This is a genomic window from Erythrobacter sp. LQ02-29, assembly GCF_022576075.2.
GTDB lineage: Bacteria > Pseudomonadota > Alphaproteobacteria > Sphingomonadales > Sphingomonadaceae > Alteriqipengyuania.
Genome location: NZ_JANCNT010000001.1, coordinates 1,129,848 through 1,183,396 on the forward strand (window position 1 = coordinate 1,129,848; position 53,549 = coordinate 1,183,396).

The window sequence follows — 53,549 nt, forward strand, 5'->3', positions numbered from 1 at the left end:
GAATGGCGCGCGCCTCCGGATGGACGATCACCGGCACGCCCAGCGCCTTCGCCACCGCGTCCACGGTGATGTCGTCGTGCGTCGGCCCGATGCCGCCGGTGGTGAACAGATAGTCGTTGCGCGTCCGCAGCGCGTTCACCGCCTCCACGATCCGCTCCTCCACATCCGCGACCACGCGCACTTCGGCGAGGCGAATGCCCTGCACCTGTAGCCAGCTGGCGACCTGGGCGATGTTCTTGTCGTGCGTGCGGCCCGAGAGGATCTCGTCTCCGATCACGATCAGGGCGGCAGTGAAGATGCGGTCGGCCATGATGTCGGCAGTCTTACGAAAGGACGGGGCACTTGGCTACTCCGCCGCGTCGCGCACGGCCCCGCCGGAGCGGTGGAAGACGAGATTGCCGTCGTCCACCGGGCGCTGGCGGAAATCGCGGCGGTCCTCCAGGTACTCCTGGTTGAGCCGCCAGGGCAGCGTCGGCGCGCTTTTGGGCATCAGGTGCTTGGAGCGCATCAGATAGCCGGAAGAGAAGTCGAAGATGTCGTCTTCCTCCAGCGGCTCGGATGGCAGTTCAGGAACGGCGATATCCGCGCCCTTCGCCCGCATGTTGGCCAGCAGGTCGCAGACATAGGCCGCGTTCTGGTCGACCCGCAGCGTCCAGCTGGCGTTGAGATAGCCGAAGGTCGCGGCGAGGTTGGGCACGCCGGAGAACATGCAGCCGCGATAGAACCAGCGCTGCGCCCAGTCGATCGCCTCGCCGTCGACCGAGATGGCGATCTTGCCCCCGAAAACGAGCGCAAGGCCGGTCGCGGTCACGATGATGTCGGCGGGGAGCAGGTCGCCCGATTTCAGGCGGATGCCCTCCGCCTCAAAGCGGTCGATATGGTCGGTGACCACTTGCGCCCGCCCTTCGCGCACGGCGATGAAGAAATCGTCGTCCGGCACGAGGCACAGCCGCTGCTCCCACGGGTTGTAAGGCGGGGTAAAATGGCGTTCGTCGTAGGCCGGGCCCAGCGCCTCCCGCGTGCGCTCGGTCAGCCTGGCCGCGATCTTCTCAGGCTTGCGGCGCGCCAGGCGAAAGAAGAACCGGTGGAGCAGGATGTTCTTCGCCCGAGTCAGCTTGTAGGCGATGCCGCCGGGCAGGATCTTGCGCAGCCAGTTGGCCACCGCGTCCTTCGCCGGACGCGATCCCATCCAGGTCGGCGTGCGTTGCAGCATCGTCACCTTCGCCGCCGTCTCGGCCATGGCGGGGACGATAGTGACCGCGGTCGCGCCGGAGCCGATCACCACCACCCGCTTGCCCGCATGGTCGAGATCGTCGGGCCAGAATTGCGGGTGGACGACCCGCCCGGCGAAATCCTCGCGTCCGGCAAATTCTGCATCGAACGGTTCGTCGTAATCGTAATAGCCCGAGCCGAGATAAAGGAAGTTCGCGGTCAGTTGCGCGCCACCCTCCAGCGTCACGCGCCACCGCGCGGCATCGCTGTCGAAATCGGCCGCGGCGACGGTGGAGCCGAAGCGGATGTGGCGGCGAATGCCCCGCTCGTCCACGATGCGGTCGAGATAATCGAGGATCGCGGGGCCATCGGCGATGCTCTTCTCGTGCACCCATGGTTCGAACGCGAAGCCGAGCGTATGCATGTCGCTGTCGGAGCGCACCCCGGGGTAGCGGAAAAGGTCCCAGGTCCCGCCCAGCCGGTCGCGCCGCTCGAGGATGGCGTAGCTGTGGCCGGGCAAGCGGTCGCGCAGATGCGCCGCCATCCCGATGCCGGACAGCCCCGCGCCCACGATCAGGACGTCGAAATGGCTTTCGGCTCGGGGCATCGGCTCTCTCCGGTTTTTCTATGCAATCTATCTAGCGCCAGACAGGGGCGCTGTCGATTGCGGCCCCGCTACTCCCCCGTCAGCTCCGCATCGCGCTGCAGCCGCCGCGAACCGATCGCGAACACGGCGAGGCAGAAGGCGATGATGGTGGCGAAGCCGAGCCAGTCCGAATGCCCGTAGAGCCACACGCCCAGCGCTGGGGCATAGACATAGCTCGCCCCGTTGACGGAGGCGACCTGACCAGAGACCTGCCCCTGTTCGGCTCGCGACACGGCCAGCGATGCGCCCGCGGTGAAGCCGGGACGGAACAGGCCGAAACCGAGCGAGGCGATCGCGAAGCCCAGGGCGATCGCGTGCAGGTCCCGCGCGACGGCCAGCAGCGCTACCCCGCCGATCGCCAGCGCCATGCCCCACAGCGCGGCGGCGCGCGGCCCCAGCTTCAGAGTCGGGATCAGTCCCCATTGCGCCAGCAGGGTCGCGACCGCGCCGGTCATCAGCACGATGCCCACCGGACCCGCGCCGGCCAGCGGATCGTCGCGCAGGCCCAGGCGGTCGAGCACCAGGAAGCCGCCGATGCCCAGCACCATCGCCTGCGCATGCCCGCCCAGCAGGCCGGTCAGCAGCCACGGCGAACTGCGCGGATCGGTCCAGCGCAGGGGCGGCGCGGTGCCTTCCTCGTGATGCGCCAGCATCTCTTCCTCGCCATGCTGAACCGTGCGGTTGGACTGCGCACCGCCGCTATTGCCGTAGGGCGCGTCGAAGGCGAAGCCATGGCCGGGAAAGCGCGGCTCGTCGTTCGGCAGGCGCAGCCGCAACGCGATCATGGTGACGAGGCCGATCGCGGCGAAGGCGAGGAACGGGCCGGTCAGGCCCACGACCGGGAAGATCAGCAGGGGTGCCAGGGCTGGGCCGAGCACCGTGCCGAGGCCGAAGCTGGAGGAAATGAGCGAGAGCGCCTGCGTGCGCTGCGCGGGCTCGGTCCGGCTCGCGACATAGGCCTGTACCGCGGGCGGAGCGGCCGAGCCGAACAGGCCGTAGAGCGAGCGGCACAGGGCGAACACGATCAAGGTGGCGCCCGCCGCCAGCGCGCCGCTCAGCCCGAACCACAGCGTCGCCCCGCACAGCACCATGGAGGCGGAAAAGCCGGCGAGGCCCAGCGCCATCATCTTCTTGCGCCCGCGCCGGTCCGATCGCCGCGCCCAGAACGGCGCGCACAGCACCCACAGCAGCGCCGACCAGCTGTAGGCCAGGCTGATCCACACGTCGGCGACGCCCAGCGAGGTGCCGATGGAGGGCATGACCGACTGCATCGCGGTGTTGCCCGCCGCCGTCACCAGCATCACCGTGAACAGCAGGGCCAGCCGCCCGCGCGGGATCCCGGTCTCCGCCAGCGGTGCGGCGGTTCGGGCGGCGGGCGCGCTGGGCGCGGGCTCGATTGGGGCGGGATCGGTTTCGGCCATGATCGGTTGATCCGCTAGGCCCAGCTATTGCGACTGGCAATGCCGCCGCTTGCAATGTCGCGCCCTTGCTGGCACCGCGCCGCAACCATTTTCGACCTGTAGCGGACGAACGGATTTTCCTTGAACAACAGTAACTCGATTGCAGCCGCCCCCAGCCGCGACAGCCTGCAGCGCCGCACGGCCCGGCTGTTCGGGCAATGGGGCGTGTTCCTGCGCGGTTTCATCGAGCATCCCAAGATGGTCGGCTCGATCATCCCATCCTCGCGCTTCACGATCGACAAGATGCTCGCGCCGGTCGACTGGCCCAATTGCCAGCTGTTCGTGGAATACGGCCCCGGCGTCGGCACCTTCTGCCTGCCTGTCCTTGATCGCCTGCCCGCCGACGGAGCGATGATCGCGATCGACACCAATCCGCTATACGTCGATTTCCTCAACCAGCACATCCACGATCCGCGCTTCACCGCGGTGCTGGGCTCGGCCGAGCACGTCGAACGGATCGTGCGCGATCACGGGCACGAGCGGGCGGACTACATCGTCTCGGGTCTGCCGTTTTCCACCCTGCCCGAGGGCGTCGGCCCCGCCATCATGGCCGCGACGCACCGGATCCTGCGCCCCGGCGGCGCGTTCATGGCGTATCAGTTCACTGCCGCGGTGCGCGACCTGATGGCGCGCGAATTCGACGACATCGAAAGCGATTACGAGTTCTGGAACGTCCTGCCGTGCAAGCTCTTCTGGGGCTGGAAGGACGGGGCGGAGAGCTAGAGTCGCCGGTCGCCGTCGTCCGGCGTATCTATGTCGCGGGCGGTGGCGGGCACGCTGACCCGCTCCGCCGCCAGCTGGCGATAGGTCGCGGCCAGCACCGCCAGGAAGAGAACCACGAATACCGAATTGACCGCCGCACCGACCAGCGCATTGCCCACGATCGCGACTTCGCTGCCCATCAGTCCGAAGGCCAGGCCGAAAACCATGCCGATGATGGCCGAGACTATGACGAAGGCGATGAACAGCAGGACGTAGAACAGGAACAGGCGGAGCGCGTTGCCCCGGGTCAACCGCCAGCTGCGGACCAGCGCCGTGACCGGATTGTAAGTGTGCTCCAGCGCCAGCACCGGGATGAACAGCATCACTTTCACATAGGCATAGATCAGCAGGATGAAGGCCGCGACGCCCAGCAGGGTCAGGATGACATGGGACCCGGTCGCCGCGCCGATCGCCGTCACCACCGCGACCACCACCATAAACGCCAGCGCCGTCAGCAGGGACGCGCCGATATAGCTCGGCAGCAGCTTGATCGCGCTGACGATGGCGTCGCCGACGGTCGGCCGCGCGCGATCCCCCAACAGGGCGATCAGTGCGATCATCCCGATTGTCTGGATCAGCAGCATCAGGACGAACACCCACCAGTACTGCGCGTAAACGCCCATCATCGCGTCCATCATGGCCTGCGGGTCCTGGGTCTGCGCCTGCGCCTCGATCCCGGCGAACATCTGCGGCGCGAACAGCATCAAGGCGAGATAGGGGAGGAAGAAAAATACCCCGGCCACGATGGCGACGACGCTGCTGTTGGCCGATACAAGGCCGAGCGCATCGGTCCACGCGCGATTGAGATCGAATTTCATTGCGGGTTCCGCTTCCTGTTGCCTTCCCGCTTGATAAGCGGTCGGGGCTGGGGCAGGCAATCCCCGCTCATGGTTTCGGCCCCCGAAAATATCGAATGGCGCGGTGCGCAAGCGCCCGTGCCCTATCGCGAGGCGCTGGCCGAAATGCAGGCGCGCAATGCGGCGGTGGCGGCGGACGAGGCGCGCGAACTCGTCTGGCTGCTGGAACATCCGCCCGTCTATACCGCCGGGACCAGCGCCGATCCGGACGAGCTGCTCGACCCGCGGTTCGAGGTGGTCGAGGCGGGCCGGGGCGGGCGCTACACCTATCACGGGCCGGGGCAGCGGGTCGGCTATCTCGTGCTCGACCTCAACCGGCGGGGCAAAGATGTGCGCCGCTTCGTCCACGCGGTGGAAGGCTGGGTGATCGAAACGCTCGCCGGGTTCGGGGTCGAAAGCTGGGCGGTCGATGGGCGCGTCGGCATCTGGACGCGCGACGTGGACGGGCGGGAGGCGAAGATCGGCGCGATCGGCGTGCGCGTGCGGCGCTGGGTGACGATGCACGGCTTTTCCGTCAATCTCGATCCCGACCTGTCCCATTTCACCGGCATCGTGCCGTGCGGGATCGACGAATTCGGCGTCACCAGCCTCGCCCGGCTCGGGATCGCGCTTGCGCCGCAGGAGTGGGATGCGGCATTGCGCCAGTCCGCGCCGCGCTTCCTCGCCGCGCTGGAAGGAGAAACCGCATGATCCGCCATTCCCGTTTCCTCGCCTGCGCCGGACTGGCCCTCGCGTTGGCGGCCTGCGGCGACAAGGCGGAGAAGAGCGAAGGCGGGTCCGCCAGGGGCGAGGTGCTGGGCGGCACGATCAACGACGACATGCTCCCGCTCGACACGGTGCGCTCGACCTCCCCGGCGCTGACCGCGCAGCCCGGCGAGGGCGCGGCCAGCGGCGAAGCAACCACCGCGCCGGGTGACGCGACCGCTGAGCCGTCCGAGCCGCAGGCCGGCGAGACTTCCGAAGCCGCCGAGCCCTCGGCCGTCACCGCGCCGGACGAGGGCTGACGCTCAGCCCGCGCGCTGTTCGGCCAGCGTCGGGTAGTCGACATAGCCCGCGGCGCCGGGCAGGTACCAGCTTTGCGGTACGTTCACGTTCGGCGCGAATTCCGCGTCCTGCCGAATGCGGTCGGGCAGATCGGGGTTGGAGATGAAGGGCCGGCCGAAGCTCACCGCGTCGCAGCGACCGCTTTCTACGTCCTGCGCCCCATCCGCCGCGCCGTAATCGCTGTTGAGCACCAGCGGACCGGAATAGAGCTGACGGATATGCGCATCCTGCTGCGGCACATCGGTATTGCCGAACGTCCCCTCCGGCCCCGGCTGGCGCAGTTCGAGTAAGGCAAGCTTGTGCTTCTCGACCACGCGCGCCGCGGCCCCGAAGGTTTCGACCGGATCGGGATCGTCGCACCCTTGCGTTTCGCCATTGGGGGACAGACGCACGCCCACGCGGTCCGCGCCCCATACATCGACCAGCGCGCCCAGCACCTCGTCCAGGAAGCGGGCGCGGTTTTGCGCGCTGCCGCCGTACTCGTCCTCCCGCAGGTTGGTGGAGCGGCGCAGGAACTGGTCGACGAGGTAGCCATTCGCGCCGTGCAGCTGCACGCCGTCGAAGCCCGCTTCCTTCGCATTGGCCGCGGCCTTGCGGTAATCCTCGACCACGCGCGCGATCTCCTCCACCGACAGCGCGCGGGCGGGCTGGTAATCCTTGCGCCCCGTGGGGGTGTGGGCATGGCCGGGCGCGGTGGTCGCGCTGGCCGAGACCGGGGCCTCGCCGTCGAGGAAATCGGGATGGACGATCCGGCCCATGTGCCACAACTGCATCACGATGCGCCCGTCGGCCTGGTGCACGGCGTCGGTAACGGGTTTCCATCCCTCGACCTGCTCGGCGCTCCAGATGCCCGGCGCGCTGGGCCAGCCGAGCCCCTCCACGCTGATGCCGGTCGCCTCGGAAATGATCAGCCCGGCACCGGCGCGCTGGCGGTAATAGGTTTGCATCATCTCGGTCGGCACGAAGCCGGGCACATGCGCGCGGCCGCGCGTCAGCGGGGCCATGAAGATGCGGTTGGGGCAGTCGATCGCCCCGATCGAGATGGGCTGGAATAGCGCGTCGTGCATGGTCGGTCCTTCAATCGGGTGGCGAATGAAAACGGATGTCGCCTCGGTCGCAAGCCGCTAAGGGAAGCGGGTGAGCGAGGCAAGCCATCCGAACGATCCTCCGGCGGGCCATCCGCGGTGGCTGCTGCTCGCGGCGCTGCTGGCCGCCAATGTCGCGCTCGCGCTGGGTCCGTGGTCGGTCCGGCTGGCCGACAGCGGGCCGGTGGCGGCGGGGTTCTGGCGACTGGCGCTGGCGCTGCCCTTCCTCGCGCTACTGGCGCGCACCAACGGCCAGCGGCTGACCGGCCTCCCCCGGCGGGTCATGCTGCTCCTCGCCGTCGGAGCGGTCGCCTTCGCGCTCGACCTGGCGAGCTGGCACACCGGCATCGGCATGACGCGGCTCGGCAATGCGACGCTGTTCGGCAATGCGGGCAGCATCGTGCTGCTGTTCTGGGGCTTCGTGGTCGCGCGCCGCCTGCCGCGCGGTGTGGAATGGGCGACGCTGGTGCTGGCCCTGGCCGGGGCGGCGATCCTGTTCGGCACCAGTCTGGAGATATCGCTCGGCACGTTGCTGGGCGACCTCTTCTGCCTCGCCGCGGGGCTGCTCTACGCGGTTTATATCCTCACCTCGCAGGATGCCCGGCGCACCATCGGTAGCTGGAGCCTGCTGACCTGGGTGTGCCTGATCGCGGCACCGGTATTGCTGACCATCGCCATCGCGCGGGGCGAGCCCGTCTGGCCGCATAACTGGTGGCCGCTGATCGCGCTGTTCGTGCTCAGCCAGGTGGTGGGACAGGGGCTGCTGGTATTCGCGCTCGGCCATTTTCCGCCGTTGGTTATCGGTCTCGCGTTGCTGACCCAGCCCGCGATCGCCGCCGTCTACGGCTATGCGATCTTCGGCGAGATGCTCGGCCCGCTGGATATTCTGGGTATGGTGCTGCTCGGATCGGCGCTGGCCGTCTCGCGCGCGGTTAGCGCTTCATCCAGGTGACGAACTGCTGGTAACGGGCCTCGACCATTTCCAGGTTCGGCCCCTCCAGATCGATGCGGGCCTGGCGCATCAGTTGCAGCCCCTCCTGCTCCAGCACATGGAGCCGCTCCTCGTCATCGATACCGCTGGCGGCGTGATAGATCGTGCTGAACATGACCATTGCCGCGTTGGGGCTGGTCGCCACGCCGGATCGGATCGAACCGAAGCCGCGCTGGACGAAATGGGTGAAATCGTCCGCCAGCAGGCTCAGCCGTTCCTCGCCATCCTCGCTCTCACCGAAATGCCGGTTGAGATCACGCCGCCCCAGCTCCGCCGTGGCCGCACCCAGCCAGTGAAGCGCAGCGATCGCGGTGAACGGATCGTTGATGCCGGGCGATAGCGCGCGCAGCCCGATCTCGACCAGCTCGTCCATCAGGAAATGCAGGTCCTGTCCCGGCGTGCGCTTGCCGCCCAGCTGGAAACAGGCGCGGATGTCGGTGTCTCGCAGGTCGTCCAGCTCGTCGTCGTCCTCCCACACGGCGAGGTCGATCTTGGGATGCACGAAATCGCCCGTCCGGACCGCCAGCTGTAAGTGTCCGCCCGCAGTTTGTGCGATCCGTTCCAATCGGTCGAAATCGATGATCTGGACATAGCCGGTTTCCGTCGCGATCACCGATCGCCCCTTGGGATGATCCATCGTAACCGCCTGTTTGGCTGGCTGGTCGAACGTGCGCTTTATGTCGCCGATCAGCCGCTCCCCGATCCCCTCCAACACGCTGTTGATGCGGATCGAGGCGGGAACGTGATTGAGGAAATAGACCAATACCATCACGCTCAGCGCCATCAGGCCGTACGCGACCAGCAGGGACAATTGTGGCACGAAACCGGGCAGGGCCTGATCGTCGGGCAACAGCCCGCCTTCGTCGGCCGCGCGGACCACGCGCAGCACCGTGATCGCATAGACGAAGGTGCCGACGAAGGTCGCGAGGCTGAGCTGATTGCCCTTGTTCTCCATGAAATTGGTCAGCAGCCGAGGCCCGTAATTGCCGCTGGCATAGGCGACGGCGGCAATGGTGATCGAAAACACGGTGGACGCGACGCCGATCATTGATCCCGCGATCACGGTCAGCATGTTCGACGCCCCGTCGGGCCGGGCGGGCTGCAACCAGGCGATCGCGTTCAGGCTTTCCGCATAGCCATTGCGATCGAGCCAGATGGTCCCGATGGCGAGCAGGACCGCTAGGATCGAGAACTGCGCCGGGTAGAACCAGTAGCTTGCATTGACGTCGTTCCAGAGCTTTCGCAGCCGTCCGGTCATACCTTCTCCCCGCACATTTCCGCCTGGCGAAGCGCATCGTCGATCGCTTTGCGGTCGACCTCGCTCTCGGCGCGCGAGCGCGCATGCTCCGCTATTTCGCGCGCCAGCCGAGCCAGATGGGCGGCGAGTCCGTGCGGCGCCTCGAGCTCCGCCAGTCGCGCGCGCACGTTGCCGAAATTCTCTATCAGGCGTATCGACACGCTGGGATAGGCCGCGGCGGCCTGGCGGAAGGCGTTCAGCGGATCGTCGAACAGCCCGACGAAGTCCTGCCCCGGCAGCTCGAAGCGCGGCTCACGCGCGTAGGCTGCGACCTCTCCCGGCTCCACCCAGTTGTTGGCATGGGAAAGGATCACCTCGCTCATCCGGTCGGCGCAGGCGAGCGCAGTGTAGAAATCGTTCACCGCCGGAGAGAGGGCGCGCGCCCCGATCTCCACCAGCAGGCGGATCTGGAAAACCGCGCCCTGCCCGTCATTGCGGAACGGTGCGATGGGGATGGAGCGCCGCAGCAGCGCCTCGTCCATGCCGCCATGTTCCAGCGAGACGATAGGCTGCCCTTGCAGCACGAATTGTCCAGGCGCGACTTCGAAGCGTACCACGCCCCCAGCGCCGCCCAGTTTGCGGGAGAGGTGTTCGAGGTCGATCCCCTCGATATAGCCGCCGCGTTCGGCCCGGATTTCCTCGGCGAACCGGCCTGTGAACGGGGGCCTGCTCACGATGGGAATGCGGGCGGCGGGCGCGTCTTGTGCCAGCGCCGCGATCGCCTTGTCGACATAGATCGTGCGCCCCAGATCGTTCAGAGCCACCGCCAGCATCGCGATGTTGACGAGCAGCAGGACGACCGAACCCATAAGGGTCAGGAGCGGCACGTCGGCCAGCTGCGTTTCGGCATCGATCGCGAGCTGGTTGAGCACGGTGTAGACGAGGCTGAACGACAGCCCGGCGATGGAAACCCGCACCAGCGGGCGGCTGAGCCAGCGATCCACCAGCCGCACGCCCAGGCTGCTCGCCGCCAGCGTCAGCACCAGCAGCGAGATCGAGAAATAGAGCGTGATGAAGGCCGCATCCACCGCCGCGATCACACCCGCGACATCCTTAGCCGTATCCGCGCTGGCGACCGGCGACAGGTCGTGATCGAGCAACCAGTCGGTCGTGCCGTGGCGATCGAGCAGCAGCGTCACGGCGAAAACCACCGGCGCGCTGAGCACCGCGCACAGTGCAAGCGACCAGTAATTCGCGGTCAGACGATGAATAAGCCAGTCGCGCAGACCGCGGATTGGCCTAGTGGTTGCCATGGATGAACTGCCCCAGCTGCCGCCTATTGCCGTTCAACGCGCAGCCCGGCGAACGGTTGCAACGGGGCCGAACGTGCCTCAAACTCGGCCCAGATCGCCTTTGCCGATCGTGCCGCTGGCCATTTCCAGCATCCGGTCGAGGCTCTGCTTCGCCTTCAGCCGCAAGCCCTCCTCGATCTCGATCCGCGGCTCCAGATCGCGCAGCGCGGTGTAGAGCTTGGGCAGGGTGTTCAACGCCATGTAGGGGCAGATATTGCAGGCGCAGTTGCCGTCCGCCCCGGGCGCGCCGATGAAGGTCTTGTCCGGCAGCGCCTTTTCCATCTGGTGGATGATGTGCGGCTCGGTCGCGACGATCAGCGTGTCGCCTTCGAACGTCTCGGCATATTGCAGAATGCCGCTGGTCGAGCCGACGTAATCGGCATGGTCGATGATCGTCGGTGGGCATTCGGGATGCGCGGCGACCGGCGCACCGGGGTGTTGCTGCTTCAGCTTCAGCAGTTCGGTCTCGCTGAACGCCTCGTGCACGATGCACACGCCCGGCCACAGCAGCATCTCGCGGTTGAACTTGCGGCTCATGTAACCACCCAGATGGCGGTCGGGGCCGAAGATGATCTTCTGGTCTTCCGGTATCTGGCTGATGATCGTTTCGGCGCTGGAGCTGGTGACGATGACATCGCTCAGCGCCTTCACCTCGGTCGAGCAGTTGATGTAGGTCAGCGCGATGTGATCGGGATGCTTTTCGCGGAAGGCGCGGAATTTCTCCGGCGGGCAGCTGTCCTCGAGCGAGCACCCGGCGTCGAGATCGGGCAGCACCACGATCTTGTCCGGGCTCAAAATCTTGGCGGTATCAGCCATGAACTTGACCCCGCAGAACGCGATCACGTCCGCATCGGTATCCGCCGCCTTGCGGCTGAGCTCCAGGCTGTCGCCGACGAAATCGGCGAGGTCCTGGATATGCGGTGCCTGATAGTAATGCGCCAGGATCACCGCGTTGCGCTCTTTACGCAGCCGCTCGATCTCGGCGATCAGATCATCGCCCGTCGGGATGTCGGTCTGAAGGGTCATCGGGTCTCCTTTTGCTCTCGCAACGCATATAGGAACGCTACGGTCCGGCTCCCAACCAGATTTCCTGCCACGCGCTTGCCGACCGCTGCGGTTGCTCTTTGTTAATGGGGATGCAAGGGCTCCCAGGAATGAACGATCCTGTTTTCGAAGAAGCGTCACCAATTGCCAAAGCACCGCGCCTGGTCGTGAACCGACCGGTGTTTTTCGGTTCGGCCTCGCTCATCCTGCTGTTCGCCGCGGCCGGCGCGCTGTTTCCCGAGCGCGCGAGCGTTCTCTTCGACCGGCTGCAGGCGCTGATCGTCGCCGATTTCGGATGGTTCTACATCGCTGCCGCGGCGGGTTTCCTGCTTTTCGTCCTCTTCCTGACCGTGAGCGAATACGGCGATATCAAGCTGGGGCCGGACGAAAGCGAGCCCGAATACAGCCATCTTTCGTGGTTCGCGATGCTATTCAGCGCAGGAATGGGCATCGGGCTCGTCTTTTTTGGCGTCGCGGAGCCGATCCAGCATTACGCCAATCCCCCGGTAGGGGACGGCGGCACGGTCGAATCGGCGCGCCAGGCGATGGTACTGACCTTCTTCCACTGGGGCGTGCATGCCTGGGCGATCTACGCCGTGGTCGGGCTGGCGCTCGCCTATTTCTCCTTCCGCCGCGGTCTGCCGCTGACCATCCGGTCGTCGCTCTATCCCCTGATCGGGCGGCGCATCTACGGGCCGATCGGCCACGCGATCGACATCTTCGCGGTGCTGGGCACGATGTTCGGCGTCGCGACCTCTCTCGGTTTCGGGGTGCTGCAAGCCAATGCCGGCCTCAACTACCTGTTCGGCGTGCCGGAATTGCCGACGATCCAGGTCGTGCTGATTGCCGGAATCACCGGGCTTGCGACGCTGTCGGTCATGCTGGGGCTGGACAAGGGGGTGAAGCGCCTGTCGGAACTCAACATTCTGTTCGCGGTGCTGCTCCTGGGCTTCGTGCTGGTGACAGGCTCGACCGTGTTCCTGCTGCAGGCCTTCGTCCAGAACACCGGCGCCTATCTTTCGGCGATCGTCGGCCGGACCTTCCGCATGTACGCCTACGAGCCGAACGACTGGCTCGCCAATTGGACGCTGTTCTACTGGGGGTGGTGGATTGCCTGGTCGCCCTTCGTCGGCATGTTCATCGCGCGCATCTCGCGCGGGCGCACCATCCGCCAGTTCGTGCTCGGCGTGCTAGTGGTGCCGGTGCTCTTCACCTTCTTGTGGATGACGGTGTTCGGCAATACCGCGATCGCGCTGGACATGTCGGGTGTCGCGCCGATCGCCCGCATCGTCAGCAACAACCTGCCGACGGCGCTGTTCGCGACCCTGTCCGAATTGCCCCTGGCGAGCGTGACATCGCTGATCGCGACCGTGCTGATCGTCACCTTCTTCGTCACTTCGGCCGATTCCGGCGCGCTGGTGATAGATATGATCACCAGCGGAGCAGCGGAAAACCCGCCGGTCTGGCAGCGCATCTTCTGGGCGGTATGTGCCGGTCTGGTCGCCGCGGTCCTCCTGCTCGCCGGCGGACTAGAAGCGCTGCAGACCGCCGCCATCGCCAGCGCACTGCCCTTCGCCGTCATCATGCTGTTCATCTGCTACGGTCTGCTGCGCGCACTGCGGATGGAAAAGCGCGGCGACGTTCCCGAATACGGCCATCTGCCCGACGCCCCGATCGATCCGGACATCGGCTGGAAGCAGCGTTTGTCCACGATCACGGGTTCGTTCAAGCGCGAACAGGTGTACGATTTCCTGAAAGAGCGGGCGCGGCCCGCGCTGGACGATGTGGCGGCGGAGATGCGCCGCCGCAGTCTCGCCCCCGAAGTCACCATGGAGGGGCAGGACGTCCTGCTATCGGTACCGCATGGCGACCATGGCACCTTCACCTATGAGGTGCGCTGCCGCGGGCTGCGGGCACCCAGCTTCGCCTGGGCGGAGGCCCATCGACCGGGCGAGGACGAAGAACGTCATTTCCGGGCGATGGCGCGCAGCTCGGAGGGCGGGCATCAGCTTGATGTGACCGGCTATTCGACCGAGCAGATCATTCACGACCTGCTCAATCGCTACGCGCATTTCCGCCACACGCGGCGCCTTACCTGACGCCGTCGCGGGTGGGGCTCAGTCGGAGGGCTTCTTCTCGCCGTCGAAATGCACGTTCACCTTCACGTCGCCATAGCCCGCGACCTGCAGCGGAATGGCGAGGTTCTGGCGCACGGCTTCCTTCGCCGCCTGCCGCGCTAGGCGTAGCACCTCGGGGTTCTTGGCGAATTCCGCCGCCTTGCGTTCCGCCTGCTGCGAATTGTTCTTCGCCATCGCCTGTGCCGCCCCGCCGGTGACGAAGCTGCCCTGGGTGTAGGTCTTCGCCGCGGCTTCATCCAGGTTGGGGCGCGAAATGCGCAAGGGCGGGAGCGTCACGTCGAGCGTGTCGCTGGCATCGTTCCACGCGAACCGGTCGCGATCCATCTGGCTGAGATCGAGTCGGTATTCCACCATCGCGGGGATGATCGCCGCCTGCCGGCTCTTCAGGATATCGATGCCCAAGACACCTTGCGCATTGGTGCTTTCCGCCACCACCTCGAACCGGCTGGAAAAGACGTTGAGCGAGTTCTGCTTCTGGAAGGCGAGCATCGCGCTCCCCACCGGATCGCCTTCCTCCTTGTAGAGAAACGCACGCCAGCCGAGCCATGCGACCGCGGCGAGCAGCACGATCACGATCAGCCACGGCAGGGCCTGCACGCGCGCGAGGGGGCGATCCTTGTGGATGGTCGGTTCCGTCCGCGAGGTCAGGTCGTTCTTTACGTCGTTTGCCATTGATTTCCCGAACGCCGGACCACGCCGCGCCGTTCCAGATCGATGAGGTGGGCATGCACGGACATCTGCGCCGCCTTCTCCAGCCGGGGGTCGAGCCCCTTGTACATCGGCGCGAGGAAATCGGGCAGCTTACGCGGCTCCTGCTCCAGCAGGCGGACGATCTGCCGCTCCCGCTGGCGGCGGTGGCCGATCATGCCACGCACCAGCTGGCGCGGCTTCTCCACCGCGGGGCCGTGGGCGGGGTAATAGATCCGATCCTCGCGCGCATAGAGCCGGTCGAGGCTGTCCATGTAATCGCCCATGTCGCCGTCGGGCGGCACGATGACGCTGGTCGACCAGCCCATGACATGGTCGCCGGTGAACAGAGCGCCGCTTTCCTCCAGCGCGAAGCACAGATGGTTGGAGGTGTGCCCGGGCGTCGCCACCGCGCGCAGCGTCCAGCCATCACCCGAAACGCTTTGCCCATCCGCCAGCACGCGATCGGGTTCGTAGCTCGTGTCGAACGGGGCATCGGCGCGCGGGCCGGTATCGGCGAGGACCAGCTTGTCGCACCCGACGATTTCCGCCCCCGTCTCACGCGCCAGCGGCGCGGCCCCGGGCGAATGGTCGCGATGCGTGTGCGTGCACAGGATATGCGTCAGCCGCGCATCGCCCACCGCGCGCATGATGGCACCGAGATGCTCGGCCTCGTCCGGGCCGGGATCGATGATCGCGCGGTCGGCTCCGGTGCCGACGACATAAGTTTGCGTCCCGGTATAGGTATAGGGGGAGGGGTTGGGCGCCAGCACGCGCGCGACCAGCGGTTCGATCCGCTCCGTCTCGCCCGTGGGCCATGGTTTCGGGGGTGGTCCTGCCATGGGGTTGCATATGGGGACCGGGCTGGCGCATGTCACGCCACGCCGGGAAGCGGAGAGGGCGATGAGCGATGGGCGATACGATACTGGTGCTGGATGCAGGCACGACCTCGACCCGCGCGATGCTGTTCGGGCTGGACGGCACGGTGGAGCGGCTCTCCCAGGCGGAGCTGACGCAGCATTATCCGAAGCCCGGCTGGGTCGAGCACGACGCGGGCGAGATCTGGGACAAGACGCTGGCCTGCGCGCGCGAAGTGGTGGGCGAGGATGCCGCGCGGATCGCCTGCATCGGCATCACCAACCAGCGCGAGACGGTGGTGGCATGGGATCGCGACACGCTGGAGCCGCTCGCCCGCGCGATCGTGTGGCAGGACCGGCGGACCGCCGATCTTTGTGCGCGGCTTAAGGAGCAGGGCCACGAGCCGGAGGTACAGCGCAGGACCGGCCTGCTGCTCGACCCCTATTTCTCGGCGACCAAGATGCGCTGGATGCTCGATAACGACGAGACCGTGCGCCGCGCGGCGGAGCGTGGGGCGCTCGCCTTCGGCACGGTCGAAAGCTGGCTGGTCGCGAAGCTGACCGGGGGAGGTCATGTGTCGGACGCCAGCAATGCCAGCCGCACGCTGCTGATGCCGCTGAAGGGGGCGCAGTTCGAACCCGGCCTGTCGGACCTGTTCGAAATTCCGCTCGCCACCCTTCCCCGGGTGGTGGATACGCACGGGCACCTGGCTGAAACGCAGCTGGCGCTGTTCGGGCGGGCCATCCCCATCACCGGCATGCTCGGCGACCAGCAGGCGGCGACGGTGGGGCAGGGGTGCCTTTCGCCGGGGGAAACGAAGGCGACCTACGGCACCGGCGCGTTCATTTTGACGAATCAGGGCGACACCCCGCCGACCTCGGACCATCGCTTGCTCGGAACGGTGCTGACCCAGCGCGACGGGCAGCGCCGCTACGCGCTGGAAGGATCGGTGTTCGTCGCCGGCAGCCTGATCCAGTGGCTGCGCGACACGCTCGGCTTGATCGACAGCGCGGCGGAGACCGAAGAGCTGGCGCGCTCGATTAGCGATTCGGGCGAGGTGGTGGTGGTCCCGGCGCTCAGCGGGCTGGGTGCGCCGCACTGGCGGGCCGATGCGCGCGGTGCGATAACCGGGCTCAGTTTCGCTAGCGGCAGGGCACAGATCGCACGCGCCGCGCTTGAATCGATGGCGCACCAGACCCACGACCTGGCCGAAGCCTTCGCGGCCGACGGGCGGCGCTGGGCGGGCCTGAAGATCGATGGCGGGATGAGCGCGAACGATTGGATGGCGCAGGATCTCGCCGATATCCTGGCCCTGGAAGTCGAACGTCCCGATTTTGTCGAGACGACCGCGCTGGGTGCCGCCGTGGCTGCGGCGGTGGGGGCGGGGCTGCATCCCGATCTGCCCGCGGCGGTACATGCGATGCGCGGCGGCGTGCGCCGGTTCTCCCCCGCGATGGAGGCGAGTGTGCGCGAAGAGCGGCTAACGCGCTGGCACCGCGCGCTGGCCGGGATCTAGCGCCTCAGAAGCTCCCCAGTGCCTCGTACAGACGCTCGCGCAAGCGCGCGACCGCTTCGGGGCGCGATTGCAGGGCGCGCTGCCACTGCCCGTCGATCCGGGACACCCGCCCATGCAATTGTTCGGTCTGCGCGATGAGCTCGCAGGTGGTGGGCGATAGCAGACGCAAATGCCGTGCCTCGCTGGGTCGGTTGGTCGGCAGACGGCCGGCGCGTCGCAATTCGACCTCGCCCATGCGCCCCGACAGATAGGCGCGCTGGTTCATCAGCCACGCCAGCAGATGCATGATGCGGGTCGTCGTCTTCAGCCCCTCGGTCGATAAGGCGATCCGCATCGGGTCGCTTTCGCGGCCCGGGGGGGCCGGCATCAGGTCGAACGTGGCCCGCACCTCGTCCGCCAGGACCAATGCTTCGCTGTAAAGCGACTCGACGATAGCGACGTTGATGTCGGAAGGGGCAGGCATGCCCGTCGCGATAGGCGCGGGCGGTGATGGTGCCTAGCCGCAACGCAGCGGTTTCCCGGGCGGGGACAGGTCGCAGAAATCGAAGGTCTTTTTCGCCTGCCTTGGCGGTCTAGGCGATGATGTCGGGGATCAATTCGTCCTCGATCGCGGCGATCTGATCGCGCAGGGCGAGCTTGCGCTTCTTGAGCCGGGCAATCTGCAATTGGTCGCCGCCGCCGCCCGTTTCCGTCAGCGCCGCGATGGCGGCATCCATGTCGCGATGTTCCACCCTCAGGTGCTCGAGGCGCTTGCGAAGTTCCGCTTCGGTCATCGCATCTTGCCCCCGATCACGCCGTCATCGTCTCGTCCCGCGCCAGCACTGGCCCATCGCTATCGGCCTGGCAAGGACTTCGCAGGCTTTGCCAAATATGGTCATATCACCGAGTCGGAACGGTGCCCTTGCGCCCCTTTTCCGACCAACGGCCAAAAGGAGAAAGCACATGAATGCATCGCATGTCAGCGCCCTCAAATCCAAGCATGCGGGTATCGAAGCCGCCATCGCGCAGGAAATGACCCGGCCTGCGCCCGACGATGCGATGCTCCAGCGGCTGAAGCGCGAGAAATTGCGCCTGAAGGAGGAGCTTGGCACCTGCTAAGCGCACCCACGCACGGCATTCACCGTATTTCCCAATTGCCGCGCGATAGGCTAGGCGGTTCGGTATGAGCGCCGCCGCCGCCGCCCGTCAGATCCTGACCCACCTGCACGAGGTAATGGCCTCGCGTCTTCACGCGCAGGGCAAGCTCGACCGCGTGGTGGAGATCGTGGGCGAAGCGCTCGATAGCGAAGTGTGCTCGATCTATCTCCTGCGCGAGGGGATGCTGGAGCTGTTCGCGACGCGCGGGCTGAAGCAGGAGGCGGTGCACGTCACCCGCATGGCGCTGGGCGAGGGGCTGACCGGCACCATCGCCCAGAACGTCGAGACGCTGAACCTGGCCGAGGCGAAGGCGCATCCCGATTTCCAGTACCGCCCGGAAACCGGGGAGGAGAAGTTCCACTCCTTCGCCGGCGTCCCGATCGTCTATCGCGAACGCGCGGTGGGCGCGCTCAACGTACAGCACCTCGATCCCCGCCGGTACGAGGACGTCGAGATCGAGGCGTTGCAGACCACCGCGATGGTCCTGTCCGAACTGATCGCCAATACCGGCCTGATCGACGAGGAGGAGGCGCTCGGCCTGACCGAGGCAAGCACCGAGCCTGCCAAGATGGAGGGGCTGCCGCTGGTGAAGGGGCTGGCGAGCGGCGTTGCGGTGTATCACCAGCCGCGGGTCACCATCGACCATGTCGTCGCGGAGGACGTGGAGGTGGAGCGGCAGCGGGTCTATCGGGCTTTCGACCGGATGCGCGACCAGATCGACACCATGGCGCAGCAGGCCGAATTCGGCGCCGGGGGGGAGCACGAGGAGGTGCTTCAGACCTACAAGATGTTCGCCTATGACGAGGGGTGGTCGCGGCGCATCAACGAGGCGATCGATTCCGGGCTGACGGCTGAGGCGGCGATCGAGCGCGTGCAGCAGCGCACCCGCATGCGTATGCGCGAGATCGACGATCCGCTGCTGGCCGACCGGATGCACGATCTGGAGGATCTGTCGAACCGGCTGCTGCGGATCGTTTCGGGCCAGATCGGCACCGCGGCGAGCAAGGGGCTGCCGCGCGAAACCATCCTGATCGCGAAGAACCTGGGTCCGGCCGAACTGCTCGAATACGACCGGCGCAAGCTCAAGGGCGTTATTCTGGAGGAAGGCTCGCTCACCGCGCATGTGGTGATCGTCGCGCGGGCGATGGCGGTGCCGGTGCTGGGCCGCGTGCGGGGCCTTCGCGGCATGGTCCGCGAAGGCGACGAGGTGCTGCTGGATGCAGATGCGGGCACGGCAACCGCGCGGCCGGCGCAGACCATGTTGCAGGCGTTCGAGGCGCGTTTCGCCCAGACGAAGAAACGCCTCGCCAGCTATGCGGAACTGCGCGACGTGGAGCCGTTCACGCGGGACGGAACGCGCATCCAGGTGATGATGAATGCGGGGCTGCGGGACGACATATCGTCGCTCAACCTCGTCGGTGCGGACGGCATCGGCCTGTTCCGGACCGAGTTCCAGTTCCTCGTTTCCGCGACCCTGCCCCAGCGCGAGCGGCAGACCCGGCTCTATCGGGACGTGATGGACGCCGCCGGGAGCAAGCCGGTGGTGTTCCGCACGGTCGATATCGGCGGCGACAAGGCGGTGCCCTATCTCGCCTCCGAATATGCCGAGCAGGACGAGAACCCGGCCATGGGCTGGCGCGCGCTGCGCCTGGCGATGGAGCGCAAGGGGCTGCTGAAGGCACAGGCTCGCGCCCTGCTGGAGGCCGCCGGTGGCCGCCCCCTCAATGTCATGTTCCCGATGGTGGCGGAGCCGTGGGAATTCGATGCGGCGAAGGCGGTGTTCGACGAACAGCTCGATTACATGCGCGACCGCAAGAAGATGCTACCAGAAACCATCCGCTATGGCGTGATGCTGGAGGTGCCGGCACTCGCCGAAGTGCTGGACCTGATGATCCCGCGCATCTCCTTCATGTCGATCGGCACCAACGACCTGACCCAGTTCCTGTTTGCCGCCGACCGCGCCAATCCCAAGCTGGCGGAGCGTTACGACTGGCTCAGCCCGGCGATCCTGCGGTTCCTGCGCCGCCTCGTGCGCGGGACGCAGGGCCAGCCGATCGACCTCGGCGTATGCGGCGAGATGGGTGGCCGGCGGCTGGAGGCGCTGGCGCTGCTGGGCGTCGGCATCCGCCGCCTGTCGATCACCCCGAGCTCGGTCGGCCCGATCAAGGAACTGGTGCGCCAGGTCGACCTGGCCGAGATCGAGGCCGCGATGGACGAATGGCTGGTGCGCCCGCCCGGCTGCTTGCGCGAAGCGATAGCCGAGTGGGCGCAGGCGAAGGGTATCGACACGCAATAGCGCACACCAGGCGCGGGTGCCGCCTTGACAGGCACCCCCCGGCGCTAGGAAGAGGGGGGAGTAGGGGCCGGACACATGAGCGATTGGGACTGATGCAAGCAGAAGAACGGACCGCCGACGAACCGGTCGCGGAAGGCGCGGAGGGTATCGATGCGCCGGCGGAAGGCGCATCGCCGACGATCCGGGTCGGCGATCGGCTGAAGGCAGCGCGCGAGGAGCGTGGGCTGACACTGGACCAAGTGGCGGACGAAACCAAGGTGCCGCGCCGCCATCTGCAATCGATCGAGGCGAACGATTTCGCCAGCCTTCCTGCCCGAACCTACGCGCTGGGATTTTCCCGCAACTACGCAAGGGCTGTGGGGCTGGACGAGGACGAAACGGCGGAAGGCGTGCGCCGCGAGCTCGAGGATGGGGAGGTCGAACGGGCCTATCGCCGCGAGACCAAGTTCGAACCGGGCGACCCGGCGCGCGTCCCCTCGCGCGGGCTCGTTTTCCTCTCCATCGTGGCGCTCGTGCTGCTGATCGTGGGGGGGTACACCTTCTATCGCACTTTCTTCGCGCCGGGCACCGGGCCGGGATCGATCATCGATCGGCCTGAATCGAGCTCCGCCCCACGCCAGGCTGCCGCAGCTCCGCGCGCGTCACAGGCGGTCCCCGCCGCGCCGACCGGACCGGTCGTGTTCACCGCGCTGATGGACGATACCTGGGTGAAATTCTACGATGGCGACGGCAACCAGCTGATGCAGAAACAGATGGCGAAGGGTGAAAGCTATACCGTCCCCACCGATGCGAAGGACCCGCAGGTCTGGACCGGACGGCCCTACGCGCTGGCGATCACCGTGGGCGGCAAGCCGGTGCCCAAGCTGTCGGAGAAGGATGAGATCGTGAAGGACGTGTCGGTCACGCCGCAGGCCCTGACCGACCGCGCGAACGCTACCCCCTCACCCAGCCCATCCGCGCCATCAGCGACGCCCACCTCGCCGACCTGAACCACCGACGAACCCGGTGCCACGGGCGTGTCGTCGCGATTTTCCCCCGCCGCAGCCCGGGCCTCCCTCGACACGCGGCAGGCAGGGGATAGTATCGCGAGCCGGCGTTCAGACGCGGTTCGGAGCGGCGGAACCAGGGTGTAGGAATATCAATCGGGACCGCGCGGATGCGGTCCGCAGGGAGCTTACGAGAATGATCAGACGCCATCGCAATATCCTGTGGGGCGCGGCGCTTGCCGCGCTCACGCTGCAGGCGGTGCCCGCCGCGGCGCAGGACGCGGATGCCGAAGTGCGGCTGCGCAAGCTGGAGGCGGAAGTGCGCGCCTTGCAGCGCACGGTCTTTCCCGGCGGCGACAGCCGTTATTTCGAGCCTGAGATCACCGGCGCGCCGCGCACCGGGGCGCAGCCTTCCACCACTTCCACCACGGCGGTGACGGACGTGCTGGCGCGCCTCGATGCGATGGAAAGCAGCCTGCAGCGCCTTACCGCGCAAGTGGAGCAGAACGCCAACAGCCTGTCCGAACTCGACACCCGCCTTTCGGCGCTGGAAACCACGGGCACCGCCGCCGCGGCGGCTGCGCAGGGGAACTCCACCCCCGCGACCACGGTCAGCACACCGGCCAACCGGCCCCCGACCACTGCGGCCACGACTTCGAGCCCGCCCGCGAGTTCCACGCCTGCACCGACGCCTTCGGGTCCCACCGCCCAACGTCTGGCGGCGGTGCAGCAGATCATGAAGCCGCAGACCGACGATGCGGGCGACGACGAATATTCCTACGGCTTCCGCCTATGGGACGCCGGTTTCTTTCCCGAGGCGGAGCAGCAGCTGACCCTGTTCGTCGACAAGTATCCCAGCCACTGGCGCACCACCTATGGCCGCAATCTGCTCGGGCGGGCCTATCTCGACGATGGCAAGCCGCGCGAGGCGGCGGCGTGGTTCATCAAGAACTACCAGGCCGACCGCGCAGCGGCGCGCGCGCCCGATAGCCTGCTCTATCTCGCGGTGTCGATGATCGCGCTGGACGACACCAACCGCGCCTGCATCGCGCTGTCGGAATTCAGCGAGACCTATCCCTCGATCGCTGCGGGCCGCTTGCAGAGCGAGTACGAGGCGAACCGCAAGAAGGTCACCTGCAAAAATTGACACCGCGCCCGATTCCGCGCTGATCGAGCGCTTTCGCGGCGATCTCGCCGCTGTGAGGTTTGCGTCCGGCAGGCTGGGGCTGGCGGTATCGGGCGGGCCGGACAGCCTCGCCTTGCTCCTGCTGGCCAATGCCGCGATGCCCGGCATGGTGGAGGCGGCGACCGTCGATCACGGCTTGCGTCCCGAAAGCGCGGACGAGGCGGCGATGGTCGCGCGCCTGTGCGCATCCCTCGGCGTGCCGCACAGAACCCTGCGCGTGGAAGTGGGCGCGGGTAATCTGCACCAGCGGGCGCGTGCGGCGCGCTATGCCGCGCTGGGTCGGTGGCTGGCGGGCCGCGAAGTGGCGGGCCTCGCCACGGCCCACCATGCCGACGATCAGGCGGAAACGCTGCTGATGCGGCTCAATCGAAGCAGCGGGCTGGCGGGGCTGGCCGGAATCCGGCCGCGCGGTCGGCTGAGCTTCGCCGAGCCGCAACCGCTCGATTGCGAGGTCTTTCGCCCGCTACTCGGCTGGCGGCGCGAGGAGCTGGAGGCGGTTGTCGCGGCGGCGGAAATAGAGCCGGTGCGCGATCCTTCGAACGAGGATTGCCGCTTCGAGCGCGCGCGGGTGCGTGCCTTTCTCGCCGGACAGGACTGGCTCGATCCGCTGGCAATGGCCGAAAGCGCCCGCCATCTGGCAGACGCGGACGAGGCCATCGCGTATGTCGCGAAAGGCACGTTCGACAGCGGCGTGGAGAAGGCTGGAGACGGCTACGTGTTTCGCTGCGGCCATCCCCGATTGATCGAGATCGAGGTGGTCGCGCTGATCCTCGAAACACTTGGGGCGGCAGGCGTGCCGCGTTCCGAGATCGCGCGGATGGTCGAGCGTTTGCACAATGGCGACAATGCGTCGCTCGGCGGCGTGCTGGCGCGCCGGGAGCCCGATGTCGATAGCTGGCGCTTCGAGGCCGAGCCACCTCGTCGTTCGGCCTGAGTTAGAGGATTTTCTCGCCCATCCCGAGCTGCTCGCCGCACGTGATGACGACCTTGTCGCCCTTTTCGGTCGCGGCGAAGAGCTCGGCAGCGAACCCATCCGGCACGCCCACGCAGCCATGACTGGCATAGCCATTGGTAACCTCGCCCCCGCTATGTCGGTCGGGGAGGGAGCTAGCCGTGCGCGCCGAAGACCTGCGCGATCGCGCCGCCGATCCGCAGCGACAGGTCGTAGGAGCGCTCGATCGGATCGATATATTCGCGGCCGATCTGGCCATAGCCGTCGGTATCGCGATCCGGAAAATCGCTCGCCTCGTCGAGGTCGAAGTCGTCGATCTGGGGGAAGCTGGTCGGGAAGGCGCGCCGCATCTGCGCCAGCGCATCGTCGATCCGCAGGGTGAAGACCATTTCCAGCACGTCGTCGCGGCTGATGTCGTTCGCCCGGCTGAAGCTGGGAAGCGCCACCGCCTTCAGGAACATGTGCTGCAGCAGGGTCAGTCGCAGCGATTGCAGCACGCCGATGAAGCGCCGCGTCTCTTCGCGTCCCGGCGGCGCCGTTTCCTCCGGCAAAAGATCGAGCAGGCGATGGAATTTGAGCGCGTCGATGCGCAACCGGCTCGCAAGGCGGCGGAACACGCCGTTGCGGTCGTCCTTGGTCAGGTAATCGGCCAGCGCCTGGCATGCATCGGCGATGCTTTCCTCCGTCCCGCGATAGGTCCGGCTGGCCCAGTAGGCGGAGTTGAAAAGTTCGCCGAAGGCGGCGACCGTCTTGATGCTGGCAAGCGCGTTGGACGACCGCGCAAGGCTCATCAACTGGCGACCGCGCGCGCTCGAATCGAGCAGTTGCGCGATTTCCTCCACATTGCCGTCCGCCGCGCTGCCGATCCCCGCGATGATGTTCACGGGGTAACCCAGCTGCTGCAGGATCGCGTTGTGCGGGATCGCGCGGATCTGCCGCAGGCTCATCTCGCGTTCCGCCGACAGGTCCGACTGGCGGCGCGCGACGCGGCTGCCGGTGGTGTTGAGCAGGCCGAGCCCGAAGGCGGTCACCGCCCGGGCGTAGGTCCGACTCTCCAGATGTTCGTGCTGATGCGTGCGGATCGCGCGGTAGAAATCGAGGCTGAGATCGGTGCGCGTGTAGAACGGATCGGGCTCTTCGCCCCCGGCCGGCGGGCGGTAGGCCGCAATCTGTTCCAGCGTGGCGCGTGCCAGCGTGGGGGTCTCGAACAGCAGGTAGCCGTCGCCGCCCTGGAAGCTGGCCTCCGGCTCCAGCCGGATGCGTCCGCGCGCGAAGCGACCGCGCGCCCATGGCGACATCGGCCATTCCAGCCGGTCGGCGAAGCTGGCCGGATGCGCGCCGCGGCCCATCCCCTCGCCATGCGTGTTGAAGACCAGCGCGGCGACATCGGTCAGCGCGTTGGCGCGCATGGCATCGGCCATTCGGCCCTGCAGCCGCTCGATCGAGAGCCCGGCGGGAATCTGTCCGACGAAGCGGCCCGCGTCGGAAAAACCGGTCTGGATGCAGATGCGCCCACGGGTGCGGGCGTATTTCTGGAACTCGCTTTCCTGCAGCAGCGCGTCGAGCAGGCGGCCGCCGTGTTCCAGCGCGTTCTCGGTTTCGAACAGAGGCGACACGTCGACCTTGTCCGCGATGCCGAACAGCTTCGCGAAATAGAGCGCGGCCATGACCGTGCTCGGTTCCTCGCATTCGGCCACTAGCATGCGGATCGGCTGATCCGCGTCGATATGGTGGAGGATCTGCGCCATCGCGAGGAATTGGCGGATGGCGGTGCTCGCCTCGATCGCGAGGGCGCCGAAATTGGATCGCAGCGGCTCGATATCGGCGATCATCCGGCGCAGCACCTTCATCGCGCCCTGGCTGCCGATGTCGAGATCCTCGCCGCCCTCGATCCGGCGGCGGATCGCGTTGTGGAGCTGCTTCGCATTCACGCGGAAATGGATCCAGCCCATGCCGAGCCCGTCGGCCCGCATCGCGGCGGCGAGGGTCAGCAGCTCGGTCGCCCGTGCTTCGGTCGCGCTGTCCGCTTCGGCCTCGAGGGAAGCGATGACGGGTTCGAGGCTCAGCAGCTTGTGCGGATCGTCGCGCGTCAGGCGATTGGCCGCTTCCGACAGGTCGCCCGGCGCGGACAGGTCCTGCGCGAAGTCGTCGGCGCGCGCGGCGGCATAGGCCTGCGCCGGACGCAGCGTGTCGAGCAGTTCGTGCTCGGCATCGATCGCCGCCAGCTGGTCGCAATAGCGCTGCAACCGCATGGCCTTTTCCTTCAGCCGGAAGCCGATCGAATCGTGCCAACGGATGTCCGTCCGCCCGTCCATGTCGTAGCCGACCCAAGTGGCGAAGCGGAACGGTAGCGGCTTCAGCTCGCGCCACCGCTCGGGGAACCGGTCCGCCGCGTCGCGCAAGATGCGGGTGACTATCGTATCGCGTGCGTCCTGCGCATGACCGATCGCGCGCATGGCGCGCTCGTGTTCGTAAGGGAGGGTGATCGCCGGGCGATCCTTCACCTTCACGCATACCTCGTCCCCGACCGGCGTCTCTTCGCCCGCTGCCGCCGCGAGCGCGGCAGACTGATCCGGCGTCATCAGGAAGGTCGGGTGGGCGGTGAAGACCGCGTGCAGGCGCGGGTGCTCCCATTCCTCGCGCAGCGATCCGAAATCGGCCGGCTCGGGCAGGGCGGACGCGCCGCCTTCGTTCAGGCCCAGCAGATCGCGAACGTGATCGCCGCGCCTCGTCAGCGCCTCCTGCTCCAGCGAGCAGACCATGTGCTCGATCGTGTCGAGGTCGATCTTGCCTGCTTCCAGTTCGCGCGACAGATCGAGCGCGAGCTGGAAGACGGGATTGAACATGGGCGTTTCAGCCGTGCGCTTGTGCAGTTCCTGCAGGCGCTCGCTGAGATCTTGCGGTGTGTTCATCGGTTCAATTCCTTAGCTGCCCTTGCGCTGGCGGCGATGGCGGCATGATCGGGCGCGCCGCGCGGGGCGACCCAGCTGCCGCCGACGCACAGCACCGGATCGAAGGCGAGCCAGTCGGGGGCGTTTTGTTCGGTGATGCCGCCGGTCGGGCAGAACCGGCATTGGTGGAAGGGTGCGGCGAGCGCTTTCAACACAGGCAGGCCGCCCGCCGCCTCCGCCGGGAAGAACTTGAAATGGGTCAGGCCCAGGTCGAGCCCGCGCATGATGTCGGCAGCGGTGGCGATACCGGGCAGGAACGGCACGCCCGCCCGCTCCGCCGCCTTGGCCAGCGGTTCGGTAAGGCCGGGAGAGACGATGAACTCGCTCCCCGCCTCGACGGCGGCATCCAGCTGCTCGCCATTGCACACGGTGCCGGCCCCGACGATCGCCCCGTCGACTTGCTTCATCGCGCGGATGGCGTCGAGCGCGGCGGGTGTACGCAGCGTCACTTCGAGCACGGGCAGCCCGCCTTCGACCAGCGCCTCCGCCAGCGGTACGGCATGGTCGAGATCGTCGATCACGATCACCGGAATGACCGGTGCGGTTTGCATGATGGTTGCGATCTGGGTCACGGATGCTGCCTCGCGAATGCTGCCGCGGCGCCGAACAGGCCGGGCTGGGGATGGGTGATGAGTTTTACGGGGATGCCCGACATCAGGCCTTCGAAACGGCCCTTGGCGATGAACCGCTGGGCGAAGCCGGAGGCGGGCAGCATCTCGCGCAGGCGATAGCCGAGCCCGCCGGCGATCACGACGCCGCCGAAACCGCCCTGCGCCAGCGCGATGTCGCCCGCCACGCTGCCGAGCGACAGGCAGAAGCGATCGACCGCGGCCGCGGCAAGCGGGTCCGATCCGTCAAGGCCCGCCGTCCAGATAGCGACGTCCTCCAGATCGGGAACGGGGCGCTTCTCCATGGCGGCGAGCGCCTGGTAGATGTCGACGATGCCGGGGCCGGATACCACCCGCTCTACCGATACGCGCCGGTGGCGCCGCCGCAGCCGCGCAAGCAGGGCATCCTCGATCGGGTCGAGCGGCGCGAATTCGATATGCCCGCCCTCGGTTGCCTGGACGCGGTAATCGTCGCCCGCGCGCCAGAGATGCGCCACGCCCAGGCCGGTTCCGGGGCCTAGGACGCTGATCGTCCCTTCGCTCGCCAATGGCTGGTCGGGGCCGGCGAGGTGTTCGAACTGCTCATCCGGTGCGCGGGCCACGGCATAGGCCACCGCTTCGAAATCGTTGACGATGGTGAAGCGGTCGCAACCCAGCTTGCTGGCGATCAGCGCGGGGCGGATGACCCAGGGGTTGTTGGTGAAGCGGATCACCTCCCCCCCAACCGGCCCGGCGATCGCGATGGCGACGTTGCCCGGCAGGGACCCGCCCTGCCGTTCGCGATAATCCTGCCACGCCGTCTGGAAGCTGGCGTGATCGTCGGTGTGCAGCGTGGTCGGTTCGCCGAGAGAGATCGTGCCGTCGTCTGCGACGCTCGCGAGGGCGAAGCGCGCATGGGTGCCGCCGATATCAACGGTGACGAGCTCGATGCTCATAGCCCCGCCGCCGCCAGCACCGGGCTCGCGCCCTGTTCCGCGCCGTCGGCGTTCTGGCGGAACATCGCGAACAGCTCGCGCCCGACGCCCCAGCCGGGTGCGGGAGCGGGGGCAGGATCGCGGCTGGTGAGATCGGCCTCGGTCGACAGCGTGCCGGTGTCGGCGCACAGCTTCACCATGTCGCCGTCACGCAGATAGGCGAGCGGACCGAAGCTCCCGTCGTCCGCCTCCAGCGCCTCGGGCGTGACGTGGATCGCGCACGGCACCTTGCCGCTGGCACCGGACATGCGGCCGTCGGTGACCAGCGCGACGCGGTAGCCGCGATCCTGCAGTACCCCCAGTGGCGGAGTCAGCTTGTGCAGTTCGGGCATGCCGTTGGCGCGCGGGCCCTGGAACCGCACGACGACGATCACGTCGCGGTCGAGCTCGCCCGCCTTGAAGGCCTCGGCCACCTCGTGCTGGTCGGCGAACACGCGGCACGGGGCCTCGATCGTCCAGCGCTCCTTCTCGACCGCGCTGGTTTTGAAACAGGCGCGGCCCAGATTGCCCTCCACCAGCCGCATCCCGCCATCGGATTGGAACGGGTTACTGGCCGGGCGCAGCATGGTGTCGTCGCCCGACGGGCCGGTCTCGCGGTGGGTCAGCTCGTCGCCGTCGAGCCCGGGTTCGAGCGCGTAGGCCGACAAGTCCCCGTCCCAGATCGTGGCAATGTCACGGTGGGCGAGGCCCGCGTCGAGCAGTTCGCCGATCACGTAGCCCATGCCGCCCGCATCGTGGAACGCGTTCACGTCGCCCGACCCGTTGGGATAGACGCGCGCCAGCAACGGCACGACATGGCTGAGCTCGGCCAGATCGGTCCAGTCGATCGAAATGCCGGCCGCGCGGGCCATCGCCGGGATGTGGATCGCGTGGTTGGTCGATCCGCCCGTGGCGAGCAGGCCCACCGCCGCGTTGACGATCGCTTTCTCGTTCACGCACCGCGCGAGACTGCGCTCGGTATCGCCCGCCAGCGCGGCCAGGCGATGCACCGCCGCCCGGTCCAGCGCCTGACGCAGCTTGGTGCCCGGCTGGACGAAGGCTGCACCCGGCACGTGCAGGCCCATCATCTCCATCATCATCTGGTTGGAATTTGCCGTGCCGTAGAAGGTGCAGGTGCCGGGCGAATGATAGCTGCGGCTCTCGCTTTCGAGCAGCTCGTCGCGGCCCACCTTGCCCTCGGCATAAAGCTGGCGCACGCGCTGCTTTTCCTTGTTGGGAATGCCGCTGGGCATCGGGCCGCTGGGTACGAAGATGCCTGGCAGATGGCCGAACCGCAGCGCGCCCATCAGCAGACCAGGCACGATCTTGTCGCAAATGCCGAGCAGGAACATCCCGTCGTACATCGCGTGGCTCATCGCGACGCCGGTGGCGAGCGCGATGGTGTCGCGGCTGAACAGCGACAGCTCCATGCCGTCCTGCCCTTGCGTCACACCGTCGCACATCGCCGGGGTTCCGCCCGCGACCTGCGCCGTCGCTCCGACCTCGCGCGCGTAGATCTTCATCCGCTCCGGATATCGGCCATAGGGCTGATGCGCGGAAAGCATGTCGTTATAGGCGGTAACGATGGCCAGATTGACCGCGCCGCCCGCCTTCAGCCGTTCCTGATCCTCCAGCGCCCCGGCATAGGCGTGGGCGAGATTGGAGCAGGACACATGCGCACGGTCCGGCGCGCGGTCGCGCTCGCGGTCCATCAGCTCCAGATAGCGGTCGCGCCCTGGCCTGGAGCGCTCGATGATCCGCTGGGTCACGGCATGGACGGAATCGTGTAGTTTGCTCATGACCGGTTACTCATGCCAAGTTACTCCGTCGCGTTCGGCGAGCGCGATCGCGGCGCTCGGACCCCAGCTGCCTGCGGTGTATTCCTTCGGCTCGCTGCCTTCCTCGGCCCAGCGTGCGCGGATCGCGTCGATCCATTCCCATTGCGCCTCCACCTCGTCGCGCCGCACGAACAGCGTCTGGTCGCCCTCGATCAGGTCGAGCAGCAGCCGTTCGTAGGCGATCCGGCGATGCGGCCCCTTGAAGGCATCGGGCAGGCTGATGTCGAGCGGCACGGAACGCAGGCGGATACCCTGCCGATCGAGGCCCGGCATCTTCGCCATCAGCGCCAGATGCACGTTCTCCCGCGGCTGAATGCCGATCACCAGCCGATTGGGCTGCGTCTTTGCGCCGCGCCCGTCGAAGATCGAATAGGGGATCTGGCGGAACTGGACCACGATTTCCGTGATGCGCTTGGGCAATCGCTTGCCGGTGCGCAGGTAGAAGGGCACCCCCTTCCAGCGCCAGTTGTCGACATGCGCCTTGATCGCGACGAAGGTTTCGGTGTCGCTGTCCTTGCCCAGCTCATCGTCGTAACCCGGCACCGCTTCGCCGCTGACCGCGCCCGCACGATACTGGCCGGTGACGGTCTCGCCTTCCGCCACCCGGCGCAGGGCGCGCAGCACCTTCACCTTTTCATCGCGGATGGCGGTCGCGTCGAAGCTGGTCGGTGGTTCCATGCACACGAGCGCGAGCAGTTGCAGCATGTGGTTCTGCACCATGTCGCGCAGCGCGCCGCTGTCGTCGTAATAGGCGACGCGCGATTCCAGCCCGACCGTCTCCCCGACGGTTATCTGGACGTGGTCGATGTAATTGGAATTCCAGATCGGCTCGAACAGGATGTTCGCGAAGCGCAGGGCGAGCAGGTTCTGGACCGTTTCCTTGCCCAGATAGTGGTCGATCCGGTAGATTCTGTCCTCGCTGAAGGCGCTGGCGACCGCGTCGTTGATCTCGCGGCTGCTTTCCAGGTCCACGCCGAGCGGCTTTTCCAGTCCGATCCGCACATCGCCGGTGGTAAGCCCCGCATGCTTCAGCCCGGCGATGGTAGGTTCGAACAGGCTGGGCGCGGTGGACAGGAATATCGCCAGGCCGTTGCCGGTGCGCCCGGCCTTCTCGGCGAGTTCCTCGTACCCTTCCAGCGTTGTCGCATCGAGCGGCTGGTAGCTGAGGCGGTTGAGGAAATCCGCCATCCCGCCGCGCCGGTCGGCGGGCAGGTATTTCTCCAGCGCCTTGCGCGCGAAGTCGCGAAAGCCCGCATCGTCCATTTCGGACCGTGCGGTGCCGATGATCTTCAGATCCGGATGGATCAGTTCGTCGGCGTCGAGCGCACAAAGCGAAGGCAGCAGCATGCGCTGCGCCAGATCGCCCGTCGCGCCGAACAGGATCAGCCGGTCTGCGGTAAAGCTCATGCGCGCGCTAAATCCCCCCGTCGAACAATCGTGGTGCGATGCAGCAAAGCTATCATCCGATGGCCCGCACCACCACCCGATGCGCGCCGGAAAGTCAAAACACCCGCATACCTATTCACGAACGACGCTGACCGTCTTTTCGAGGAATTCGGTCATTCCGAAGCTGGTCATGAAGCTGACATCGGCGGCGTCGCGACCGATCCCGATCTTCACGATCTCGCCCGGCTCGGCCATTCCGGTCGCATCGACCAGGTGCCAGGCACCGCCGCCCGGCGTGGTCTCGTCGGCAAGGAAAACCTCCGCCACCGCATGGAAATCCTGCGGGGTGACGTCGGGGGCGTAGCAGCTGACGAAACGTGCGGGGATACCCGCGGCACGGGCGAAGGTCACCATCATGTGCGCATAGTCCCGGCAGATGCCACGGCGTTCGGTGAAGCTGTCGAGCGCGGTGGTGGTCGCGGTGCTGCTACCCGGGGTGTAGGTGAACTTGCGCGCGATCCAGTCGCGCATCGCGACGATCTGCCCTCCACCGGAAAGCGTCCCGAACTCGTCATGGACGAAGGTCTGGAAGCGGTCCGCCGGACAATAGCGGCTGTCGAACAGATAGGGCACCGTCTCGCCCGGCAGGTCGTGCAGGTCCATGCGCTCCAGCTGCGACAGCTCGCTCAGCATGCGATCGACCTGAACCCGGGCGCGGTACCCAGCCTCGACCCGCCCCTGCGCCCGGATCCACAGCCGGTCGCCGATCCCATCCTGGGCCGGAATGCGCGCGAAATGCTCGTGCGGCGGAATTAACGTGTGATAATCGCGCAGCGTCTGCTCCGGGATCATCGCCGCTTCGAATTGAAGCAGCACGTCGATCACCTCTTCCGTGCGGAAGGCGAAGTTCATCTCGATGGAAAGGGCCATGCCTTCCCAACGCCGCCTTGCCGATCTGGTTTCGCGGTGCCGTCAATTGGCGTTCGCTACGGTGGCCCCCCTTAACGTTTTCTCATCCGTGGCGTTCTAGATGGTGGTGGTGGAGGGACATATATGAGCGATCCGGCAGGACTATCATATTTGCAACGGTTAAATGCGCGCCCCTGGCAGCAGGTCGGGGCCGAAGTGTTCCATGGCGTGCTGACGCTGGGGCTGACCGCCGCGCTGTTCCTGCCCTCTACCGGCGCAAGGGCGATGATCCTGGTCGCCATCGCGGCCTCGCTCGGCCTGATGGTGATGCGCTACCGCATCCGACATTCGGTGATGGGCGCGCTCGAACGCACCCGCGCCGAACGCGAGGAAGCAAGCCGGCTTAAGCATCACAACGAAGAACTCTTCGCGATGACCGATATGCTGCAGGCGGCGGAGGGGCACGAGGATGCCGGTTCCGTGCTGGAGGCCACCGCCACGCGCCTGCTGCCGAGCTTCGCGGGCGCGCTCTATGTCTTCAATAATTCGCGCGACCGCCTGGATCTGGTGACGCATTGGAATACCGGCGACCTGCCGGCTCCGAACGAGTCGTTGATACCCGGTCACTGCTGGGGGCTGAAGCGGGGCAAGCCGCATATCAACGACCCGCACTGCCAGACGCTGGTCTGTTCGCATCATGCGGCGGGCGTCGCCTCGGTCGAGGTGCCGATGATGGCCCGCGGCCAGATCTACGGCCTGCTGGTGGCCTCCTGCGCCAGTGACAGCGAATCGTTCGACCGGCTGATGGAGGTTCGCCGCGTGTGCCGCGCGCTGGCGGACTCGATGTCGCTCGCCCTGTCGAACATCTCGCTGCGCGAGAAGCTGCGCACGCAGTCGCTGCGCGATCCGCTGACGGGCCTGTACAACCGGCGCTATGTCGAGGACGTGCTGGAGCGCTATATCTGTTTGGGCGAGCGGACCGGCCAGGCGACTTCGGTGATTATGCTCGATCTCGACAACTTTAAGACGCTCAACGATCTGCACGGGCATGCGATGGGCGATACGGTGCTGCGCGACGTCGCTTCGCAACTGGTCGGGGCATTGCGGCCGTCGGACGTGGTCGCGCGCTATGGCGGCGAGGAACTGCTGGTGATCCTGCCCGGGTGCGATCAGGACGGGGCACTGGTGAAGGGTGATCTGCTGCGCGAGCGGATCGAGACCCTCTCGGAAATTCACGGCGCGAAGATCAGTGCGTCGCTGGGCGTGGCGACGGTCCCCGAATCGGCTTCCGGGGTGGGCGATGTGGTCGCCCTGGCCGATGCCGCTCTCTACCAGGCGAAGGCGGACGGGAAGAATTGCGTGCGCATGGCGGATCGTCGCGGCGACAAGGAAGAGGCCAAGCCCCGCCTGGTCGTCTGAGCCGGTCCGGCTACTCGCCCAGCAGATGCAGCGCGATCTCGCGCCGGTGGGGGCGTGCGCGGTGCTCCACCAGAAACACGCCCTGCCAGGTGCCCAGCAGCGGCTTCCCGCCCAGAACCGGAATGGACAGGTTCACCCCCGTCAGCGCCGCCTTCAGATGGGCGGGCATATCGTCCGGCCCCTCGTCGTCATGCTCGTAGGCCGCGCTTTCAGGAGCGATCCGGTCGAGCCAGCGCACGATGTCGCGGCGCACGGCGGGCGCGGCGTTCTCGTTGATCGTCAGGCTCGCGCTCGTATGGCGGCATAGCACGGTCAGCAGCCCGTCGGAGATGCCGGTGTCCGCGATCCAATCCGCGATCTCGTGCGTGATTTCCGTCAGCCCGGGGCCGGGCGTCTCGACGCCGAGGATGGTTTGCCGCTGGCGCACTACGAGCCTCCCTAGACCGACGCGAGAGTATTCACCGTCAACGCCAGAATACCCAGGTTGAACACGAATGCGAACAGCGCGTGGAACGTCGACACCCGGCGGATGTGCCGCCCGGTGATCTCTATGTCCGCCGTCTGGCAGGTCATCCCGATGACGAAGGCGAAGTTCACGAAATCCGAAAAGCCCGGCGCAGCGCCGCCCGGAAAATCCAGCCCGCCGCGCTTGCCCGGCCGGCCGTCGTCCGGATCGTCGCTCCAGTACAGGCGCGCGTAGTGAAAGGTGAAAACAAGATTGGCGAAGCACCAGTTCGCCAGGAGGGTCGCCACCATCAGCGCAATTTCCGGACCGGACAAGGTGTCCTTTCCGGCGAGCAGCACCGACAGCGCCGCAGTTACGCTGGCGCTGATCAGCGCGGTGATCAGGAGCAGCAGGACGCCGCCCGCATCGTTCGCCTGTGCGTCAGGGCGAAGGACCCCGGCCTCACCATGACGCCAGAGCGGAATGCAAGACAGCACGAAGGCGACCACGCCGACATCGAACGCGATTAGCAGCGCGCTGGCCCAGCCGGCGACGAGCAGCGCGGGCCAGACGGCGAGCGCCATCACCAGCAGGAACAGCAGATACCGCCGGTGCTGTATCCTCATCGGGGCGGCGTCAGCGCACGGCCCCGAACAGGTCGTGCGCGTCGGCATCCTCCACCGCGACCTGCACGATGTCGCCCGGCGCGAGGGTTTCGGGCACGTTGCGCAGGAAGACCTGCCCGTCGATCTCCGGCGCGTCGGCCTGGCTGCGCCCGGTGGCACCGATATCGCCGTCCTCGTCGGGTTCGCCCACCTCGTCGATGATGACGGGCAGCGTGCGTCCGACCTTCGCCTGCAGCTTGGCGGCAGAGATCCGCGTCGTGCACTCCATCAGGCGCGCGTAGCGTTCTTCCTTGATATCCTCTGGCACCTGGTCCGGCAGGGCGTTGGCCTGCGCGCCTTCGACCGGCTCGAAGCGGAAGCCGCCGACGCGGTCGAGCTGCGCTTCTTCCAGCCAGTCGAGCAGATAGCGGAAATCATCCTCCGTCTCGCCGGGGAAGCCCACGACGAAGCTCGACCGGACCGCGATGTCGGGGCAGATTTCGCGCCAGCCCTTCAGCCGCTCCAGCACCTTCGCCTCGTTGGCGGGGCGCTTCATGCGCTTGAGCACCGAAGGCGCGGCATGCTGGAACGGGATATCGAGATAGGGCGTCAGCAGCCCTTCGGCCATCAGCGGGATGACCTGATCGACGTGGGGGTATGGGTACACATAGTGCAGCCGCACCCACGGGGGCGTGCCTTCGGAAGTGCGCAGCTGCCCGAGTTCGCGGGCCAGGTCGGTCATATGCGCACGGACCTCGTGGCCCTTCCACTCGCGCGCTTCGTGGCGGGTATCGACCCCATAGGCCGAGGTATCCTGGCTGATGACCAGCAGTTCCTTCGTCCCCGCCGCGATCAGCTTTTCCGCCTCGCGCAGCACCGCGTCGATGCGGCGGCTGGCGAGCTTCCCGCGCAGATCGGGGATGATGCAGAAGGCGCACGAGTGATTGCACCCCTCCGAAATCTTCAGGTAGCTGTAGTGACGCGGGGTCAGCTTGATGTCGGGCTGAGGGATCAGGTCGATGAACGGCCCCTGCGTGGGCGGCGCGTATTGGTGCACCGCCTTCACCACCTGTTCGTACTGGTGGGCGCCAGTCACTGCCAGCACCTGCGGATGGGCGGCGCGGATCGCGTCCGCTTCCTCACCCATGCAACCGGTCACGATCACGCGGCCGTTCTCCGCAATCGCCTCGCCGATGGCGGCCAGGCTTTCCTCCTTCGCGGAATCGAGGAAGCCGCAGGTGTTGACGAGGACCACGTCGGCCCCGGCGTAATCGGGGCTCATGGCATAGCCATCGGCGCGTAGCCGGGTCAGGATCCGCTCGGAATCGACGAGCGCCTTCGGGCAGCCGAGGCTGACCATGCCGACCTTCTTCTGGTCGGCCAGAACCGTGGGTTGGGTGGTGGCGGCGGTATTCATGCGCGCCGCCTCTACACCCCGGACGCGCAATGCGCTAGCGGGGGCGGGTTTACGCGGGAGCTTTGGACATGGGACAGATTTCGATTGTGCCGATCGTGCTGGCGGCGCTGGCATTCTTCGTGGTCGGCGCGCTGTGGTACGGGGTTCTGTTCGGCAAGGTCTGGCAGCGGGCGGCCGGCCTGTCGGAAGAGGCGTTGCGGGGCGGCAAGCCGATGTGGCTGATATTCCTGCTCGCCTTCCTGTTCGAGATGCTGATCGCGCAGGTCCTTGCGCACCAGTTCGCGATGACGGGAGCGAGCGACCGGGCGATCTGGATGATCTCGATCGGCTTCGGCGCGTTCGTGATGAGCCCGGCGATCGGGATCAACTACCTGTTCCAGCGCAAGCCGGGCCTGCTGTTCCTGATCGATGCGGGGCATTTCGTCGTCGGCATGGCGGCGATGGGCGCGGTATTCGTGGCGTTCAACTAACCCGCGCTCAAATAGCGCGAAGCGCGGCGACCTACGTGAACTGCACGTACTCGCCGCCATTCGTCGGAATGATCTCGACGATGATGTCGCCTTTCTCCAGCGCCTCGCAGGCGTCTTCCCAATAGCCCAGCGCATGACCGTCGCGATAGACGCGCAGGCCGATCCCTTCCTGGCACGATTCCTTCAGCGAGCGCCCGATCTCGTCCGCCCGCACTTCGCGCTCCACCAGCTGGACCTTGCCGCTGACGGAGGCGAGGTCGGCGAGATAGTCGGCGATATGCGCGCCCTTCGCGCTGCCCGCCAGCAGCAGGCCGGTGAAGCGCACCGGGTTGATGACGTTGTTCGCGCCCGCCTGCCGCGCCAGCAGTTCGTTGTCGTCCGCGCGCACCACCACGCTGATCGGCACATTGGGTGCGAGGTGGCGCACGGTCAGCACGATCAGGATGGAGGTGTCGTCCCGCCCGGCGGAAACGAGCACCGACTGCGCGTTGGCGATCCGCACCGCCTCCAGCGTGTCGTCGCGGGTGGCATCCGCCGCCATGACGTTGCAGCCCAGCTTCTCTGCCTCGGTCAGGCGCTCCTCGCTCGGGTCGATCACCACGATGCAGCTCGCTTCGATCCCGCGCTCGATCAGTTCCTCGACCGCCTGCGAGCCGCTGATGCCGTAGCCGAGGACCACCACGTGGTCGGACAATTGTTCCTGGATACGGGCCATGCGGAATTTCTCCCAGCTGCGCTTGATGATGAAGTTGTAGGCGGTGCCGACGAAAATGAAGAGCACGGCGAAGCGGACGGGCGTCACGATCACCGCCTCTACCAGCCGGGCCCGATCCGAGATCGGCGCGATATCGCCGAAGCCGGTGGTGGTGATGGAGATCATGGTGAAATAGATCACGTCGAGGAAGCTGACCTCCCCGTCGAGATTGTCGACCAGCCCGTCACGGTCCCACCAGTGGATCATGACCACCAGCATGATGAGGCCGAGCGCCAGGCTGATCCGGATGCCGAGATCGCCCCAGACGGGGATCTTCACCGCGCGCCGCAGCGGTTTGTAGCGGGGTCCGCGCGCCGTCCGACGGCCGACGGTTTCGATCTGCTTCGCCATGGAGAAGGGGTGGCTAGCCTATTTGTCGCGAGGCGGCAATTTGCTCTTGGGGTCTATGTCCTTGCCATCGTGCCGGATTTCGAAATGAAGTTCGGGCCGGGTGGCGGTGCCCGCCGCGCCCGCCAGCCCGATCCGCTCTCCGGTCTTGATAACGTCGCCCTTCTTCACGGTGATGCGCGACAGGTGGCCGTAGGAGGTCTGCCAGCCATTGCCGTGGTCGATCAGCACCTGCCGACCGAACCGGGTGGGTTCGGTGTTGGCGAACACAACGGTGCCGCTCGCCGCCGCGCGGACCATGTCGCCTGTATCGACCGCGATATCGATCCCGTCGTGCGTGGGTGAGAACGGCAGCAGGACCCGCCCATCGTGCGGCCAGCGGAAATAGGGTTCGGTGTGCGTCGTGGCACGGATGGGAGCGGGGGCTTGCGCCACCTGCGCCGGGATAATCAGTTTTTGACCGATTTGCACCGGGTATGGCTTCTCCAGCCCATTGGCGATGGCGAGATTGTCGAGCGGAACGTCGTATTTCAGCGCGATACCCAGCGCGGTCTCGCCCGCCTTGACGGTATGGCTGCGCTGGCGCGGGATCACCAGAACCTGGCCCGCCTGCACAGCGTAGGGTTCGACCAGACCGTTCGCCGCCGCGATCGCCGCCTTTTCCACCCCGGCGCGATTGGCGATGCCGCCCAGCGTTTCGCCTTCCTCGACGGTGTGCCGGGTCTCGGTCGCGGGATTGCCCGCCGCGACCAGCAGGAGCGCGGCAGCGGCCAGCGCGAGGGGCGCCGGCCTGCGCATCAGGCGAAGCGCTCTCCCAGTTCGCCGAGCGAGGCGTGGTGGGTGAGGTCCAATTGCAACGGCGTCACCGAAACATAGCCCTCGTCGATAGCCTCCAGGTCGGTGCCATGGTCGAGCGAGTGCTCGATCGCCTGCAATCCGAACCAGTAGTAGCGGAAGCCGCGCGGATCGCGCCCCTCCACCACCGTGCCGCGCGAATAGTCGTGGAAGCCTTGGCGCACGGCGCGGATGCCCTTCACCGCTTCGCCCGCGATGGCCGGGAAGTTGACATTGACCAGGGTGCGCCGGGGCAGCGGTGCATCGAGCAGCGGGGCGAGGACCTTCGCGCCCCATTTGCGCGCGGCGTCGAACGTATCGGCACCGGCTTCGCCGTCCCGGCTGGTCACCTGGCTCAGCGCGATGGAGCGGATGCCCGCCAGCGCGCCCTCGATCGCCGCCGAAACGGTGCCCGAATAAGTGATGTCGTCGGCGAGGTTGGCACCGCGATTGACACCCGACAGGATCGCGTCGGGCGCGCCGTCCATGACGTTGCGCAGCCCCATGGTGACGCTGTCGGTCGGCGTGCCGGTGACGGAGAAGCGCCGCTCGCCGTGCTTCCGCAGCCGCACGGGACGGGTCAGCGTGAGCGCGTGGCCCATGCCCGACTGCTCCTCGTCCGGCGCGCAGATCCAGATGTCGTCGGTGAACTCGCGCGCGATCGCTTCCAGCACTTCGAGGCCGGGGGCGTGCACGCCGTCGTCATTGGTGAGAAGGATTTTCATTTCGGTATCTCTATCCGCTCGGCCTGAGCTTGTCGAAGGACTGCTCTTTCTTCCGCGAGCATCGCTAAAAGTAAGTGCGGCCCTTCGACAAGCTCAGGGCGAACGGGGGTTAGGGGGCAAGGACTTCGATGCCGCCCATATAGGGCTTCAGCGCATCGGGCACGCGCACCGATCCGTCGGCTTGCTGGTAGTTCTCCAGCACCGCGACCAGGGTCCGCCCGACCGCGAGGCCGGAGCCGTTGAGGGTGTGGGCGAACTCTGTTTTCTTCGCGCCGTCCTCGGGCCGGTAGCGCGCGTTCATCCGCCGCGCCTGGAAATCGCCGCACCAGCTGATCGAGCTGATTTCGCGATAAGCGTCCTGCCCCGGCAGCCACACCTCCAGATCGTAGGTCCGCCGCGCGCCGAAGCCCATGTCGCCGGTGCACAGCAACATGGTGCGATAGGGCAGCTCCAGCGCTTCCAGCACGCCCTTGGCGCTGCGCACCATGTGCTCGTGCTCCGCCGCGCTGTCTTCGGGGCGGCATACGCTGACCAGCTCGACCTTCTCGAACTGATGCTGCCGGATGAAGCCGCGCGTATCGCGCCCCGCCGCGCCCGCTTCGGAGCGGAAACAGGGCGTGAGCGCGGACATCCGTAGCGGGATAGTGAGGTCATCGAGAATCGTCTCGCGGACCGCGTTGGTGAGGCTGACCTCGGCGGTGGGGATCAGCCAGCGATCGTCGGTTGTGCGGAAGAGGTCTTCGGCAAATTTCGGCAGCTGTCCGGTGCCGAACACCGCCTCGTCGCGCACCAGCAGCGGTGGCGCGCATTCGGCGTAGCCGTTCTCGCGCGTCTGGCGGTCGAGCATGAACTGGCCCAGCGCACGATGCAGCCGCGCCATATCGCCGCGCAGGAAGGTGAAGCGCGCGCCCGAAATCTTGGCGCCGGTTTCGAAATCCATGCCCAGCGCGGGGCCGAGATCGGCGTGCTCCTGCGGCGCGAAGTCGAAGCTGCGCGGCGTGCCCCAGCGATCCTGCTCGACATTCTCGCTCTCGTCCGCACCCTCGGGCACGTCGTCGGCGGGGCGGTTGGGGTAGGCGGCCAGCAGGGCCTCGAGCTGCGCGCCCACGCGACGTTCGGTCTCCTCCAGCGCCGGGAGCGACTGCTTGAGCTCGGCGACTTCTTTCTTCAGCGCCTCGGCAGTGCCGGTATCGCCTTTGCCCATCGCTTGGCCGATCGCCTTCGAGGCCTCGTTGCGGCGGCTCTGGCCTTCCTGCAATTTGGTCGTCACTTCGCGCCGCTGCGTGTCGAGCGCGAGGATGTCGGCGGCGGCCGGCTCCAGCCCGCGGCGGGCGAGAGCGGCGTCGAAGCTTTGCGGATCGTCGCGGATCAGGCGGATGTCGTGCATGGGCGGCAGCCTATGCCGATGCGCGACGGCGATTGCCAGTGCCGACTTGCAGGGCGCGGGCTTTCGCGCGAAGGCAGAGGCGGCCATGCCCGAGCCTATCCGCCTCGTCCATTTCGTCGGCTTTCGCGACGATCGCTATTGGAATGCGGTGCGGGTGTTCGGCCCGCCCGACATGATCCACCCGGTCTGGGATGTGTACGCCGCGAACGACGTGGCCCCGGGCGACACGGTGGTGTTCGCGACCGGAGAGGCGGACCGAGCGCCGCGCAGCTTCTCGAGCGAGGCCACGCGCAACCGCGCGGCCCGCGCCCGCGGCGTCAGTTCGCCTTCGCGACCGCCTTCTGGTCCATCAGCTGCTGCAGTTCGCCCGCCTCGTACATCTCCATCATGATGTCGCTGCCGCCGACGAATTCGCCCTTCACATAGAGCTGGGGGATGGTCGGCCAGTCGGAATAGGCCTTGATCCCCTGCCGGATCTCTTGGTCCTGCAGTACATCGACGCTGTCGAAAGCGACGCCGCAATGTTCGAGGATCGCGACCGCGCGGCTGGAGAAGCCGCATTGCGGGAAGAGCGGTGTGCCCTTCATGAAAAGCACGACGTCGGCCTCGCCGACGATGCCTGAAATGCGCGTGTTTGTATCGGCCATAGCCAGAGCGTCCCGTTGCTGAATTCCTGAGTGGGGAATCAGTTGGGCACTTGGGTCGTCAGTTGCAAGGCGTGCAGCGCGCCACCCATGTTACCGCCCAGCGCCTCGTACACCATCTTGTGCTGCTGCACCCGGCTTTTGCCGACAAAGGCGGGGGAGACGACATGCGCGGCGTAGTGGTCGCCATCGCCCGCAAGATCGCGGATCTCGACCTCGGCATCGGGCACGCCGGCCACGATCATGCGCTCGATCTCGCTTGCGCTCATCGCCATCGCAGCCGCCTATTCGCCGGTCATGAACTGGCGCCGCGCCTCGACCGCGCATTCTTCCAGCTTCAGGCGGATGTCGGCTTCGGCCACGTCCTTGCCCGCCGCAGTGAGGTCGCCCAGCACCTTGCGGATCACGTCCTCGTCGCCCGCTTCCTCGAAATCGGCCTGCACGACCGCTTTCTTGTAAGCGTCGGTTTCCTCCGGCGTCAGGTTCATCTGACCCGCCGCCCATTCGCCCAGCAGGCGGTTGCGGCGCGCCGCGACACGGAACGCGGTATCCTCATCGAACGCGTATTTGGCTTCCTCGCCGCGCTCGCGATCCTTGAAATCGGTCATCGGTAACTCCCCGAAAGATGGCTTGCGCCCGCCGATAGCCGCGTGCCCGGCACCGGGCAAGCGCGGCGGGCGCCAGCGGCTACATCTTCACGACCAGCTTGCCGACCGCCTTGCGCGCCTCCAGCTTGGCGATCGCTTCGTGTGCGTTGTCGAGGCTGTAGGTCTCGCTCACCTGCGGCTTGATCTTGCCCGCCTTCCACAGATCGAACAGCTCGGCGATGTTGTCGGCATTTCGCTTTGGCTCGCGCGCGGCGAAGGCACCCCAGAAGACACCGCGAATGTCGCAGCTCTTGAGCAGGGTGAGGTTGAGCGGCATCTTGGCGATGCCCGCCGGGAAGCCGATCACCAGGAAGCGGCCTTCCCACGCGATCGACCGCAGCGCCGGTTCGGAATAGTCGCCGCCGACGATATCGACCACGATGTCCGCACCGTTCTGACCGACCGCCGCCTTGAAATCGCTCGCCAGCTGCTTGGAGGCATCCTTGTCGAAGGGCTGGCGCGGATAGACCACCGTTTCGTCGGCCCCCGCATCCTTCGCGGCCTGCGCCTTCTCCTCGCTGGAGACGGCGGCGACCACGCGCGCTCCATAGGCCTTGGCCAGCTCGACCGAGGCGAGGCCGACGCCGCCCGCCGCGCCCAGCACCAGCACGGTATCCCCTTGCGAGATGTCGCCGCGATCCTTCAGCGCGTGGATCATGGTGCCGTAGGTCATCAGCAGCGCGCTCGCATCGACCAGTTCGATGCCCTCGGGTACATGGAACAGCTTGCCCGCATCGACCGCCACCCGCTCGCGCAGGCCGCCGCTGCCGATCCCGGCAAGCACGCGGTCACCGACCTGCCAGCCGTCGACGCCTTCGCCCACCGCGCTGATCGTGCCAGCGATCTCTCCGCCGGGCGAATAGGGGCGCTCGGGCTTGAACTGGTAGAGATCGCGGATCATCAGCGTATCGGGAAAATTGATTGCGCAGGCCGCGACATCGACCACCACCTGGCCGCTGCCGGGGGAGGGAGCGTCGATATCCTCCACCACCAGTGTTTCGGGTCCGCCGACATCCTTGGTCAGAACGGCTTTCATTGATCTCTCCCTGGTTGTGTATGTCCGGTTCAGGCCGCCGGGGCGAGCCACGGGCGATCTGCCCGCAGCCTGTCCTCGAACCGGCCGATCGCTTCATCCCGTGCCAGCGTCAGCCCGATCTCGTCCAGCCCCTCCAGCAGGCATTCCTTGCGGAACGGGTCGATTTCGAAAGTGAAGCGGTCCTGAAACGGGGTGGTGACGGTCTGGTTTTCCAGGTCCACGGTGACGGGATCGCTCTCGGCGACCTCCAGCAACCGGTCGACCTGTTCCTGCGGCAATTCGACCGCGAGAATGCCGTTCTTGAACGCATTGCCGCTGAATATGTCGGAGAAGCTGGGCGCGATCACGACCCGGATGCCGCGGTCTAGCAGCGCCCACGCAGCGTGCTCCCGGCTCGATCCGCAGCCGAAATTGTCGCCTGCGATCAGGATCGGGGCGCCGGCGAATTCGGGTCGGTCGAAGACGTTGCCGGGCTCGGCGCGCACGGTTTCGAACGCCCCCTCGCCCAGCCCGTCGCGCGTGACCGTCTTCAGCCAGTGGGCCGGGATGATGACGTCGGTGTCGACATTCTTCGCGCCAAAGGGGATTGCGCGCCCTTCGACGGTGTCGACGGCCTGCATCAATCGGTCTCCGGCTTCTCGCCAGAGGGGATGGGGCCGGGCTGGGTCGGGCTCTTCCGCTTGCGGCTGGTGGCGAACAGCAGCGCGCCGGCGATGGCGGCAGAACCGATCGCGGCCCCTGCGGCGATGGCGGCCTTGCCGCCCTTGCTCGAATTGATGCTCATATCGAAATTTTCCTCTTCCCCATGGGTTATGCCGCACCAGCGTCCTGCGGCGCGGAGTGTTCCGAGAGAATCATGCCTCGCGCGTCGGCCAGCTTTCCCGCCACGGCGGACGCCGCCGCGGTCGCGGGGCTCATCAGATGGGTGCGGGCGCCGGGGCCCTGTCGGCCCACGAAATTGCGATTGCTGGTGGAGGCGCAGCGTTCGCCCGGCGGAACCTTGTCGGGGTTCATCGCGAGGCAGGCCGAACAGCCCGGCTCGCGCCATTCGAAGCCGGCGTCGGTAAAGATGCGGTCGAGCCCCTCGGCTTCCGCCTGCCGCTTGACCAGGCCGGAGCCGGGCACCGCGATCGCCCATTTGACGTTGCGCGCGATCCGCCGCCCGCGCAGCACCTCGGCGGCGGCGCGCAGATCCTCTATCCGGCTGTTGGTACAGCTGCCGATGAAGACGTTCTCGATCGCGATATCCGCGATCCGCTCGCCCGGTTGGAGACCCATGTAGGAAAGGCTTTTGCGCGCCGCCTCCTGCTTGGCCGGATCGGCAAAGCTGGCGGGATCGGGCACGGTGCCGTCGATCGCCACGGTATCTTCCGGGCTGGTGCCCCAGGTGACGGTCGGCTGCACGTCCGCCGCATCAATCACGACGGTGCGGTCGAAGCGCGCGCCATCGTCGGTATGCAGCGTGCGCCAGTATGCGATCGCCGCGTCCCAATCCGCCCCGCGCGGTGCCATCGGGCGATCCTGCAGATAGGCGAAAGTGGTTTCGTCCGGCGCGACCAGGCCGGCGCGCGCGCCCGCCTCGATGCTCATATTGCACACCGTCAGCCGCCCTTCGATGCTCATCTCCTCGAACACCGTCCCGCGATATTCGATCACATGGCCCGTGCCGCCCGCGGTGCCGACGACACCGATGATATGGAGGATCAGATCCTTTGCCGTCACCCCGGGCCCGAGCGATCCCTCGACCCGCACCTCCATCGTCTTCGAGCGTTTCAGCAGCAGGGTCTGGGTCGCGAGGACATGCTCGACCTCGCTGGTTCCGATGCCGAAGGCCAGCGCGCCGATGCCGCCATGCGCGGCGGTGTGGCTGTCGCCGCACACGATTGTGGTGCCGGGCAGGGAGAAGCCCTGTTCCGGGCCCACGACATGGACGATGCCCTGCGCGGGCGCGACCGCGTCGATATAGTCGACCCCGAACTCGGCGGTGTTGCGTTCGAGCGCGGCGAGCTGGTTCGCGCTCTGCGGATCGGCGATCGGCAACCGGCTGCCGTCCGCGGCGAGGCGCGGCGTGGTCGGCAGGTTGTGATCGGGCACCGCCAGCGTCAGGTCGGGCCGTCGCACCGGCCGCCCGTTCGCACGCAGCGCCTCGAACGCCTGCGGGCTCGTCACCTCGTGCACCAGATGCCGGTCGATATAGACCAGCGCGGTCCCGTCCGGCCGCGTTTCGACGACGTGATCGTCCCAGATTTTCTCGTACAGGGTGCGGGGGTTTGTCGGCATGGGGCTGTTGTGCAATCGGGGCGGACACCGCGCAAAAAAGCAATATGCGGGTCATGGAAAAGAAACCTTCGCCGTGCTAACTTACACCCATGTCAGCAATTCCCTTCGCGCACCCGATAACGATCCGGCCCGACGATATCGATTTCATGGGGCACGTGAACAATGCCCGCTATCTCGGCTGGGTGCAGGACGCCGTGCTGGCGCACTGGCAGAAACTGGCCCCGGCGGAAGCGGTGGCGAGTCGGCTATGGGTCGCGCTCAAGCACGAAATCACCTATCGCAAGCCAGCTTTCCTGGAAGACGACGTGATCGCCAGCACCGTGCTCGAAAGCACGAAGGGCGCGCGCGCCTTCTACCACACCGTGATCGAGCGCGGGGGCGAAGTGCTGGCCGAGGTGAAGTCGAGCTGGTGCTGCGTCGACGCCGAAACCCACCGCCCGGCGCGGATCGGGGAGGAAATCGCCCGGTTCTTTTTCCCGCGCGACTGACCTATATCGGATGACGCAATGAGCGTCGCCCTGCCTGTCCTGATCGTCCTCGCCACCATCCTCGCGATGGAGGGCGTCGCGTGGGGCAGCCACAAATACATCATGCACGGCTTCGGCTGGGGGTGGCACCGCGACCATCACGAGCCGCACGACAAACTCATGGAGAAGAACGATCTCTATGCCGTCGTCGGCGCGGCGTTGAGCATATCCATGTTCGCGCTCGGCAGCCCGCTGGTCATGGGCGATGCCGCCTGGTGGCCCGCGACCTGGATCGGCGTCGGCGTGCTGGGATATGGGATCATCTATACGCTGGTCCATGACGGCCTGGTCCACCAGCGCTATTTCAAATGGGTGCCCAAGAGCGGTTATGCCAAGCGGCTGGTCCAGGCGCACAAGCTGCACCATGCGACCATCGGCAAGGAAGGCGGGGTCAGCTTCGGCTTCGTCTTCGCCTGCGAACCGGCCAAACTGAAGGCGGAGCTGAAGCGCCAGCGCGAAGCGGGGATCGCCGTCGTTCGCGACAGCGCGGGGGCCTGACGCGCTAGAATCGCTTGCGCAGCGACAGCGTGACCGTGCGACCGATGGGGTCGATCAGGTTGGCCTGATAGCGGAACGGGACGGTGCCGTTGCCGTCACCGACGCGCTGGCGCGCATCGGTGAAATTCTGCGCGTCCAGCCGCAGTTGCAGGTTCTTCGCCCAGCCCGCCTCGCGCACCAGATCGCTGACGGGAACATAGGCGGTGAGATTCAGCTGGAGCAGGCGCTTGAAGCGCAGGTCGGACGAGGGAATATCGCTGCGGATCCGGCGGGCATTGGCATAGTAGAAGCTGAAAGTGCCGCCGTACCCCGTCTTGTTGAGGCCGAGATAGCCATAGCCGGAGAATTGCGGTTTGTAGCCGCCGACGCTGTCGCCGCCGACCAGGTCGAGCGCGCGGGTTCCCGGGCGCAATTGCAGATCGTCCCGCAGGACGAAGGTGGGGACGAGTCCGGCGTAATAGGTCGGGCGCGTATCCGCGACGGGCGGCACGCCTTCCGCCGGCGGGGGCGGTGGCTCGCCCAGCCGCCCGTTTGCCGTAATGGAAACCTGCACGGTCTCCAGCCGCTCCGAATAGAAATTGATCGGGCGATAGGTGACCGCCGTCAGCGTTCCGTTCGCGTCGCGGGTGAAAAGGTCGGGCACCAGCGCCTCGGTCTCCGGCGAGTTGGAGATAATGGTGCCGGTCTGGTTGCGGATATGGCTATCGGTATAGGACAGGTTGAACCGCAACTGGCTCTTTTCCATCGGCTGGATATTGAGCGAGAGCGTTTTGACGGACTGGCGCTGCGCCAGCAGTTCGGGATTGCCGCCGGTGAACAGCGTGACGATCTCCGTCCGGCCGGAGGCGAAGTCGAATACCGGCACGTCCTCGATCCGGCGCGGCGGGGTCGATTGCTGCGCGAGGTCCGGCGCGGCCTCGTTCCGGCGGGCGGATGCATTGACCTGCAGGCCCTTGATCGGCGACCAGACCAGTCCGAGCGTGCGATCGCGCAAGCTGCCGAAGCCGCCGACATGGCGCAGGTTCGCCGAGGCATTGAGGGACAGGTCGCCGATCACCGGCAGCACGTCCATCTCGCGCTTCGCGATCGGCAGGTCGAGCGCCAGCCCGCCCTCGAACCGGGAGCGGCCCAGTGACAGGTCGAAGGGGCTTTCGCCGCGCAGCGATGATAGCGAACTGAGGCGCGCGGCCTCCACGGTGGCGGTGGCGGTGGCACTTCCGGCGGGCAGTTCCAGCGGGCTGCCGGTGACGACCAGCTTCGTCTCCACCGTGCGCGTGCGCTGATGCGTCAGGTCGGTCTGCCGCGCTGCGAGCAATCCCGGGTCGAGTGGTGCGAAGGGGTCGGCCCCCGCCGCGATCGCCGCGTTGGCCGCGGACAGGTCGATGCCGCGCTCGCTCGTGCCGTCGGTGACAGTCTGGTTGAGCGAGGCGGTGGCATCCCACTGCCACCCCGCGATCGCGCCGCGCAGGGTGCTGCCCGCTGTAACCGTGGTGGTCTTCTGCCGATCGCGCAGCGTGCCGACCTCGGTCAGGTAGCGGTTGAGCACCACGGTATCGTTGAAGGGTGAGAACGCATTGTCGCCCGGTACGATCAGCCGCGCGCTGGCGGGACCGTTCAGCGCGCGCGTGCGGCTGTGCGCGACCGACAGGGTGAGCGATCCCGCCAGCGTTTCCCCGACCCGGTCGGCCAGCACCGCCTCTCCCGTGATCGTATCCTTTCCCGGCGCCAGCGTCTGGAGCGTGCCGGGCTGGAACAGCCGCGGATCGCCCGCCGCCGAAGCATAGGCGGCCAGCTGCGAGCGGTCGCCTGCCGCAGCGGGCACCGGGGCGATGGTCACGATCCGTCCCGCGAGAGCGGACAGGGCCGGGTCGATCTGGCCGCCGCCGATCCCGGTAATGTTGCCCAGCGCATCGAAGGGAATGTCGGGATCGAGCGCCAGGTTCCGCTCCGACCAGTCGAGCGCATCGGTATGCGCATATTCGAGATTGGCGGTCAGCCGGGCTTCGCCGCTCAGCCGCGTATAACCGGCGCGCGCGCTCTCGGTCGCGCTGCCGAAGGGAACGGTAGATGCGACCGCGACCCGAGCCTCGACCTGCGAGAAGGGCCGTTTGGTGATGAAATTCACCACCCGCCGCGTCGGGGGATAGCCAAACCGCAGCGCTGCCTCCTCCGGCAGTACCTCGACCTTCGCGATCGCTTCGGGCGGCAGCGAGCCGATTTCCTGATAGCCCGAGACGCGCTGGGAATTGAGGAGGAAGATGGGCTCGCCCCCGCTGGCCGACTGCGTCTGTCCCTGGATCGCCTGGCGGATGTCGTCGATGCTGGTCGCTCCGATCGCGGCGAGCGCATCCTGATCGAGCTCCGCGATCGGCGCGATGTCGGTGATGGCGGAACCGCGCTGCCCAATCACGACGATAGTGGAGGCGTCATCGGGGGCCTGCGTGTTCGCCGCCGGTTCCGGCTCCTGCTCCACCTGTGCCACTGCAAGCGTAGGCAGCGACGAGGCGAACAGTAGCGCCGCGACGCGCGCGGCCCGTGCCGCTCGCCGACGATCCGCCAAGTATCGGATAGGACCCTCCGTCCGAATCACACCCCGATCCGGCAGGGGCGAGCAAGAATGTGCCGCACGTCCGGCGTTCGTGCCAGTCAAATCTCCGGCCCGGTGCGTCTCATGCGGGGCTCTTCATTCCGGCCGGGTGGCGATCCACGCGCCGACCACGACCAGGATCGCGATCGAGAAGAAATACCATGGCTCGCCCAGCGTCAGGTAAGTGAACACCGCGCCCGCCGCCATGCCGACGATGGCAAGCGTCTTCGCCTTGCGGCTGATCGCGCCGCGTTCTCGCCAGTCGATGATGTACGGGCCCCAATGCGGGTGGTCGAGCAGGCGGCGCTCCCATTCCGGGTTGCTGCGCGCGAAGCAGTAGGCGGCCAGCAGCAGGAACGGCACCGTCGGCATCAGCGGCAGCACCGCGCCGACAATGGCGAGGCCGACCGCGACCAGCCCGCCCGCAAGGTAGAGCGGGCGCACCCTTATCCCGCCGCGATCCGCGCGGCGTGCTCCTTCACCAGCGCGATCATATTGGGCACCCCTTGTGTGCGGTTGCTCGACAGCTGGTTCCTGAGGTCGAAAGGTTCGAGCGCGCCCGTCACGTCCATCGCCGCGACTTCGCGCGCCGGTTTGTCCTGAACCGCGGCGATCACCAGCGCCACGATCCCCTTGGTGATCGCGGCATTGCTGTCGGCCAGGAAGTGCAGCTTGTCGCTTTCGCCGGTCGGATAGACCCACACCTGCGCCGAACAGCCGCGCACCAGCGTGGCATCGGTCTTCAGCGCGGGCGGCATCGGCTCCAGTTCGCGGCCGAGCTCGATCAGCAGGCGATAGCGCTCGTCCCCTTCGAGGAAATCGTATTCTTCGGCGATGTCGGACAGGGTTCGCATGGCTGCGCAGTTAGAGGGTGGCCAGAGGATTGGAAACCCATATCCCCTTCGCATGAACTCAGCCCGACAGCCCGCCGGGCCGGGTGACGGCATAATAGATAACGTAGAGCCAGCCGAGTACGCCGTGAATGATCGCCCACAGGATCGACTTGTGCAGGCTCCAGCTGATGGCGACCGCGATCGCGCTGCCCAGGCCGATACCGGCCTGGGCAGCGGTGTTGCGGGTGTCGCTCACAGATCGACGCCGCTGGCGATCGCTTCCAGCTTGCGGATGCGCTCTTTCAGATCCGCGATCTCGATCCGCGCTGCCCCTTCGGGAGCGACGCGATCGGGGTCGCGGCGCGGGGCCCCATGGTCGAGCTCGCTGCGCTTGTAGGCCAGCCAGGAGCGCCACGCATGCAACAGGGCGGCGATGATGACGAGCAGGCCAGCAAGGACGCTGAGCGCTATCGTCAGGGTCGGGTCGGCCATTTCCATCTCCTCTACTTGGCGTGCGCCACCGCTCAGCGGTCGTCGCGCAGTTTCTCGATTTCGTCGGCGGTCCGGCGCGAAGGGTCGGTGGCGATGCGTTCGAGGACCTTCACCCGGTCGCGCAGCTCGTCCAGCTCGGCGCGGGCGGCGTCGCGGTCGTCACGCAGCATCCGCCGCTCGTCCTCGGCCTCCCGGGCGCCGGTCTTGCGCATGGTCTTGTAGCGTTCGGTGATGATCGCGGTCAGCATGCTCATCGCAACGATCAGCACGATCATGGTCCACAGGTTCACTGGAATTTCTCCTCGTCGCTACGCAGCGCGTCGAATTCGCGGGAAAGCTGGTACCCGCGGTCGGTCACGATCCGCTCGACCGTGGCGAGCCGGTCCTTCATCGATCCGATCTCGGCGCGCAGCTCGGCGTTTTCCTTGGTCAGCAGCTTGACCCGCTCGACCGCCTCGTCGCTCTTGGGATAGACCGCCTGGCCCCAGGCCCCGTCGAGCGGATAGCCGTGCCGGATGCGCAGCCAGGTGTTGATGACCCAGCCGCCGGTGCAGACCACCGCGATGATGCCGATCAGCGGTGCGATGGGGGTGAGGGCTTCGATCAGGCTGGTATCCATCATGCTTTCTCCCGGTTGCGGATATCGAGGGGCGTTCCGGTGCCCTGTTCATCGACCCGCTGCTGATCGCGCAGCGCCTCGATCTGGCTGGCGACGTCGTAACCCTTGTCGGTCACGATGCGTTCAAGCACGCGGACCCGGTTCTCGAGCTCCGCCACCTGCGTCGCGTGCCGCGCGGCGGCCTCGGCGCTGTGATTGGCCGCCGCATCGAGCCGTTTTTCCTCGAGCCGCCGCTGGTTCTTCATCCACACTATGGCCACGACCATCAAAAACGGTGCCAGCGGGATCATGAGGGCGAGAATTTGTTGCATCTGGATGAAGCTCCTGTGCTCGGAAAGATCAGCTCAATTGCCGCGGGCGTTCGCTGGTTTCGACCGCGCGGGTATCGCGCAGCGCCTCGATCTGTGTCGCGACGTCGTAGCCGCGGTCGGTCACGATCCGCTCCAGGACCTGGAGCCGCTGCTCTAGCTCCTTGTTGTCGGCGGCATATTGCGCGGCTTTTTCGGCGGTCATTGCGGCCTGGGTCTCGGCGATCTTGAGCTGGTGCTTCGACCAGATGGCGACCATCGGGATGCCGCAGCCCATGATGATGCCGACGATCGGTATCAGAATTCCCCATTCCATCTCTCAGTCCCCCTGTTCCGGTGGCAGGCGCCGCTCAGCGCAGCCGTTCGATTTCGGCGTTGAGCCGCGGATTGCTGGACACGTAGTAGTTCTCGACCTCGGCCAGGCGGCGATCGATGTCGCGGAACTTGCCGCGCACTTCGCGCACCGTGCGCTTGGGATTCTGGCGCACGCCCTGCCAGTATTTCTCCTCTTCCTTATCGGCGTAGAGGTAAGGCGGTTTCTTGTTCAGCAGCAGCCCCGCGAGGAAATAGAGCGGCAGGACGATGGGGCTCAGGATCCCGGTCAGGATGGCGGCGATGAAGCCCAGCCGGACCCACATCGCGTTGATTCCTGTGTATTCCGCGATCCCAGCGCACACGCCCATGAGCTTCGCATTCTGCTTGTCGCGATAAAGCTTGGTACGGCTGTTCACTGGCGGGTTCCTTTCTTCTGGGTGATCAGCTCCTCGAGTTCGCTGAGCTTGGCGTTGTCTTCCTCGCTGTTTTGCACGAGGCGGGCAGGCTTGAAGTCGACGTGGTCATGCGCAACCAGTCGCTCGACCGTATCCATGCGCTCGTCCAGGCGCTTTGCGAGCTGGTACATTTCCTCCAGCAGCGCCTCGTCATCGGTCGTGATGGTAGCAGAAGTCTTCCACTTCGTGACGTAGTGCAGGATGATCCAAGGCATCGCGATGAACAGGGCGACAGCCCAGATGAAGTCTTCCATCGATCAGTCCTCCTTCTTTTCGCTGTCGGGGGCATCGCTCCTGCCCAGGGCGCGCTTCATCTCGGCGAGCTCGTCGTCGATCTTGTCGCCGCCTTCGAGTGCGGCGATCTCGTCCGACAGGCTGGGCTTGCCCGGCTGGTCGGCGATCTGCAGCGCGTCGGCGCGCCCCTCGGCATAATCGACCCGCCGTTCGAGCTGGTCGAAGCGGTGCAGCGCATCGTCGACCCGCTCGTTGGTCATCAGGCTGCGCAGCTTGACGCGGTTCTCCGCGCTCTCGAGCCGCGCGGCGATCGCGCTCTGGCGGCTGCGGGCCTCGCGCAGGCGCTGCTGCAGCTTCTCGATGTCCTTCTCGTAGGCGCGCAGCGCATCGTCGAGCACTGCGATCTCTTCCTTGAGCTGGTCCGACATGTCGGCCGCCTTCTTCTTCTCGACCAGCGCGGCGCGGGCCAGGTCCTCGCGATCCTTGCTGAGCGCGAGCTGCGCCTTGTCGGCCCAGTCGGCCTGCAGCTTGTCCAGCTTCACCGTGTGGCGATGCATTTCTTTCTGGTCCGCGATGGTGCGCGCGGCGCTCGCGCGGACTTCGACCAGCGTCTCCTCCATTTCGAGGATGATCATGCGGATCATCTTGGTGGGGTCGTCGGCCTTGTCGAGCATGTCGTTGAAATTGGCGGCGATGATATCGCGGGTACGGCTGAAAATGCCCATGAAGGGTGCTCCGATGGTGAAGGGGTCGGTGCGCTGCTCGCGCGTCCGTGCGGTCGGGGTGGGGCTGCGGCGCAGGCGCTCGACCTCGGCGTCGAGGCGCGAGGGCGAGCGTTCGGGGGTCAGATCGGGGCCGCTCATGCGCGGTCGATCCACGTCGTCGCGGCGGGCGCCTGGATCGCCATGCCCGGCTGCACGAACGAGCCGTGCGACAGCGCGAAGACGGTCATCGCGACCATCGAGGCAAGCGATGCCTGGCCGAGCCGGGTGCGAAGGAAAGAGTGGAAGTCCATGGGATGATCCCCTGATCGAAACGAGTGATTTGGTGTCTTGTCCCGATATTTGCAGGAGCCGTGCCAAACCTTCGGAATGGCCGAAATGCTCGGTTTTTGAGCGATCGCGTTGTCCGCAGTGAGGTAACGATTGCCAAGATGTGGGGGATTGTCCTAACTCTCGGGTCATGGAACGTGAAGGGCAATTGGTCGGGCAATCGGGTGCCTTTCTCGACTCGGTCGAACGGGCCAGCCGCGCCGCGCCGTTGAGCCGCCCGGTGCTGGTGATCGGCGAGCGTGGGACGGGCAAGGAACTGATCGCCGAGCGCCTGCACCGCCTGTCCACGCGGTGGGACGAGCCCTTCATCATCATGAACTGCGCCGCACTACCCGAAACGCTGATCGAGGCGGAGCTGTTCGGGCACGAGGCGGGCGCCTTCACCGGTGCCACGCGGGCGCGAGCGGGCCGGTTCGAGGAAGCGGACAAGGGCACGCTGTTCCTCGACGAACTTGGCACGCTGTCCATGGCCGCGCAGGAACGGCTGCTGCGCGCGATCGAATATGGCGAGGTCGCCCGGATCGGCT

The 53,549-nt window shown here is 66.7% G+C and carries 62 protein-coding genes (2 of these 62 cut by a window edge); 16 read left to right on the forward strand and 46 right to left on the reverse strand.

Annotated elements, in window-relative coordinates:
- The 3 genes from MKP08_RS05590 to MKP08_RS05600 all read right to left on the reverse strand — a co-directional run.
- Positions 1-310, reverse strand: the start of a protein-coding gene (locus MKP08_RS05590; protein ID WP_241555247.1) for a molybdopterin-binding protein. 449 nt of this gene lie to the left of the window's left edge; 310 of the gene's 759 nt are visible here — the first part of the coding sequence; the start codon lies at positions 308-310; its stop codon lies beyond the left edge, outside the window.
- A gap of 36 nt (positions 311-346) precedes the next feature.
- Positions 347-1,819, reverse strand: a complete 1,473-nt coding sequence (locus MKP08_RS05595) for an NAD(P)/FAD-dependent oxidoreductase (RefSeq protein ID WP_241555248.1) — start codon at positions 1,817-1,819, stop codon at positions 347-349.
- Between the two features lie 68 nt (positions 1,820-1,887).
- Positions 1,888-3,279 (reverse strand): MFS transporter, encoded by a 1,392-nt coding sequence (locus MKP08_RS05600; protein ID WP_373418069.1) that lies wholly within the window; start codon positions 3,277-3,279, stop codon positions 1,888-1,890.
- 120 nt (positions 3,280-3,399) lie between these two features.
- Here MKP08_RS05600 and MKP08_RS05605 point away from each other — a divergent pair, with 120 nt between their 5' ends.
- A complete protein-coding gene (locus tag MKP08_RS05605) occupies positions 3,400-4,041 on the forward strand; it encodes a class I SAM-dependent methyltransferase (RefSeq protein ID WP_241555249.1) in 642 nt (213 codons plus the stop codon).
- Here MKP08_RS05605 and MKP08_RS05610 read toward each other — a convergent pair.
- Positions 4,038-4,898: a glycerophosphoryl diester phosphodiesterase membrane domain-containing protein gene (locus tag MKP08_RS05610; protein WP_241555250.1), complete on the reverse strand. Its 861-nt coding sequence runs from the start codon at positions 4,896-4,898 to the stop codon at positions 4,038-4,040. The two genes, MKP08_RS05605 and MKP08_RS05610, sit on opposite strands and share 4 nt — an antisense overlap.
- Before the next feature lie 69 nt (positions 4,899-4,967).
- Between MKP08_RS05610 and lipB the strand changes: the two genes are divergently transcribed.
- Entirely contained in the window at positions 4,968-5,627 is a 660-nt protein-coding gene (lipB, locus tag MKP08_RS05615; protein ID WP_241555251.1) for a lipoyl(octanoyl) transferase LipB, read from the forward strand.
- The gene (locus MKP08_RS05620; protein ID WP_241555252.1) at positions 5,624-5,941 is read left to right on the forward strand and encodes a hypothetical protein; all 318 of its coding nucleotides are present in this window, start codon (positions 5,624-5,626) and stop codon (positions 5,939-5,941) included. Before lipB ends, MKP08_RS05620 begins: the two co-directional genes overlap by 4 nt.
- Before the next feature lie 3 nt (positions 5,942-5,944).
- Here the strand turns inward: MKP08_RS05620 and MKP08_RS05625 are convergent, their stop codons facing one another.
- Positions 5,945-7,048 carry an alkene reductase gene (locus tag MKP08_RS05625; RefSeq protein WP_241555253.1) on the reverse strand — a complete coding sequence of 368 codons (1,104 nt, stop codon included), beginning with the start codon at positions 7,046-7,048 and terminating at the stop codon, positions 5,945-5,947.
- A 70-nt stretch (positions 7,049-7,118) separates the two neighbouring features.
- Here MKP08_RS05625 and MKP08_RS05630 point away from each other — a divergent pair, with 70 nt between their 5' ends.
- The gene (locus tag MKP08_RS05630) at positions 7,119-8,018 is read left to right on the forward strand and encodes a DMT family transporter (RefSeq protein WP_241555254.1); all 900 of its coding nucleotides are present in this window, start codon (positions 7,119-7,121) and stop codon (positions 8,016-8,018) included.
- Here the strand turns inward: MKP08_RS05630 and MKP08_RS05635 are convergent.
- From MKP08_RS05635 to nadA, 3 genes are all read right to left on the reverse strand, one after another.
- On the reverse strand, positions 7,999-9,315 hold the full coding sequence (locus MKP08_RS05635; RefSeq protein ID WP_241555255.1) for a DUF2254 domain-containing protein: 1,317 nt from the start codon (positions 9,313-9,315) through the stop codon (positions 7,999-8,001). The two genes, MKP08_RS05630 and MKP08_RS05635, sit on opposite strands and share 20 nt — an antisense overlap.
- A complete protein-coding gene (locus MKP08_RS05640) occupies positions 9,312-10,607 on the reverse strand; it encodes a DUF2254 family protein (protein WP_241555256.1) in 1,296 nt (431 codons plus the stop codon). The genes MKP08_RS05635 and MKP08_RS05640 overlap by 4 nt, the downstream gene beginning before the upstream one ends.
- Before the next feature lie 78 nt (positions 10,608-10,685).
- Positions 10,686-11,672: a quinolinate synthase NadA gene (nadA, locus tag MKP08_RS05645; RefSeq protein WP_241555257.1), complete on the reverse strand. Its 987-nt coding sequence runs from the start codon at positions 11,670-11,672 to the stop codon at positions 10,686-10,688.
- A 128-nt stretch (positions 11,673-11,800) separates the two neighbouring features.
- On the opposite strand from nadA, the gene MKP08_RS05650 reads away from it, so the two are divergent.
- The gene (locus MKP08_RS05650) at positions 11,801-13,789 is read left to right on the forward strand and encodes a BCCT family transporter (RefSeq protein ID WP_241555258.1); all 1,989 of its coding nucleotides are present in this window, start codon (positions 11,801-11,803) and stop codon (positions 13,787-13,789) included.
- Between the two features lie 18 nt (positions 13,790-13,807).
- Here MKP08_RS05650 and MKP08_RS05655 read toward each other — a convergent pair whose 3' ends face one another.
- Together MKP08_RS05655 and MKP08_RS05660 are read right to left on the reverse strand one after the other, a co-directional pair.
- Complete coding sequence (locus MKP08_RS05655; RefSeq protein ID WP_241555259.1) at positions 13,808-14,500, reverse strand: DUF4230 domain-containing protein; 693 nt, start codon at positions 14,498-14,500, stop codon at positions 13,808-13,810.
- Positions 14,485-15,357, reverse strand: coding sequence for an MBL fold metallo-hydrolase (locus tag MKP08_RS05660; RefSeq protein WP_241555260.1), 873 nt, complete (start codon positions 15,355-15,357; stop codon positions 14,485-14,487). The genes MKP08_RS05655 and MKP08_RS05660 overlap by 16 nt, the downstream gene beginning before the upstream one ends.
- Before the next feature lie 68 nt (positions 15,358-15,425).
- Between MKP08_RS05660 and MKP08_RS05665 the strand changes: the two genes are divergently transcribed.
- Positions 15,426-16,889, forward strand: a complete 1,464-nt coding sequence (locus tag MKP08_RS05665) for a glycerol kinase (RefSeq protein ID WP_241555261.1) — start codon at positions 15,426-15,428, stop codon at positions 16,887-16,889.
- A gap of 4 nt (positions 16,890-16,893) precedes the next feature.
- On the opposite strand, the gene MKP08_RS05670 is transcribed toward MKP08_RS05665, so the two are convergent.
- On the reverse strand, positions 16,894-17,352 hold the full coding sequence (locus MKP08_RS05670) for a DUF1465 family protein (RefSeq protein WP_241555262.1): 459 nt from the start codon (positions 17,350-17,352) through the stop codon (positions 16,894-16,896).
- Positions 17,353-17,461: 109 nt separating this feature from the next.
- A complete protein-coding gene (locus tag MKP08_RS05675) occupies positions 17,462-17,662 on the reverse strand; it encodes a YdcH family protein (protein ID WP_215229045.1) in 201 nt (66 codons plus the stop codon).
- A gap of 169 nt (positions 17,663-17,831) precedes the next feature.
- Here MKP08_RS05675 and MKP08_RS05680 point away from each other — a divergent pair, with 169 nt between their 5' ends.
- From MKP08_RS05680 to tilS, 5 genes are all read left to right on the forward strand, one after another.
- Entirely contained in the window at positions 17,832-17,987 is a 156-nt protein-coding gene (locus MKP08_RS05680) for a YdcH family protein (protein WP_215229044.1), read from the forward strand.
- Positions 17,988-18,051: 64 nt separating this feature from the next.
- Positions 18,052-20,322, forward strand: a complete 2,271-nt coding sequence (gene ptsP / locus MKP08_RS05685; protein WP_241555263.1) for a phosphoenolpyruvate--protein phosphotransferase — start codon at positions 18,052-18,054, stop codon at positions 20,320-20,322.
- Between the two features lie 92 nt (positions 20,323-20,414).
- Positions 20,415-21,311 carry a helix-turn-helix domain-containing protein gene (locus MKP08_RS05690; RefSeq protein WP_241555264.1) on the forward strand — a complete coding sequence of 299 codons (897 nt, stop codon included), beginning with the start codon at positions 20,415-20,417 and terminating at the stop codon, positions 21,309-21,311.
- Between the two features lie 193 nt (positions 21,312-21,504).
- Positions 21,505-22,455 carry a tol-pal system YbgF family protein gene (locus MKP08_RS05695; protein WP_241555265.1) on the forward strand — a complete coding sequence of 317 codons (951 nt, stop codon included), beginning with the start codon at positions 21,505-21,507 and terminating at the stop codon, positions 22,453-22,455.
- 52 nt (positions 22,456-22,507) lie between these two features.
- Positions 22,508-23,428 (forward strand): tRNA lysidine(34) synthetase TilS, encoded by a 921-nt coding sequence (gene tilS / locus MKP08_RS05700; RefSeq protein ID WP_241555266.1) that lies wholly within the window; start codon positions 22,508-22,510, stop codon positions 23,426-23,428.
- Position 23,429: 1 nt separating this feature from the next.
- On the opposite strand, the gene MKP08_RS14390 is transcribed toward tilS, so the two are convergent.
- From MKP08_RS14390 to MKP08_RS05735, 7 genes are all read right to left on the reverse strand, one after another.
- Complete coding sequence (locus MKP08_RS14390) at positions 23,430-23,705, reverse strand: L,D-transpeptidase (protein WP_373418070.1); 276 nt, start codon at positions 23,703-23,705, stop codon at positions 23,430-23,432.
- Entirely contained in the window at positions 23,602-26,358 is a 2,757-nt protein-coding gene (locus MKP08_RS05710) for a phosphoenolpyruvate carboxylase (RefSeq protein WP_241555267.1), read from the reverse strand. Before MKP08_RS05710 ends, MKP08_RS14390 begins: the two co-directional genes overlap by 104 nt.
- Positions 26,355-26,948 carry a bifunctional 4-hydroxy-2-oxoglutarate aldolase/2-dehydro-3-deoxy-phosphogluconate aldolase gene (gene eda, locus MKP08_RS05715; RefSeq protein ID WP_241555544.1) on the reverse strand — a complete coding sequence of 198 codons (594 nt, stop codon included), beginning with the start codon at positions 26,946-26,948 and terminating at the stop codon, positions 26,355-26,357. The genes MKP08_RS05710 and eda overlap by 4 nt, the downstream gene beginning before the upstream one ends.
- A gap of 17 nt (positions 26,949-26,965) precedes the next feature.
- Positions 26,966-27,940 carry a glucokinase gene (glk, locus tag MKP08_RS05720; RefSeq protein WP_241555268.1) on the reverse strand — a complete coding sequence of 325 codons (975 nt, stop codon included), beginning with the start codon at positions 27,938-27,940 and terminating at the stop codon, positions 26,966-26,968.
- Complete coding sequence (edd, locus tag MKP08_RS05725) at positions 27,937-29,757, reverse strand: phosphogluconate dehydratase (protein ID WP_241555269.1); 1,821 nt, start codon at positions 29,755-29,757, stop codon at positions 27,937-27,939. The genes glk and edd overlap by 4 nt, the downstream gene beginning before the upstream one ends.
- 6 nt (positions 29,758-29,763) lie before the next feature.
- A complete protein-coding gene (gene zwf / locus MKP08_RS05730; protein WP_241555270.1) occupies positions 29,764-31,203 on the reverse strand; it encodes a glucose-6-phosphate dehydrogenase in 1,440 nt (479 codons plus the stop codon).
- A gap of 111 nt (positions 31,204-31,314) precedes the next feature.
- Positions 31,315-32,112, reverse strand: a complete 798-nt coding sequence (locus tag MKP08_RS05735; protein ID WP_215229035.1) for a transglutaminase family protein — start codon at positions 32,110-32,112, stop codon at positions 31,315-31,317.
- 123 nt (positions 32,113-32,235) lie between these two features.
- Between MKP08_RS05735 and MKP08_RS05740 the strand changes: the two genes are divergently transcribed.
- Complete coding sequence (locus tag MKP08_RS05740) at positions 32,236-33,510, forward strand: diguanylate cyclase (RefSeq protein WP_241555271.1); 1,275 nt, start codon at positions 32,236-32,238, stop codon at positions 33,508-33,510.
- Between the two features lie 10 nt (positions 33,511-33,520).
- Here MKP08_RS05740 and MKP08_RS05745 read toward each other — a convergent pair whose 3' ends face one another.
- Genes MKP08_RS05745 through rimO form a run of 3 tightly spaced genes read right to left on the reverse strand, consistent with a single transcriptional unit; the run spans position 33,521 to position 35,977 of the window.
- Complete coding sequence (locus tag MKP08_RS05745; protein WP_241555272.1) at positions 33,521-33,937, reverse strand: secondary thiamine-phosphate synthase enzyme YjbQ; 417 nt, start codon at positions 33,935-33,937, stop codon at positions 33,521-33,523.
- Between the two features lie 11 nt (positions 33,938-33,948).
- Positions 33,949-34,629, reverse strand: a complete 681-nt coding sequence (locus MKP08_RS05750) for a DUF1345 domain-containing protein (protein WP_241555273.1) — start codon at positions 34,627-34,629, stop codon at positions 33,949-33,951.
- Complete coding sequence (gene rimO, locus MKP08_RS05755; protein ID WP_241555274.1) at positions 34,592-35,977, reverse strand: 30S ribosomal protein S12 methylthiotransferase RimO; 1,386 nt, start codon at positions 35,975-35,977, stop codon at positions 34,592-34,594. The genes MKP08_RS05750 and rimO overlap by 38 nt, the downstream gene beginning before the upstream one ends.
- Before the next feature lie 68 nt (positions 35,978-36,045).
- Here rimO and MKP08_RS05760 point away from each other — a divergent pair, with 68 nt between their 5' ends.
- Positions 36,046-36,447, forward strand: coding sequence for a DUF1761 domain-containing protein (locus MKP08_RS05760; protein ID WP_241555275.1), 402 nt, complete (start codon positions 36,046-36,048; stop codon positions 36,445-36,447).
- Between the two features lie 31 nt (positions 36,448-36,478).
- Here MKP08_RS05760 and MKP08_RS05765 read toward each other — a convergent pair whose 3' ends face one another.
- From MKP08_RS05765 to leuC, 11 genes are all read right to left on the reverse strand, one after another.
- On the reverse strand, positions 36,479-37,552 hold the full coding sequence (locus MKP08_RS05765; protein WP_241555276.1) for a TrkA family potassium uptake protein: 1,074 nt from the start codon (positions 37,550-37,552) through the stop codon (positions 36,479-36,481).
- Between the two features lie 18 nt (positions 37,553-37,570).
- On the reverse strand, positions 37,571-38,347 hold the full coding sequence (locus tag MKP08_RS05770; protein ID WP_241555277.1) for a M23 family metallopeptidase: 777 nt from the start codon (positions 38,345-38,347) through the stop codon (positions 37,571-37,573).
- Positions 38,347-39,108 carry a 5'/3'-nucleotidase SurE gene (surE, locus tag MKP08_RS05775; protein WP_241555278.1) on the reverse strand — a complete coding sequence of 254 codons (762 nt, stop codon included), beginning with the start codon at positions 39,106-39,108 and terminating at the stop codon, positions 38,347-38,349. The genes MKP08_RS05770 and surE overlap by 1 nt, the downstream gene beginning before the upstream one ends.
- Before the next feature lie 109 nt (positions 39,109-39,217).
- Complete coding sequence (gene serS / locus MKP08_RS05780; protein ID WP_241555279.1) at positions 39,218-40,495, reverse strand: serine--tRNA ligase; 1,278 nt, start codon at positions 40,493-40,495, stop codon at positions 39,218-39,220.
- Positions 40,496-40,812: 317 nt separating this feature from the next.
- A complete protein-coding gene (gene grxD, locus MKP08_RS05785) occupies positions 40,813-41,142 on the reverse strand; it encodes a Grx4 family monothiol glutaredoxin (RefSeq protein ID WP_215229026.1) in 330 nt (109 codons plus the stop codon).
- 38 nt (positions 41,143-41,180) lie between these two features.
- On the reverse strand, positions 41,181-41,414 hold the full coding sequence (locus MKP08_RS05790) for a BolA family protein (RefSeq protein WP_215229025.1): 234 nt from the start codon (positions 41,412-41,414) through the stop codon (positions 41,181-41,183).
- A gap of 9 nt (positions 41,415-41,423) precedes the next feature.
- Positions 41,424-41,747, reverse strand: coding sequence for a DUF1476 domain-containing protein (locus MKP08_RS05795; protein ID WP_215229024.1), 324 nt, complete (start codon positions 41,745-41,747; stop codon positions 41,424-41,426).
- 79 nt (positions 41,748-41,826) lie between these two features.
- Positions 41,827-42,822, reverse strand: a complete 996-nt coding sequence (locus MKP08_RS05800; protein ID WP_241555280.1) for an NADPH:quinone oxidoreductase family protein — start codon at positions 42,820-42,822, stop codon at positions 41,827-41,829.
- 29 nt (positions 42,823-42,851) lie between these two features.
- Complete coding sequence (gene leuD / locus MKP08_RS05805; RefSeq protein WP_241555281.1) at positions 42,852-43,442, reverse strand: 3-isopropylmalate dehydratase small subunit; 591 nt, start codon at positions 43,440-43,442, stop codon at positions 42,852-42,854.
- On the reverse strand, positions 43,442-43,606 hold the full coding sequence (locus MKP08_RS05810) for an isopropylmalate isomerase (RefSeq protein ID WP_241555282.1): 165 nt from the start codon (positions 43,604-43,606) through the stop codon (positions 43,442-43,444). The genes leuD and MKP08_RS05810 overlap by 1 nt, the downstream gene beginning before the upstream one ends.
- Positions 43,607-43,632: 26 nt before the next feature.
- Positions 43,633-45,102 (reverse strand): 3-isopropylmalate dehydratase large subunit, encoded by a 1,470-nt coding sequence (leuC, locus tag MKP08_RS05815; protein WP_241555283.1) that lies wholly within the window; start codon positions 45,100-45,102, stop codon positions 43,633-43,635.
- Positions 45,103-45,191: 89 nt separating this feature from the next.
- Between leuC and MKP08_RS05820 the strand changes: the two genes are divergently transcribed.
- Positions 45,192-45,590 (forward strand): thioesterase family protein, encoded by a 399-nt coding sequence (locus MKP08_RS05820; RefSeq protein ID WP_215229019.1) that lies wholly within the window; start codon positions 45,192-45,194, stop codon positions 45,588-45,590.
- A gap of 18 nt (positions 45,591-45,608) precedes the next feature.
- Positions 45,609-46,127: a sterol desaturase family protein gene (locus MKP08_RS05825; protein ID WP_241555284.1), complete on the forward strand. Its 519-nt coding sequence runs from the start codon at positions 45,609-45,611 to the stop codon at positions 46,125-46,127.
- Positions 46,128-46,131: 4 nt separating this feature from the next.
- Here MKP08_RS05825 and MKP08_RS05830 read toward each other — a convergent pair whose 3' ends face one another.
- The 13 genes from MKP08_RS05830 to MKP08_RS05890 all read right to left on the reverse strand — a co-directional run bounded on the left by MKP08_RS05830 (position 46,132) and on the right by MKP08_RS05890 (position 52,985).
- On the reverse strand, positions 46,132-48,687 hold the full coding sequence (locus MKP08_RS05830; RefSeq protein WP_241555285.1) for a TonB-dependent receptor: 2,556 nt from the start codon (positions 48,685-48,687) through the stop codon (positions 46,132-46,134).
- 123 nt (positions 48,688-48,810) lie between these two features.
- Complete coding sequence (locus MKP08_RS05835; RefSeq protein ID WP_215229016.1) at positions 48,811-49,158, reverse strand: YbaN family protein; 348 nt, start codon at positions 49,156-49,158, stop codon at positions 48,811-48,813.
- A gap of 2 nt (positions 49,159-49,160) precedes the next feature.
- Complete coding sequence (locus MKP08_RS05840; RefSeq protein WP_215229015.1) at positions 49,161-49,568, reverse strand: SufE family protein; 408 nt, start codon at positions 49,566-49,568, stop codon at positions 49,161-49,163.
- A 58-nt stretch (positions 49,569-49,626) separates the two neighbouring features.
- A complete protein-coding gene (locus tag MKP08_RS05845; protein WP_241555286.1) occupies positions 49,627-49,803 on the reverse strand; it encodes a hypothetical protein in 177 nt (58 codons plus the stop codon).
- Positions 49,800-50,039, reverse strand: a complete 240-nt coding sequence (locus tag MKP08_RS05850) for a hypothetical protein (RefSeq protein ID WP_215229013.1) — start codon at positions 50,037-50,039, stop codon at positions 49,800-49,802. The genes MKP08_RS05845 and MKP08_RS05850 overlap by 4 nt, the downstream gene beginning before the upstream one ends.
- Before the next feature lie 32 nt (positions 50,040-50,071).
- Positions 50,072-50,314 (reverse strand): hypothetical protein, encoded by a 243-nt coding sequence (locus tag MKP08_RS05855; protein ID WP_241555287.1) that lies wholly within the window; start codon positions 50,312-50,314, stop codon positions 50,072-50,074.
- A gap of 11 nt (positions 50,315-50,325) precedes the next feature.
- A complete protein-coding gene (locus tag MKP08_RS05860; RefSeq protein ID WP_373418097.1) occupies positions 50,326-50,658 on the reverse strand; it encodes a hypothetical protein in 333 nt (110 codons plus the stop codon).
- Positions 50,658-50,969 carry a hypothetical protein gene (locus MKP08_RS05865; protein WP_241555289.1) on the reverse strand — a complete coding sequence of 104 codons (312 nt, stop codon included), beginning with the start codon at positions 50,967-50,969 and terminating at the stop codon, positions 50,658-50,660. The genes MKP08_RS05860 and MKP08_RS05865 overlap by 1 nt, the downstream gene beginning before the upstream one ends.
- 28 nt (positions 50,970-50,997) lie before the next feature.
- Positions 50,998-51,282, reverse strand: a complete 285-nt coding sequence (locus MKP08_RS05870; RefSeq protein WP_215229009.1) for a hypothetical protein — start codon at positions 51,280-51,282, stop codon at positions 50,998-51,000.
- Between the two features lie 34 nt (positions 51,283-51,316).
- Positions 51,317-51,697, reverse strand: coding sequence for an envelope stress response membrane protein PspC (gene pspC, locus MKP08_RS05875; RefSeq protein ID WP_241555290.1), 381 nt, complete (start codon positions 51,695-51,697; stop codon positions 51,317-51,319).
- Positions 51,694-51,990, reverse strand: a complete 297-nt coding sequence (pspB, locus tag MKP08_RS05880; RefSeq protein ID WP_241555291.1) for an envelope stress response membrane protein PspB — start codon at positions 51,988-51,990, stop codon at positions 51,694-51,696. The genes pspC and pspB overlap by 4 nt, the downstream gene beginning before the upstream one ends.
- A 3-nt stretch (positions 51,991-51,993) precedes the next feature.
- Positions 51,994-52,833: a phage shock protein PspA gene (pspA, locus tag MKP08_RS05885; RefSeq protein WP_241555292.1), complete on the reverse strand. Its 840-nt coding sequence runs from the start codon at positions 52,831-52,833 to the stop codon at positions 51,994-51,996.
- Positions 52,830-52,985, reverse strand: a complete 156-nt coding sequence (locus tag MKP08_RS05890) for a hypothetical protein (protein WP_241555293.1) — start codon at positions 52,983-52,985, stop codon at positions 52,830-52,832. The genes pspA and MKP08_RS05890 overlap by 4 nt, the downstream gene beginning before the upstream one ends.
- Before the next feature lie 167 nt (positions 52,986-53,152).
- Here MKP08_RS05890 and pspF point away from each other — a divergent pair, with 167 nt between their 5' ends.
- A protein-coding gene (gene pspF / locus MKP08_RS05895; protein WP_241555294.1) for a phage shock protein operon transcriptional activator crosses the window boundary here: on the forward strand, positions 53,153-53,549 show its beginning. The gene runs 638 nt beyond the window's last position; only the first 397 of its 1,035 coding nucleotides appear in the window; its start codon is at positions 53,153-53,155; its stop codon lies beyond the right edge, outside the window.

Excerpts from the sequence above, each read along its gene's own strand:
- eda (WP_241555544.1), bottom strand. The coding sequence starts at position 26,948 with ATGCAAACCGCACCGGTCATTCCGGTGATCGTGATCGACGATCTCGAC.
- MKP08_RS05795 (WP_215229024.1), bottom strand. The coding sequence starts at position 41,747 with ATGACCGATTTCAAGGATCGCGAGCGCGGCGAGGAAGCCAAATACGCG.
- glk (WP_241555268.1), bottom strand. The coding sequence starts at position 27,940 with ATGAGCATCGAGCTCGTCACCGTTGATATCGGCGGCACCCATGCGCGC.
- MKP08_RS05675 (WP_215229045.1), bottom strand. The coding sequence starts at position 17,662 with ATGACCGAAGCGGAACTTCGCAAGCGCCTCGAGCACCTGAGGGTGGAA.
- MKP08_RS05790 (WP_215229025.1), bottom strand. The coding sequence starts at position 41,414 with ATGGCGATGAGCGCAAGCGAGATCGAGCGCATGATCGTGGCCGGCGTG.
- leuD (WP_241555281.1), bottom strand. The coding sequence starts at position 43,442 with ATGCAGGCCGTCGACACCGTCGAAGGGCGCGCAATCCCCTTTGGCGCG.
- MKP08_RS14390 (WP_373418070.1), bottom strand. The coding sequence starts at position 23,705 with ATGGCCAGATCGGCCGCGAATATATCGATCCGATCGAGCGCTCCTACG.
- MKP08_RS05770 (WP_241555277.1), bottom strand. The coding sequence starts at position 38,347 with ATGCGCAGGCCGGCGCCCCTCGCGCTGGCCGCTGCCGCGCTCCTGCTG.
- edd (WP_241555269.1), bottom strand. The coding sequence starts at position 29,757 with ATGAGCAAACTACACGATTCCGTCCATGCCGTGACCCAGCGGATCATC.
- MKP08_RS05625 (WP_241555253.1), bottom strand. The coding sequence starts at position 7,048 with ATGCACGACGCGCTATTCCAGCCCATCTCGATCGGGGCGATCGACTGC.
- MKP08_RS05825 (WP_241555284.1), top strand. The coding sequence starts at position 45,609 with ATGAGCGTCGCCCTGCCTGTCCTGATCGTCCTCGCCACCATCCTCGCG.
- MKP08_RS05765 (WP_241555276.1), bottom strand. The coding sequence starts at position 37,552 with ATGGCGAAGCAGATCGAAACCGTCGGCCGTCGGACGGCGCGCGGACCC.
- surE (WP_241555278.1), bottom strand. The coding sequence starts at position 39,108 with ATGAAAATCCTTCTCACCAATGACGACGGCGTGCACGCCCCCGGCCTC.
- MKP08_RS05640 (WP_241555256.1), bottom strand. The coding sequence starts at position 10,607 with ATGGCAACCACTAGGCCAATCCGCGGTCTGCGCGACTGGCTTATTCAT.
- MKP08_RS05820 (WP_215229019.1), top strand. The coding sequence starts at position 45,192 with ATGTCAGCAATTCCCTTCGCGCACCCGATAACGATCCGGCCCGACGAT.
- MKP08_RS05890 (WP_241555293.1), bottom strand. The coding sequence starts at position 52,985 with ATGGACTTCCACTCTTTCCTTCGCACCCGGCTCGGCCAGGCATCGCTT.
- MKP08_RS05870 (WP_215229009.1), bottom strand. The coding sequence starts at position 51,282 with ATGGAATGGGGAATTCTGATACCGATCGTCGGCATCATCATGGGCTGC.
- zwf (WP_241555270.1), bottom strand. The coding sequence starts at position 31,203 with ATGAGCTTTACCGCAGACCGGCTGATCCTGTTCGGCGCGACGGGCGAT.
- pspB (WP_241555291.1), bottom strand. The coding sequence starts at position 51,990 with ATGGAAGACTTCATCTGGGCTGTCGCCCTGTTCATCGCGATGCCTTGG.
- MKP08_RS05850 (WP_215229013.1), bottom strand. The coding sequence starts at position 50,039 with ATGGCCGACCCGACCCTGACGATAGCGCTCAGCGTCCTTGCTGGCCTG.
- lipB (WP_241555251.1), top strand. The coding sequence starts at position 4,968 with ATGGTTTCGGCCCCCGAAAATATCGAATGGCGCGGTGCGCAAGCGCCC.
- MKP08_RS05600 (WP_373418069.1), bottom strand. The coding sequence starts at position 3,279 with ATGGCCGAAACCGATCCCGCCCCAATCGAGCCCGCGCCCAGCGCGCCC.
- MKP08_RS05620 (WP_241555252.1), top strand. The coding sequence starts at position 5,624 with ATGATCCGCCATTCCCGTTTCCTCGCCTGCGCCGGACTGGCCCTCGCG.
- MKP08_RS05610 (WP_241555250.1), bottom strand. The coding sequence starts at position 4,898 with ATGAAATTCGATCTCAATCGCGCGTGGACCGATGCGCTCGGCCTTGTA.
- MKP08_RS05680 (WP_215229044.1), top strand. The coding sequence starts at position 17,832 with ATGAATGCATCGCATGTCAGCGCCCTCAAATCCAAGCATGCGGGTATC.
- MKP08_RS05660 (WP_241555260.1), bottom strand. The coding sequence starts at position 15,357 with ATGGCAGGACCACCCCCGAAACCATGGCCCACGGGCGAGACGGAGCGG.
- MKP08_RS05695 (WP_241555265.1), top strand. The coding sequence starts at position 21,505 with ATGATCAGACGCCATCGCAATATCCTGTGGGGCGCGGCGCTTGCCGCG.
- MKP08_RS05800 (WP_241555280.1), bottom strand. The coding sequence starts at position 42,822 with ATGAAAGCCGTTCTGACCAAGGATGTCGGCGGACCCGAAACACTGGTG.
- MKP08_RS05690 (WP_241555264.1), top strand. The coding sequence starts at position 20,415 with ATGCAAGCAGAAGAACGGACCGCCGACGAACCGGTCGCGGAAGGCGCG.
- MKP08_RS05670 (WP_241555262.1), bottom strand. The coding sequence starts at position 17,352 with ATGCCTGCCCCTTCCGACATCAACGTCGCTATCGTCGAGTCGCTTTAC.
- MKP08_RS05665 (WP_241555261.1), top strand. The coding sequence starts at position 15,426 with ATGGGCGATACGATACTGGTGCTGGATGCAGGCACGACCTCGACCCGC.
- MKP08_RS05595 (WP_241555248.1), bottom strand. The coding sequence starts at position 1,819 with ATGCCCCGAGCCGAAAGCCATTTCGACGTCCTGATCGTGGGCGCGGGG.
- MKP08_RS05735 (WP_215229035.1), bottom strand. The coding sequence starts at position 32,112 with ATGGCCCTTTCCATCGAGATGAACTTCGCCTTCCGCACGGAAGAGGTG.
- rimO (WP_241555274.1), bottom strand. The coding sequence starts at position 35,977 with ATGAATACCGCCGCCACCACCCAACCCACGGTTCTGGCCGACCAGAAG.
- MKP08_RS05760 (WP_241555275.1), top strand. The coding sequence starts at position 36,046 with ATGGGACAGATTTCGATTGTGCCGATCGTGCTGGCGGCGCTGGCATTC.
- ptsP (WP_241555263.1), top strand. The coding sequence starts at position 18,052 with ATGAGCGCCGCCGCCGCCGCCCGTCAGATCCTGACCCACCTGCACGAG.
- MKP08_RS05750 (WP_241555273.1), bottom strand. The coding sequence starts at position 34,629 with ATGCCGACGCGCACGACCTGTTCGGGGCCGTGCGCTGACGCCGCCCCG.
- MKP08_RS05650 (WP_241555258.1), top strand. The coding sequence starts at position 11,801 with ATGAACGATCCTGTTTTCGAAGAAGCGTCACCAATTGCCAAAGCACCG.
- MKP08_RS05635 (WP_241555255.1), bottom strand. The coding sequence starts at position 9,315 with ATGACCGGACGGCTGCGAAAGCTCTGGAACGACGTCAATGCAAGCTAC.
- grxD (WP_215229026.1), bottom strand. The coding sequence starts at position 41,142 with ATGGCCGATACAAACACGCGCATTTCAGGCATCGTCGGCGAGGCCGAC.
- MKP08_RS05860 (WP_373418097.1), bottom strand. The coding sequence starts at position 50,658 with ATGGATACCAGCCTGATCGAAGCCCTCACCCCCATCGCACCGCTGATC.
- MKP08_RS05655 (WP_241555259.1), bottom strand. The coding sequence starts at position 14,500 with ATGGCAAACGACGTAAAGAACGACCTGACCTCGCGGACGGAACCGACC.
- pspA (WP_241555292.1), bottom strand. The coding sequence starts at position 52,833 with ATGAGCGGCCCCGATCTGACCCCCGAACGCTCGCCCTCGCGCCTCGAC.
- MKP08_RS05840 (WP_215229015.1), bottom strand. The coding sequence starts at position 49,568 with ATGCGAACCCTGTCCGACATCGCCGAAGAATACGATTTCCTCGAAGGG.
- MKP08_RS05865 (WP_241555289.1), bottom strand. The coding sequence starts at position 50,969 with ATGCAACAAATTCTCGCCCTCATGATCCCGCTGGCACCGTTTTTGATG.
- MKP08_RS05740 (WP_241555271.1), top strand. The coding sequence starts at position 32,236 with ATGAGCGATCCGGCAGGACTATCATATTTGCAACGGTTAAATGCGCGC.
- MKP08_RS05855 (WP_241555287.1), bottom strand. The coding sequence starts at position 50,314 with ATGATCGTGCTGATCGTTGCGATGAGCATGCTGACCGCGATCATCACC.
- MKP08_RS05810 (WP_241555282.1), bottom strand. The coding sequence starts at position 43,606 with ATGAGCATCAATTCGAGCAAGGGCGGCAAGGCCGCCATCGCCGCAGGG.
- serS (WP_241555279.1), bottom strand. The coding sequence starts at position 40,495 with ATGCACGACATCCGCCTGATCCGCGACGATCCGCAAAGCTTCGACGCC.
- leuC (WP_241555283.1), bottom strand. The coding sequence starts at position 45,102 with ATGCCGACAAACCCCCGCACCCTGTACGAGAAAATCTGGGACGATCAC.
- MKP08_RS05710 (WP_241555267.1), bottom strand. The coding sequence starts at position 26,358 with ATGAACACACCGCAAGATCTCAGCGAGCGCCTGCAGGAACTGCACAAG.
- nadA (WP_241555257.1), bottom strand. The coding sequence starts at position 11,672 with ATGACCCTTCAGACCGACATCCCGACGGGCGATGATCTGATCGCCGAG.